57 protein-coding genes (1 of these 57 cut by a window edge) are annotated in these 55,834 nt (G+C 71.4%); 29 read left to right on the top strand and 28 right to left on the bottom strand.

The window, feature by feature from the left end; all coding sequences use genetic code 11:
• From ABZT47_RS25980 to ABZT47_RS25960, 5 genes are all read left to right on the top strand, one after another.
• Window positions 1–68: the end of a helix-turn-helix domain-containing protein gene (locus tag ABZT47_RS25980; RefSeq protein ID WP_354847160.1), read on the top strand. The gene continues 724 nt to the left of window position 1, outside the view; 68 of the gene's 792 nt are visible here — the last part of the coding sequence; the start codon falls outside the window, past its left edge; it ends in the stop codon at window positions 66–68.
• A gap of 186 nt (window positions 69–254) precedes the next feature.
• Window positions 255–479 carry a hypothetical protein gene (locus tag ABZT47_RS25975; RefSeq protein WP_354847157.1) on the top strand — a complete coding sequence of 75 codons (225 nt, stop codon included), beginning with the start codon at window positions 255–257 and terminating at the stop codon, window positions 477–479.
• A 200-nt stretch (window positions 480–679) separates the two neighbouring features.
• A complete protein-coding gene (locus tag ABZT47_RS25970; protein WP_354847154.1) occupies window positions 680–1,915 on the top strand; it encodes a helix-turn-helix transcriptional regulator in 1,236 nt (411 codons plus the stop codon).
• Between the two features lie 64 nt (window positions 1,916–1,979).
• Entirely contained in the window at window positions 1,980–2,402 is a 423-nt protein-coding gene (locus tag ABZT47_RS25965; RefSeq protein ID WP_354847151.1) for an ATP-binding protein, read from the top strand.
• A gap of 231 nt (window positions 2,403–2,633) precedes the next feature.
• A complete protein-coding gene (locus ABZT47_RS25960) occupies window positions 2,634–3,641 on the top strand; it encodes a zinc-binding alcohol dehydrogenase family protein (RefSeq protein WP_354847148.1) in 1,008 nt (335 codons plus the stop codon).
• Window positions 3,642–3,878: 237 nt separating this feature from the next.
• Here the strand turns inward: ABZT47_RS25960 and ABZT47_RS25955 are convergent, their stop codons facing one another.
• From ABZT47_RS25955 to ABZT47_RS25940, 4 genes are read right to left on the bottom strand one after another with little or no spacing between them, the layout of a single operon-like run.
• Complete coding sequence (locus ABZT47_RS25955; protein WP_354847146.1) at window positions 3,879–4,802, bottom strand: ABC transporter substrate-binding protein; 924 nt, start codon at window positions 4,800–4,802, stop codon at window positions 3,879–3,881.
• 40 nt (window positions 4,803–4,842) lie between these two features.
• On the bottom strand, window positions 4,843–5,514 hold the full coding sequence (locus ABZT47_RS25950) for an ABC transporter permease (RefSeq protein WP_354847143.1): 672 nt from the start codon (window positions 5,512–5,514) through the stop codon (window positions 4,843–4,845).
• Complete coding sequence (locus tag ABZT47_RS25945; protein WP_354847140.1) at window positions 5,511–6,176, bottom strand: ABC transporter permease subunit; 666 nt, start codon at window positions 6,174–6,176, stop codon at window positions 5,511–5,513. Before ABZT47_RS25945 ends, ABZT47_RS25950 begins: the two co-directional genes overlap by 4 nt.
• Window positions 6,169–7,311, bottom strand: coding sequence for an ABC transporter ATP-binding protein (locus ABZT47_RS25940; RefSeq protein WP_354847137.1), 1,143 nt, complete (start codon window positions 7,309–7,311; stop codon window positions 6,169–6,171). Before ABZT47_RS25940 ends, ABZT47_RS25945 begins: the two co-directional genes overlap by 8 nt.
• 393 nt (window positions 7,312–7,704) lie before the next feature.
• Between ABZT47_RS25940 and ABZT47_RS25935 the strand changes: the two genes are divergently transcribed.
• A complete protein-coding gene (locus tag ABZT47_RS25935) occupies window positions 7,705–10,485 on the top strand; it encodes a hypothetical protein (protein WP_354847134.1) in 2,781 nt (926 codons plus the stop codon).
• Window positions 10,486–10,703: 218 nt separating this feature from the next.
• On the opposite strand, the gene ABZT47_RS25930 is transcribed toward ABZT47_RS25935, so the two are convergent.
• From ABZT47_RS25930 to ABZT47_RS25895, 8 genes are all read right to left on the bottom strand, one after another.
• Window positions 10,704–11,705: a sigma-70 family RNA polymerase sigma factor gene (locus tag ABZT47_RS25930; protein ID WP_354847132.1), complete on the bottom strand. Its 1,002-nt coding sequence runs from the start codon at window positions 11,703–11,705 to the stop codon at window positions 10,704–10,706.
• A gap of 11 nt (window positions 11,706–11,716) precedes the next feature.
• Complete coding sequence (locus tag ABZT47_RS25925; RefSeq protein WP_354847129.1) at window positions 11,717–11,905, bottom strand: DUF5134 domain-containing protein; 189 nt, start codon at window positions 11,903–11,905, stop codon at window positions 11,717–11,719.
• A 75-nt stretch (window positions 11,906–11,980) separates the two neighbouring features.
• Window positions 11,981–12,721, bottom strand: coding sequence for a DUF899 domain-containing protein (locus ABZT47_RS25920; RefSeq protein WP_354847127.1), 741 nt, complete (start codon window positions 12,719–12,721; stop codon window positions 11,981–11,983).
• A gap of 293 nt (window positions 12,722–13,014) precedes the next feature.
• Complete coding sequence (locus ABZT47_RS25915) at window positions 13,015–14,187, bottom strand: lipid-transfer protein (protein ID WP_354847124.1); 1,173 nt, start codon at window positions 14,185–14,187, stop codon at window positions 13,015–13,017.
• Between the two features lie 71 nt (window positions 14,188–14,258).
• The gene (locus tag ABZT47_RS25910; protein ID WP_354847121.1) at window positions 14,259–14,666 is read right to left on the bottom strand and encodes a MaoC/PaaZ C-terminal domain-containing protein; all 408 of its coding nucleotides are present in this window, start codon (window positions 14,664–14,666) and stop codon (window positions 14,259–14,261) included.
• On the bottom strand, window positions 14,666–15,622 hold the full coding sequence (locus ABZT47_RS25905; protein ID WP_354847118.1) for a bifunctional MaoC family dehydratase N-terminal/OB-fold nucleic acid binding domain-containing protein: 957 nt from the start codon (window positions 15,620–15,622) through the stop codon (window positions 14,666–14,668). The genes ABZT47_RS25910 and ABZT47_RS25905 overlap by 1 nt, the downstream gene beginning before the upstream one ends.
• Window positions 15,623–15,712: 90 nt before the next feature.
• Entirely contained in the window at window positions 15,713–16,867 is a 1,155-nt protein-coding gene (locus tag ABZT47_RS25900) for an acyl-CoA dehydrogenase family protein (RefSeq protein WP_354847115.1), read from the bottom strand.
• The gene (locus ABZT47_RS25895; RefSeq protein WP_354847113.1) at window positions 16,867–17,958 is read right to left on the bottom strand and encodes an acyl-CoA dehydrogenase family protein; all 1,092 of its coding nucleotides are present in this window, start codon (window positions 17,956–17,958) and stop codon (window positions 16,867–16,869) included. The genes ABZT47_RS25900 and ABZT47_RS25895 overlap by 1 nt, the downstream gene beginning before the upstream one ends.
• 214 nt (window positions 17,959–18,172) lie before the next feature.
• Between ABZT47_RS25895 and ABZT47_RS25890 the strand changes: the two genes are divergently transcribed.
• From ABZT47_RS25890 to ABZT47_RS25850, 9 genes are all read left to right on the top strand, one after another.
• A complete protein-coding gene (locus tag ABZT47_RS25890) occupies window positions 18,173–18,871 on the top strand; it encodes a TetR family transcriptional regulator (protein WP_354847110.1) in 699 nt (232 codons plus the stop codon).
• A gap of 207 nt (window positions 18,872–19,078) precedes the next feature.
• A complete protein-coding gene (locus ABZT47_RS25885; RefSeq protein ID WP_354847107.1) occupies window positions 19,079–20,239 on the top strand; it encodes a steroid 3-ketoacyl-CoA thiolase in 1,161 nt (386 codons plus the stop codon).
• Entirely contained in the window at window positions 20,236–21,267 is a 1,032-nt protein-coding gene (locus tag ABZT47_RS25880) for an MBL fold metallo-hydrolase (RefSeq protein ID WP_354847104.1), read from the top strand. The genes ABZT47_RS25885 and ABZT47_RS25880 overlap by 4 nt, the downstream gene beginning before the upstream one ends.
• Before the next feature lie 64 nt (window positions 21,268–21,331).
• Window positions 21,332–22,003: a FadR/GntR family transcriptional regulator gene (locus ABZT47_RS25875; protein WP_354847101.1), complete on the top strand. Its 672-nt coding sequence runs from the start codon at window positions 21,332–21,334 to the stop codon at window positions 22,001–22,003.
• A 151-nt stretch (window positions 22,004–22,154) separates the two neighbouring features.
• On the top strand, window positions 22,155–22,502 hold the full coding sequence (locus ABZT47_RS25870) for a YciI family protein (RefSeq protein ID WP_354847098.1): 348 nt from the start codon (window positions 22,155–22,157) through the stop codon (window positions 22,500–22,502).
• 1 nt (window position 22,503) lies between these two features.
• Window positions 22,504–23,742, top strand: coding sequence for a sigma-70 family RNA polymerase sigma factor (locus tag ABZT47_RS25865; RefSeq protein WP_354847095.1), 1,239 nt, complete (start codon window positions 22,504–22,506; stop codon window positions 23,740–23,742).
• Between the two features lie 138 nt (window positions 23,743–23,880).
• Window positions 23,881–25,305: an MFS transporter gene (locus ABZT47_RS25860; protein ID WP_354847092.1), complete on the top strand. Its 1,425-nt coding sequence runs from the start codon at window positions 23,881–23,883 to the stop codon at window positions 25,303–25,305.
• 45 nt (window positions 25,306–25,350) lie between these two features.
• Window positions 25,351–26,283 (top strand): EamA family transporter, encoded by a 933-nt coding sequence (locus ABZT47_RS25855; RefSeq protein WP_354847089.1) that lies wholly within the window; start codon window positions 25,351–25,353, stop codon window positions 26,281–26,283.
• 43 nt (window positions 26,284–26,326) lie between these two features.
• Window positions 26,327–27,802: a serine/threonine-protein kinase gene (locus tag ABZT47_RS25850; protein WP_354847086.1), complete on the top strand. Its 1,476-nt coding sequence runs from the start codon at window positions 26,327–26,329 to the stop codon at window positions 27,800–27,802.
• Window positions 27,803–27,874: 72 nt separating this feature from the next.
• Here the strand turns inward: ABZT47_RS25850 and ABZT47_RS25845 are convergent, their stop codons facing one another.
• The 9 genes from ABZT47_RS25845 to ABZT47_RS25805 form a co-directional block, all read right to left on the bottom strand.
• On the bottom strand, window positions 27,875–28,465 hold the full coding sequence (locus ABZT47_RS25845; protein ID WP_354847084.1) for a superoxide dismutase family protein: 591 nt from the start codon (window positions 28,463–28,465) through the stop codon (window positions 27,875–27,877).
• A 293-nt stretch (window positions 28,466–28,758) separates the two neighbouring features.
• On the bottom strand, window positions 28,759–29,604 hold the full coding sequence (locus tag ABZT47_RS25840; protein WP_354847081.1) for an amidohydrolase family protein: 846 nt from the start codon (window positions 29,602–29,604) through the stop codon (window positions 28,759–28,761).
• An 18-nt stretch (window positions 29,605–29,622) separates the two neighbouring features.
• Complete coding sequence (locus ABZT47_RS25835) at window positions 29,623–30,612, bottom strand: aldo/keto reductase (RefSeq protein ID WP_354847079.1); 990 nt, start codon at window positions 30,610–30,612, stop codon at window positions 29,623–29,625.
• 131 nt (window positions 30,613–30,743) lie between these two features.
• Window positions 30,744–31,787, bottom strand: a complete 1,044-nt coding sequence (locus tag ABZT47_RS25830) for an ABC transporter permease (RefSeq protein ID WP_354847076.1) — start codon at window positions 31,785–31,787, stop codon at window positions 30,744–30,746.
• Window positions 31,784–33,286 carry a sugar ABC transporter ATP-binding protein gene (locus tag ABZT47_RS25825; protein WP_354847072.1) on the bottom strand — a complete coding sequence of 501 codons (1,503 nt, stop codon included), beginning with the start codon at window positions 33,284–33,286 and terminating at the stop codon, window positions 31,784–31,786. Before ABZT47_RS25825 ends, ABZT47_RS25830 begins: the two co-directional genes overlap by 4 nt.
• Complete coding sequence (locus ABZT47_RS25820) at window positions 33,283–34,350, bottom strand: sugar ABC transporter substrate-binding protein (protein WP_354847069.1); 1,068 nt, start codon at window positions 34,348–34,350, stop codon at window positions 33,283–33,285. The genes ABZT47_RS25825 and ABZT47_RS25820 overlap by 4 nt, the downstream gene beginning before the upstream one ends.
• Before the next feature lie 190 nt (window positions 34,351–34,540).
• Entirely contained in the window at window positions 34,541–35,287 is a 747-nt protein-coding gene (locus ABZT47_RS25815; RefSeq protein WP_354847066.1) for an SDR family oxidoreductase, read from the bottom strand.
• Complete coding sequence (locus ABZT47_RS25810) at window positions 35,284–36,597, bottom strand: L-fuconate dehydratase (RefSeq protein WP_354847063.1); 1,314 nt, start codon at window positions 36,595–36,597, stop codon at window positions 35,284–35,286. Before ABZT47_RS25810 ends, ABZT47_RS25815 begins: the two co-directional genes overlap by 4 nt.
• On the bottom strand, window positions 36,594–37,472 hold the full coding sequence (locus tag ABZT47_RS25805; protein WP_354847061.1) for a fumarylacetoacetate hydrolase family protein: 879 nt from the start codon (window positions 37,470–37,472) through the stop codon (window positions 36,594–36,596). Before ABZT47_RS25805 ends, ABZT47_RS25810 begins: the two co-directional genes overlap by 4 nt.
• Window positions 37,473–37,755: 283 nt before the next feature.
• Here ABZT47_RS25805 and ABZT47_RS25800 point away from each other — a divergent pair, with 283 nt between their 5' ends.
• Entirely contained in the window at window positions 37,756–38,958 is a 1,203-nt protein-coding gene (locus tag ABZT47_RS25800; RefSeq protein ID WP_354847058.1) for a cytochrome P450, read from the top strand.
• A 341-nt stretch (window positions 38,959–39,299) separates the two neighbouring features.
• Window positions 39,300–40,766: a mannosyltransferase family protein gene (locus ABZT47_RS25795; RefSeq protein WP_354847055.1), complete on the top strand. Its 1,467-nt coding sequence runs from the start codon at window positions 39,300–39,302 to the stop codon at window positions 40,764–40,766.
• 75 nt (window positions 40,767–40,841) lie between these two features.
• On the opposite strand, the gene ABZT47_RS25790 is transcribed toward ABZT47_RS25795, so the two are convergent.
• Window positions 40,842–41,867, bottom strand: coding sequence for a GDP-mannose 4,6-dehydratase (locus ABZT47_RS25790; protein WP_354847053.1), 1,026 nt, complete (start codon window positions 41,865–41,867; stop codon window positions 40,842–40,844).
• Between the two features lie 320 nt (window positions 41,868–42,187).
• On the opposite strand from ABZT47_RS25790, the gene ABZT47_RS25785 reads away from it, so the two are divergent.
• From ABZT47_RS25785 to ABZT47_RS25765, 5 genes are all read left to right on the top strand, one after another.
• Window positions 42,188–43,462 (top strand): glycosyltransferase family 4 protein, encoded by a 1,275-nt coding sequence (locus ABZT47_RS25785; RefSeq protein ID WP_354847050.1) that lies wholly within the window; start codon window positions 42,188–42,190, stop codon window positions 43,460–43,462.
• Window positions 43,463–44,176, top strand: a complete 714-nt coding sequence (locus tag ABZT47_RS25780) for a methyltransferase domain-containing protein (protein WP_354847047.1) — start codon at window positions 43,463–43,465, stop codon at window positions 44,174–44,176.
• Complete coding sequence (locus tag ABZT47_RS25775; protein ID WP_354847045.1) at window positions 44,173–45,264, top strand: prenyltransferase; 1,092 nt, start codon at window positions 44,173–44,175, stop codon at window positions 45,262–45,264. The genes ABZT47_RS25780 and ABZT47_RS25775 overlap by 4 nt, the downstream gene beginning before the upstream one ends.
• 360 nt (window positions 45,265–45,624) lie before the next feature.
• Window positions 45,625–45,996: a metalloregulator ArsR/SmtB family transcription factor gene (locus tag ABZT47_RS25770; RefSeq protein ID WP_354847042.1), complete on the top strand. Its 372-nt coding sequence runs from the start codon at window positions 45,625–45,627 to the stop codon at window positions 45,994–45,996.
• Window positions 45,993–46,643, top strand: coding sequence for an SRPBCC family protein (locus ABZT47_RS25765; RefSeq protein WP_354847039.1), 651 nt, complete (start codon window positions 45,993–45,995; stop codon window positions 46,641–46,643). The genes ABZT47_RS25770 and ABZT47_RS25765 overlap by 4 nt, the downstream gene beginning before the upstream one ends.
• Before the next feature lie 12 nt (window positions 46,644–46,655).
• Here ABZT47_RS25765 and ABZT47_RS25760 read toward each other — a convergent pair whose 3' ends face one another.
• From ABZT47_RS25760 to ABZT47_RS25750, 3 genes are all read right to left on the bottom strand, one after another.
• Complete coding sequence (locus ABZT47_RS25760; RefSeq protein WP_354847036.1) at window positions 46,656–47,300, bottom strand: class I SAM-dependent methyltransferase; 645 nt, start codon at window positions 47,298–47,300, stop codon at window positions 46,656–46,658.
• A 363-nt stretch (window positions 47,301–47,663) separates the two neighbouring features.
• Complete coding sequence (locus ABZT47_RS25755) at window positions 47,664–47,993, bottom strand: ATP-binding protein (RefSeq protein ID WP_354847033.1); 330 nt, start codon at window positions 47,991–47,993, stop codon at window positions 47,664–47,666.
• 14 nt (window positions 47,994–48,007) lie between these two features.
• Entirely contained in the window at window positions 48,008–48,271 is a 264-nt protein-coding gene (locus ABZT47_RS25750) for a hypothetical protein (protein WP_354847030.1), read from the bottom strand.
• 162 nt (window positions 48,272–48,433) lie between these two features.
• Between ABZT47_RS25750 and ABZT47_RS25745 the strand changes: the two genes are divergently transcribed.
• From ABZT47_RS25745 to ABZT47_RS25735, 3 genes are all read left to right on the top strand, one after another.
• Window positions 48,434–49,351, top strand: a complete 918-nt coding sequence (locus ABZT47_RS25745; RefSeq protein WP_354847027.1) for a helix-turn-helix transcriptional regulator — start codon at window positions 48,434–48,436, stop codon at window positions 49,349–49,351.
• Window positions 49,351–49,560: a DUF397 domain-containing protein gene (locus tag ABZT47_RS25740; protein ID WP_354847024.1), complete on the top strand. Its 210-nt coding sequence runs from the start codon at window positions 49,351–49,353 to the stop codon at window positions 49,558–49,560. The genes ABZT47_RS25745 and ABZT47_RS25740 overlap by 1 nt, the downstream gene beginning before the upstream one ends.
• Before the next feature lie 78 nt (window positions 49,561–49,638).
• The gene (locus ABZT47_RS25735; protein WP_354847022.1) at window positions 49,639–49,875 is read left to right on the top strand and encodes a DUF397 domain-containing protein; all 237 of its coding nucleotides are present in this window, start codon (window positions 49,639–49,641) and stop codon (window positions 49,873–49,875) included.
• 402 nt (window positions 49,876–50,277) lie between these two features.
• On the opposite strand, the gene ABZT47_RS25730 is transcribed toward ABZT47_RS25735, so the two are convergent.
• Window positions 50,278–50,706 (bottom strand): MEKHLA domain-containing protein, encoded by a 429-nt coding sequence (locus tag ABZT47_RS25730; protein WP_354847019.1) that lies wholly within the window; start codon window positions 50,704–50,706, stop codon window positions 50,278–50,280.
• A 204-nt stretch (window positions 50,707–50,910) separates the two neighbouring features.
• On the opposite strand from ABZT47_RS25730, the gene ABZT47_RS25725 reads away from it, so the two are divergent.
• The 4 genes from ABZT47_RS25725 (at window position 50,911) to ABZT47_RS25710 (ending at window position 54,253) form a co-directional block, all read left to right on the top strand.
• A complete protein-coding gene (locus tag ABZT47_RS25725; RefSeq protein ID WP_354847017.1) occupies window positions 50,911–52,347 on the top strand; it encodes an AAA family ATPase in 1,437 nt (478 codons plus the stop codon).
• Between the two features lie 86 nt (window positions 52,348–52,433).
• On the top strand, window positions 52,434–52,910 hold the full coding sequence (locus ABZT47_RS25720; RefSeq protein WP_354847014.1) for a pyridoxamine 5'-phosphate oxidase family protein: 477 nt from the start codon (window positions 52,434–52,436) through the stop codon (window positions 52,908–52,910).
• A gap of 39 nt (window positions 52,911–52,949) precedes the next feature.
• The gene (locus tag ABZT47_RS25715) at window positions 52,950–53,144 is read left to right on the top strand and encodes a ferredoxin (protein ID WP_354847011.1); all 195 of its coding nucleotides are present in this window, start codon (window positions 52,950–52,952) and stop codon (window positions 53,142–53,144) included.
• A gap of 23 nt (window positions 53,145–53,167) precedes the next feature.
• Entirely contained in the window at window positions 53,168–54,253 is a 1,086-nt protein-coding gene (locus ABZT47_RS25710) for a Zn-dependent alcohol dehydrogenase (RefSeq protein WP_354847009.1), read from the top strand.
• Window positions 54,254–54,356: 103 nt separating this feature from the next.
• On the opposite strand, the gene ABZT47_RS25705 is transcribed toward ABZT47_RS25710, so the two are convergent.
• Together ABZT47_RS25705 and ABZT47_RS25700 are read right to left on the bottom strand one after the other, a co-directional pair.
• Window positions 54,357–54,944, bottom strand: coding sequence for a Uma2 family endonuclease (locus ABZT47_RS25705; protein WP_354847006.1), 588 nt, complete (start codon window positions 54,942–54,944; stop codon window positions 54,357–54,359).
• Window positions 54,945–55,132: 188 nt separating this feature from the next.
• On the bottom strand, window positions 55,133–55,834 hold a 702-nt coding region (locus tag ABZT47_RS25700; RefSeq protein WP_354847003.1), incomplete at its 5' end, for a sugar phosphate isomerase/epimerase family protein.

The following is a 55,834-nucleotide window of genomic DNA, read 5'->3' as shown; positions in this document are numbered from 1 at the left end:
TGGAGGCATTCCTGCCGGCCGACGAGCCCACGGCCGCCCTCCTCCACGCCCGAGCCCCTCGCCCCTGACCGGCGGCCTCCGCCGGCCGCCACTCGGCGCCCGCCCGGCACGCTCGGCAAGGTGGTCCTCAAGAGCTCCTGACCACCCAGCCGCCGGCCGTCAGGGCCAACGGCTATAAATCCATCGGAGTGAAGGTCGGCGATATGGCACCGACCGGCATTTCGCGTCGTGTCGAACGGCGATAAGGTGCCGACATGGCCGAAGTCGAATGGATGACCACCGATGCCGAGAACTTCGATCGCCGTAGCATTTCCGCCCGCGAGGGTCGATGTACCTGGCATGGCGAGTCACGTCCAGGAGAGAAATGCTCGGAGTCTCCGGTCACCGGGGTTCGCGCCTCGGGCGGCCGATGGCTGGCCTGCGAACGGGCGGTCGACCAGATCGTTGAGCAGTACAGCGTGGCTCGGCCCGTTTTGTGAACATGTGGGCTAGTTCTATCGGGATATCGAGGTAATCGACAAGTCGCACATAGCCGACCTTCACTGATCTCCTATTCACACAGCCGACCGTTCAGCTGACATATGGATCAATGGGGTTCATCTTTGGTACGGCCGCCTACTCGCCATCCGGCGCCTACGCTGGGAGCGCGGCAGTGGTCAAATCGTGAAGGTGGCGACCCATGAAGTCGACAGGTCTCGGCATTCTCATCGTGGACGTGGACGGCATCGGCTCGCGTGTGGGCGAGACGCGCAAGCTGCGGGGGCTGACCCAAGACGGCCTGGCACTGCTCATCCCTTGCTCCAAGAGCCTCATCTCACAAGTAGAGCGCGGCGCCAAACCGGCCACACCCTGGTTCGTGGCGGCCGTCGCGCGTGCGCTGCGCATCGACGTGACGGGGTTGACCGGCCAGCCCTACCGGGGCACGACCGAGCGCACGGACCGCGCGCATGCCGGCATCCCGGAGATCCGCCTCGCCATGAACCACTGGGTGGTGCCTCCGGACCTGGAGGCCACGCCTCGCCCATTGGACGTCCTACGCACGGACATCCGGTTCATCGGGCGACTGCTGGACAGCGTCGATTACATCGCACTCGGCCGGCGGCTGCCGGGCCTCATCGAGGAGTTGGCCGCCGTTCTGCACGACAGCGACGGCCGCAGGCGGAGGGAGGCGGCAAGGCTTCTGACGCACGCCTTCGTGGCGGCCAAGTCGGTGGCGTACCGCCTGGGTTACATCGACCTGGTGTCGGTGGCCGTCGAACGGGCCGAGCAGGCGGCGCAGGTGACGCAGGACCCGGAGCTGCTCGCCTTCATAGCCGAAGAACGCTGCCAGGTGTTCTTCGCCTCAGCGGCCTACCATTCGGGGCTGAAGTTCCTGCGCGCGGCGCACCGTGTCCACGACGACACGCTCCACGAAAGCGAGCCCGGCCTGGCCGTGGCCGGATCGATGCATCTGCGGGCCGCGATCATGGCGGCGCGCCTGGGAGCGGCCGGCAGGAGCGAAGCTTGGGCGCACATAGGCCAAGCACAGGAGTACGCCACACGTATCGGCCGCGATACCGATCATTACGGCCTCATCTTCGGCCCGGCCAATGTCCACATCCACGAGGTGGCGACGGCCATCGAGTTGGAGGACGCCGACGAGGCGCTACGACGGGATGAAGGCTTCGATCCGCCACCCGGCCTCGCTCCTGAACGCTCGTCACACCACTACATCGACGTGGCGCGCGCCCGTCTTCTGACAGGCGACCGCGGCCGGGCGCTGAAGGCACTCATCAAGGCGGACCGCCTCTCCCCCCAGCACACGCGGCACCATCCCATGGCACGCGAGACGGTCGCCGGTCTGCTGCGGGCACACTCACGGGCGCCCGAATCCTTGCGCTCCTTGGCCCAGCGGCTTGGCGTCAAACCCCGCTAGTCAACCCCGAAACTGGCACGCTCTGTGCCACTTCAAACGCAACGCGTTACATAACCTTCCCGGCATGTCTGTCAGCGGAACACCTACCTGGCCACTGACCACTCTGCTGGAACTGGGAGCACTGCCCTCGGCGGTACGGTGCGCCCGCGTGCACGCCAAGCTCGTACTGCGGGAGTGGGGCTTGGACAGCGTGGGCGAGGATGCCGAGTTGATCGTCTCAGAGCTGGTCACCAACGCCATCACGGTGACGAGGAGGCTGAGCACACCGGCCCCGCCTCCGGTACGGCTCCGGCTCCTGTCCGACCACCAGCGGCTCATCATCGAGGTGTGGGACGCGAGCGTGGAGCCGCCGCTTCCAGCCGAACCCGACCCGATGTCCTCCCATGGGCGAGGTCTGGTGCTGGTGGAGTCGCTGAGCGCGAAGTGGGCCTGGACGCTCACCCCTCAATGGGGCGGCAAGGTCGTGTGGTGCGAAGTCGGAGTCTGACCTTCCAGGCGGGTCAGATCACTTCGAGAGCCTCCGGTGGGCCGAGAGCCGCCCTCCTGGTGGGGGGCGGCTCCCCCACCCCGGCGCCGGATCACCTTCGGCACATGGCGGGGGAAGAGAACCGCGCCCGGCACCTCGTGGCCGACCGACCCCCGTCCAGAGGTGTTGCGGTCGACCCGCGTTCGCCCGGGCGCGTTACGGGCGGGGGGCGGGGTTGCGTACGGTCGTTGTATGACCGAGACGATGCGTGCGGTGGCCTACCGCAGATCCCTTCCCGTGTCCGACCCCGCCAGCCTGGAGGACGTCGAGCTGCCCGTCCCCACGCCGGGCCCGCGTGACCTGCTCGTGCGCGTCGAGGCGGTGTCGGTGAACCCGGTGGACACCAAGGTCCGCAAGGGCGACGATCCGGGGGGCACGCCGAAGGTGCTCGGCTGGGACGCCGCCGGGGTCGTCACCGCCGTGGGCTCCGAGGTCACGCTGTTCGAGGTGGGCGACGAGGTGTACTACGCCGGCTCGATCACCCGTCCCGGCTCCAACGCGCGCTACCAGGTCGTCGACGAGCGCATCGTCGGCCACAAGCCGCGGACGCTGGGCTTCGCGGAGGCCGCCGCGCTGCCGCTGACCACGATCACCGCCTGGGAGACGCTGTTCGACCGCTTCCGGCTGGACGCGGGCAGCACCGGAACCCTGCTCGTGCTGGGCGCGGCCGGCGGCGTCGGCTCGATGGTCGTCCAGCTCGCCCGCGCGCTGACCGGCATGACCGTCATCGGCACCGCCTCGCGGCCCGAGTCGCGCGAGTGGGTGCTCAGCCTGGGCGCCCACGAGATCGCCGACCACCACGACCTGGTCCGCAGCGTCCGGGCCGTGGCACCGCGCGGAGTGGACTACGTGTTCTCCCCCAAGACCGACGGCCTGATCGAGGCGTACGCCGAGCTGCTGCGGCCCGGCGGGCACATCACCGCCATCGACGAGCCCGAGGGGCTGGAGCTGCTGCCGCTGAAGTCCAAGAGCATCGCCTTCCACTGGGAGCTGATGTTCACCCGGTCGCTGTACGAGGCCGACGACATGATCTCCCAGCACGACCTGCTGGAGAAGGTCGCCGAGCTGGTCGACGCGGGCACGCTGCGCACGACCCTCACCACCGAACTGGCCCCGATCGAGGCCGCCACCCTCCGCAAGGCCCACGAGATGCTGGAAAGCGGCCGCACAATCGGCAAGGTCGTCGTGACCGGCTTCTGACCATCCCGGCCGTCGGCCCTCACGGCCGACGGCGTCCATAACGCGAGCGTGACGCTCGCCCCTTGATGGGACGGCAAGGTCGTGGAGCGTGACGGCGAAGTCTGACATTCCGGGCAGGTCACATCACTTCGCGAGCCTTAGGCGCGCCGAGAGCCGCCCTCCTGGTGGGAGGGCGGCTCTCGGGGTGGTGCTGTGGTCGTTCAGGAGGCGGCCCGCCGTCAGGGGCGGGCCGGTGGGTCAGGCGAGGCCGTTCTTGGTCAGCCAGTCCTTGGCGACGGCCGGCGGGTCGTCCTTGTCGACGGCCACGCGCTTCATCATGTCGACGAGCCCCGCGGTGTCGAGCTTGGCGGAGATGGCGTTCAGCGTCGTGCGCACGGTGTCGTTCGCGCCGGCCTTGTTGACCAGCGGGGTGACGTTCTGGGCGCTGAAGACGCTCTTGGGGTCCTGCAGCGGCACCAGGCCGTTGATCAGGATCTTCGGGTCGGTGGTGAAGACGTTGCCGACCTGGACGGCGCCGCTCTTGATGGCGTCCGCGGTGGTGTCGCCGGTCGGCTTCCACTCCTTGAAGGTCAGGCCGTAGACGTCCTTGAACTGGGCCTCACGGCGCTTCTTGAACTCCGGCGGGCCGCCGACCGCGAAGTCCTTGGCGACCTTGGCCAGGTCCTCGATCGTCGTCAGGCTGTACTTGGTGGCGGTGTCCTTGGTGACCGACAGCGAGTCGTTGTCCTCGGCCGGGGAGGAGTCGAGGATCTCCAGCTCGGAGGCGAGCTTGGACTTCAGCTCGGTGTTGACGTCGTCCTTGCTGGCGGCGGTGCTCTTGGGGTCCAGGAAGCTGAGCAGACCGCCGTTGTACTCGGGCAGGACGGTCAGCGCGCCGTTCTTGACCTGGTCGTAGATGACCTCGCGGCTGCCGATGTTGAACTTCTCCTCCACCTGGACGCCCTTGGCCTGCAGGGCCTGGGAGTAGATGGAGGCGAGAAGGACGTTCTCCGGGAAGTTGGCCGAGCCGACGACGACCTTGGCGGCCGCGGCGGAGCCGGAGCCGGTCGAGTTGGGGGCCGCGCTGGCGCCGGTGTCGCTGAGCGGGTCGCCCCCGCCGCACGCGCCCAAGGAGAGCACCGCGGTCAGCGCGACCGCAGCGGTGGTAATAATTCGCCTCATAAGTGACTTAAATCCCTTCCAAATCGGGGGGTATTACAGGTTACCGGAGCCCGGAACGGCGGCTCACCCCAGGTGAGACCACCACACGCTGCAGTAACGCGAAACAGAGCTGCACGACCAGGGCGAGGGCGGCCACGAGGACCGCTCCCCCGATCGTGCTGGGGAAGTCCTTGGTCGCCAGCCCGTCGATGATGTAGCGGCCGAGACCGCCCAGGCCGACGTACGCGGCCACGGTGGCCGTGGCCACCACCTGGATCGCCGCGACGCGCAGGCCGAGCAGGATCAGCGGCATCGCCACCGGGACCAGCACCTTCATCAGCACCTGGCCGCCGCGCAGGCCCATGCCGTACGCGGCGTCGCGCAGGTCGTCCTCCACGCCCCGGATGCCCTCGTAGGTGTTCACCAGGATGGGCGGGATCGCGAGCGCCACCAGCGGCAACAGCACCGGCCAGGTGGTGCCGACCCCGACGAGCAGCACGATCAGCACCACCAGCCCCAGGGTGGGCAGTGCGCGGGCGGCGTTGGCGGCGATCACCACGAGCACGGCGCCCCGGCCGGTGTGGCCGATCAGCAGCCCGAGCGGGATGGCGATGAGCATCGACAGCAGCAACGCCACCACCGAGAACTCGACGTGCTCCAGCAGCCGGGCCGGGATGCCACCCGGCCCCGACCAGTTCGCCGGATCGCCGAAGAAGTCGATCAGCCAGTTCACGCGGCCCTCCTGGCACGGGCCCACGGGGTGAGCAGGCGCTGCGCGAGCACGAGCAGGCCGTCGGCGAGCACGGCCAGCACCACGACCAGCACGATGCCAACGATGATCGGCGTGGAGAACTGGCGCTGCCAGCCGTCGATGAACAGGTAACCGAGCCCGCCTCGGCCGATCAGCGCGCCCACGCTGACCAGGCTGATGCTGGACACCGTCGCGACCCGCAGTCCGGCCAGCACGACCGGCACCGCGATCGGCAGGTCCACCTGGAGCAGTCGCCGCATCGGCCCGAAGCCCATGGCCACGGCCGACTGCCGCACGTGGTCGGGCACCGCCGCCAGCCCGTCCACCACCGCCGGGATCAGCACCGCCAGCGAGTAGAAGGTCAGCGGGATGATCACCGTGGTGCGCTCGGCCAGGCCGGTCAGCGGGATCAGCACGATGAACACCGCCAGCGACGGCAGGGAGTAGACCACGTTCATCAGGCTCACCGTGGGCTGGTAGAGCACCCGCCAGCGCGCGCTCGCCAGGCCCAGCGGCAGCGCGATGAGCAGCCCGAGCAGCACCGGGACCAGCGCCATGACGACGTGGTCCACCAGCAACTGCTGGATGCTCGGCCAGTTGCGCCCGATCCACGCCCAGCGGATCAGCGGCTCACCCTCACCCATGGGACGCCGTCCCCTCACCGGGCGACCGGCGCGCGCCGGCGCCGGCGAGCGCCTCGTCCATGGCCTGCCGGGTGACGACGCCCTCGAAGCGCCCGTCGCCGTCCACCGCGATCGCGCACCCGGACGGCGCGAGCAGCGCGGCGTCCAGCGCGGCGCGCAGGGAGTCGGTGCGCGGGTCGAACGTGCCGAACGGCAGCAACCCGTCGGAGGCGGGCGACCGTCCCGGGTCGTCCGCGCCCGGAGATTCCTCGGCACCGCCCGTCCCGGAGCGAGAGGCGCCGGTGGCCGAGCCGTCCGCGCGCCAGCCCAGGGGGCGGCCGTCCGCGTCGAGCACCACCGCCCAGCCGGGGACGTCCGGCTCGCGCCGCACCGCCACCCCCTCGGCCGGGACGAACGACAGCCGCCGGATGCCGCGGTCCCTGCCGAGGAACCCCTCGACGAAGTCGTCCGCGGGCTCGGCCAGCAGGGTCGAGGGATCGGCGATCTGGGCGAGATGGCCGCCCACCCGAAGCACCGCGACGGTGTCGCCCAGCTTGATCGCCTCGTCGATGTCGTGCGTGACGAACACGATGGTCTTGTGCAGCTCGGCCTGGAGCCGCAACAGCTCGTCCTGCAGGCTGGTGCGCACGACCGGGTCGACCGCGCTGAACGGCTCGTCCATCAGCAGCACCGGCGGGTCGGCCGCGAGGGCCCTGGCCACGCCGACGCGCTGCTGCTGCCCGCCCGAGAGCTGGAACGGGTAGCGCCCGGCGAGCTTGGTGTCGAGCCCGACGCGCTCCAGCAGCTCCATCGCGCGGGCGCGCGCCTTCTTCTTGTCCCAGCCGAGCAGGTACGGCACGGTCGCGACGTTGTCCACGATCTTGCGATGCGGGAACAGGCCTGCCTGCTGGATGACGTAGCCGATGCCGCGGCGCAGCGTGGGAGGATCGATCTGGCGGACGTCCTGGTCGTCCAGCAGGATGCGCCCGGACGACGCGTCGATCATCCGGTTGATCATCCGCAGTGACGTCGTCTTGCCGCAGCCCGAAGGCCCGACGAAGACGGTGATCGCCCCGGTCGGCACCTGGAGACTGAGATTGTCGACGGCCACCGTCCCGTCGGCATAACGCTTGGTGACGCCTTCAAATGTGATCACGCACGACCTCGTGCTTCTCGGCCGGGCCCCGTGGCCCGGAAACGTCGAGTCGGCTGCGCACGGCTACCACCCGCTCGGCAGCCCCCACGGTAGGTGACGGCCCGACCGCGGGTCCACTTGATCTTTCCCGACACAGCCTATGGGGATCTTCGACAATCTGTCCCAAGACCTCGCTCATGCCTACTTGTCAGCATTTCCGAAAAGGGGCATCGCGCCGTGTGCGTGCCCTTCTTCCTGGTACTTTCGCGATATCTATCAAAGTGGCATCGATTAGTGCGGTCCTCGGCCGCCCCTTGACATGATTGGCCCCCACGCTTCCACTGACGCTCCCTCTGACCTCTGCCGTCACACCCAACCCCCCGACCCCGCTCGAGAATTCCAGAGGTACCGGCTGTGACTCCATCGCTCATCGATCGCCGCCCTCGTGGCGAGCTGGTCGCCGAGCTCTACGACCGTCACGCCGCCGGGCTGTTCGCGTACTGCCACGACCAGCTCGGTGACACCGCCTCCGCCGCCAACACCCTGGTGGCCGTTCTCACCGGCGTCCCGGCCATCGAGCCCCCGCGCGCCGCCCTGTACGCGCTCGCACGCCGTGAGATCTACCGGCGCGATGTCGCCTACTCCTTCCCCTCGGTGGACCCCGCCGCCGACCCGGTGACCGCGCTGGTCGAACGGGTGGTGCGCGAGGTGCGCCCGCACCAGCGTGAGGTGCTGCTGCTGTCGGCGGTCTGCGGGCTCGACACCGTGGAGCTCGCGTGGGTCCTGGACGTCGCGGCCGACACGGCCGAGCAGCTCATGATCAGCGCACGTCACCGCTACGCCCGTTCCCTGGCCTCGGCCGTCTCCTCCGCCCGGGCCACCACGCCCTCCGCGCGGCTCGCCGCCGAGTACGACGTGCTCGGGGTCGCGCCCGCCGAGGAGTCCCTCGGCCGGCTGCCCTGGCGCACTCCCGCGCCGTCCCTGCGCACCCGCGTCCTCGCCGCGGTGCCCGAGGAACCCGCACCCGACACGGCCAAGGCGTCCGCGCGAGCCCCGCAGCAGAAGCGGTGGCCCACCACGCCGCGCTGGCCTCTGCCGCTCGCCGAGCCCAACCCGGTCACCAACGCCGGCGTCTTCCCCGCGCCGGAGCTCACGCCTCCGGCCCCCGGCCGCAGATCCAAGCACGAGGCCACCACCGAGCCGATGCCCAGACTCCGCGGCGCCTCCCGCCCCGCCGGAAAACCGGCTCGCGCGTCTCGCTCCCGTTTCCGCGCCACCGACGCGCCCACGCCCTCCTCCACGCACGCCCCCTCCGGCACGGCCGACGCCCCCGGCGTCACGTCCCGCACGACCGATGCCCCGGGCGCCCCCTCTCACCCCACCGACGTTTTCGGCGCCGCTTCCCACTCCACCGACGTCTTCGGCGCCGTTCCCCACTCGCCCGACGTCTTCGGCGCCGCTCCCCACTCCACCGACGTCTTCGGCGCCGCTTCGCACTCCACCGACGCCCTGAGCCCCACGTCCCGTACGACCGCTCCCTCGGACACCACGTCCCGCTCCACCGGCGTTCCGGGCACCGCATCCCACGTGGCCGGCGAAGCCCGGCCCTCCTCTCAGTCGGCGGACGAGCCCCGCACGTCCTCGCGTCCGGCCCAGGAACGGCGCGGCGCGTCTCGCCCGGACAGGAAGCGGGGCGCCCCTGGCGGCGAGGGCTCGCTGTTCAAGAACGCCCTGGCGAACGGCCAGTGGCCCACCCTGCAGCGCACCTTCAGTGTGGGCCCCACCTCCCCCGCCGCCACCCAGGAGTCGGCCGAGCACGGCCTCATCTCGTCCGCGCCCGCCCGGCCGGACCTGTTCCCCTCCCGGCCCGCCCCGCAGGACGTCGTCCCCTTCAGGCCCGATCCGCACGACCTGACCTCGTATGGGCCTGATTCGCAGCATCTCGCCCCGTTCAGGCCGGATTCGCACGACCTCGCCCTGTTCAGGGCCGCCGGACCCGGTTCGGTCACACCTGAGCCGGCGTCCGCCCCGTACGGCGTGATCGCCCCCTCCCGCGCCTCTCACGGCGCGGACGACCTCTCCGGAGGTCAGTCGCCTACGCACACGGCCGGTACCGACCCGGAGTCGCGGGACAGGCCGAAGTCTCCCCTGGCGGCGTTCCTCGCCGGAGCGCGGAACCTACTCAGGCGCACGAAGACCCCGGCATCCCCCGCTCCTACAGCCTCCCCCACGACGCCCCCCGTGCCCGAGGCCTGGCCCATGGGATCGTCCACGGCCTGGCCCGCGGAGCCACCCGCGCCTCGGGGAGCAGCCTCGGCGCCTCCGCTGCCCGCTTCCGGCGCCACCTTCGTCGCCCCTACGGCGGCCCACGACGGGGTACCCGCGTCATCCCAGCGCCCGTTCCCCGCCGTGCCCACGACGTCCCACGTGGCAGCGGCCTCTAGCGCGGCGCCCCCGTTCCCTGAGGCTCCCCTGTTCCCCGAAAGCGGCCCGGCCTCCGGTGCACCCCCGCTCCTCGATCTGGGGTCGGCCTTCGGCGCACCGCCGTTCCCCCCGGGCGGCTCGGCTTCGGGCGCACCGCCGGTCTTCGCGGCGCCGCCGCCCGCGTTCGGCGCGGCCTTCTCCGCGTTGGAGGCGCCGCCCGCACAGGACGACTTCCCCGCCGACGCGAGCTTCGGGGACGGCCCTTCGACGGTCGAGATGCCCGCGATCTCCGCGTCCATCCCCGCCGCCCACGCCGAGGCCCCCGCGTCCGTCGAACCGGCGATCGCGTCCGCCTTCTCCCCCTCCGTGGAGATCCCGGCGCCGGACGCCGGACCGGCGGCCACCGGACACGCGCCGGCCTCCACGACCTCGGAGCCCGCGTCCACGAACCCCGAAACCCCCGCCACGAGGTCCGAGCCCCCTGCCGCGGACCCCGCATCCACGCCCTCGAAGACCGGGGCCGCGTCCACGGCGTCCGGGCCGTCCCTGGCCTCCGGGGACGGGGACGATCCCGCGTCCGAGGCCGCCCCGGCGGGCGTCACGGCCACGGCGTCAGGCGGAGTCACCCGGCCGCGCCGCCACGACCGGCTGAAGCCGATCAAGATCGGCGAGCACCACTACGACTGGCTCTGGGAACTGGCCGGTTTCCTGCTGTGCGTCGCCATCGCGATGCTCGTCTTCTTCGCAGTCCCCACGATCGTCACCCCATAGTGCTGCGACCGGCGCACGTGCGCCGGTCACCCACCGCACACGGCGCCGGATTCGCCGTCCCCCGTCCCGCCGACCCGGCGCCGGAGTAGGTCCAGCCATGGCGGGAAGAGCATCGCACCCCGGCGACGGCGAAGGCCCCGCCAGGGCCAGGCGAGGACCGTCGACCGGCCTCGCTTGTCGGGCGGTCGACTCAGGGGGTGGACTTCCGGCGCGACACGCTAAAGCTCCGGTGGCAGGCCGCATGCCGGGAACAGGTCGGCGTCGAGGAAGGCCACGACGTGCCCTACGCCCGCGGCGGTGACGGTCAGCACCTGCAGGGCGTGCGGCCGGTGGACGCCGTCGTCGCCTCGCGCGTAGGAGCCGAAGGCGGGTTGTTCGTTCACGCGCGCCGGGACCATCCGGTAGCCGCCTCCGGCCAGGATCCTGGCGCCGAGGAACCGTCCGACCGTCTCGCGTCCGCTGAACCAGGTGGGGATCGGCGGCATCTCCCAGACGACGTCGTCGGCCAGCACCGCCATCAGGGCGTCGACGTCGGCGTTCTCGAACGCGGTCGCGTACCGGTCGAGCAGCTCGCGCTGGGCCGGGTCGTCCGGCTCGGTGAGCCCTTCCGGGGTGGGCGCGATCTGGCTGAGCTGCGCCCGGGCGCGCTGCAACGCGCTGTTGACCCCGGCCGTCGTGGTGCCGAGCAGGTCGGCGACCTCGCCTGCCCGCCAGGCGAGCACGTCGCGCAGGATCAGCACCGCGCGCTGCCGGCCGGGAAGGTACTGCAACGCGGCGATGAACCCCAGCCGCATGGTCTGCCTGGCCTCGACGATGACGGCCGGATCGTCGGAGGCGGTGCCGAACAGTGCGCCGGGAGCCGGTTGCAGCCATGGCACCTCAGGCAGCCGGGAGCGCGGCGATGCGTCCGGGTCGTGGCTCGGGCCGCCCAGCCCGGAGGGCAGCGGCCGGCGGCCGTTGCCCTCCAGCGCCTTGAGGCAGGTCCGCGTCGCGATGCGGTACAGCCAGGTGCGCATCGAGGAGCGGCCTTCGAAGCCGGCGTACCCGCGCCACGCCTGCAGGTAGGTGTCCTGGAGCGCGTCCTCGGCGTCGTGGACCGAGCCGAGCATCCGGTAGCAGTACGCCAGCAGTTCCCGTCGGAAGGGTTCGCTCAGCCGGGCGAACCCGTCGTCGGACGCTCCGGGCGCCGGGTCCGCCGGCAGCCGCGCCGTAGGCGTCACGGCACCTCCGCTCATCCCATCGTCCAGAACATGAACGCCATCGCCGCGGCCATGAGGGCGTGAGCGAGGTGGGAGATCCTTTCGGCGGCGCCCCGTGCCCCGTCGCCGGAAGCGGGTCGCGCGCCGCGGAACAGGAACCACAGTCCTGTGGCCGCGAACGCCAGTATGAGCGTCCATCTGAGTGGTATCGACTCGATCATCGCAGGACTCCGTGTCCGGGACGGAGGGGTGACGCCCCGTCGGTGGGGGCCTCACCCGCCTTGCCGCCCGCGTGCTCAGTGGTGGTGGGGGTGGTGGTGGTCGTCGCCCGCGCCGTCGCCGTAGGTGTCGTGGTAGGGGAACTGGTTGACGTAGCGGTCCCGCCCGAGGGGCGTCAGGTCGAGGTAGTGGTAGGTGCTCAACAGCACCTCGGCGCCGCGCCCGTAGGTCGAGTAGGTGTGGAAGACGGCGTCCTGGTCGCGGACGAAAACGCTCAGGCCCTGCGCGTCGCCGTTGACCGCGTACTCCAGGCCCTCACGTTCCATGGCGGCCCTGTTCTTGTAGTTGTACTGGACCGGTGCGACGGACTCGTCGTTGGTGACGTGGAAGTCGTAGTTGAAGTCGCTCCTGGCCGAGGAGTACCACGGGATGGTCCATCCCATCCGCGCCCTCCACCTGTCGATCTTCGACAGCGGCGCGCGGGAGACGAGCGCGAACGTGGTGTCGCTGCCGTGCAGGTGCTCGAGGCGGCCCACGTTGTCGACCGCGAACGAGCAGCTCGGGCAGCCCTCTTCCCAGCCGTCGTTCCACATGAAGTGATAGACGATGAGCTGGCGGCGGCCCTCGAACAGCTCGCCGAGGCGCGCCTTGCCGGCCGCGCTCTCGAACTCGTACTCCTTGTCGATCTTCACCATGGGCAGTTCGCGGCGCTGTGCGGTGACCGCGTCCTGCGCCCGCATGACCTCCTTCTCCCTGTCGAGCAGTCTCAGCCGGGCCGCCAGCCACTCGTCACGGGACGCCGTCTGCGGAAGAGCCATCGTCTTCCCTCTCTACTGAAGTCGATCACGATGTGGGCGGACGGCGGAACCGGCGGCCGTGGCCTCGGCGAGCCCGACCGACCGGCATCGGACACCGGATCGCGCGGTCGGCGAGCCGTCCACATGTACAGAGGCGCCATGGCGCGAAAACTCATCGGAGAGGGTCCGGAGAGCAGGCGGCGTCCTGTGCGCGCCCTTCAGCGGGCCCGCGCACGCCGGTCGCGTGAGGCCGGTCGCGCGCGTCGCCTGGTCGGGCGCGTCGCGTGGTCGGGCGCGGGGATCGGTCGCGAGAGTCAGTCGCGGGAGAGGATGAGGCCGCTGGTGGGGACGCCGGTGCCGGCGGTGACCAGGACGTTCTGGACGCCGGGGACCTGGTTGACGGAGGTGCCGCGCACCTGCCGCACGGCTTCGGCGATGCCGTTCATGCCGTGGATGTACGCCTCGCCGAGCTGACCGCCGTGCGGGTTGACCGGCAGATGGCCGTCGATCTCGATGCCCCCGCCGGCGATGAAGTCGCGCGCCTCTCCCCTGGCGCAGAAGCCCAGCTCCTCGAGCTGGGTGAGCACGAACGGGGTGAAGTGGTCGTACAGGATGGCCGTCTGGATGTCCTGCGGCGACATGCCCGACATCTCCCAGAGGCCGCGCGCCACGACGCCCATCTCCGGAAGTCCCGCCATGTCGTCGCGGTAGAAGCTGGTCATCATCATCTGCCCGGCGCCCGACCCCTGCGCGGCCGCCGTGATGACCGCCGGAGAGCGCCGCAGGTCCCTGGCCCGCTCCGCCGAGGTGACGACCAGGGCCACGGCCCCGTCGCTCTCCTGGCAGCAGTCGAGCAGGTGCAGCGGCTCGACGATCCACCTGGACGCCTGGTGCTCCTCCAGCGTGATGGGCCGCTGGTAGAACCAGGCCGCCGGGTTGGCGGCCGCGTGACGGCGCATGGCCACGGCGACGCGGCCGTAGTCCTCGGAGGTGGCTCCGTAGGTGTGCATGTACCGCCGGGCGAACATCGCGACCCACGCGGCAGGCGTCAGCAGCCCGAACGGGGCGTGCCACCCCATCTCGACGCCGAGCGAGGACGGCTCGCCGCCGAGCCCGGCGTTCGGCTGGCCGAACCTGCGCCCGGACCGCTCGTTGAAGGCCCGGTAGCACACCACGGTGGAGGCGACGCCGGTGGCGACGGCCATGGCGGCCTGGAGCACCGTGCCGCACGCCGCGCCTCCCCCGTACTCGACGCGGGAGAAGAACGACAGGTCGCCGATGCCGGTCTCGCGGGCGACGGCGATCTCCTGGTTGGCGTCCTGGGTGAAGGTGACCAGGCCGTCCACGTCGGACGGCGAGAGGCCGGCGTCGTCCAGCGCGGCGAAGACGGCTTCGGCGGCGAGCTGGAGCTCCGTGCGGCCGGACTCCTTGGAGAACTCGGTGGCGCCGATGCCCGCGAGGGCCGCGCGGCCGGAGAGCGAGTGCACGTGGTGAGCCCTTTCTGGTGACGTCGGCCCTGGCGGGGAGCACACCCTCCGGGCGGAGGGCGGGGCGCCGGTCAGCGGGGGAGGGTGAGGCGCACGGTGCCGATGGCGTGGTCGCCCAGGCTGACGGCGCCGCGGACCTCGACGGTCACCTCGCCGTCCCGCCGCTCGGTGACGACGCCGCTGAAGGTCAGGGTGTCCCCGGCGTACGCGGGCACGCCGAGGCGGACGTTGATGCCGCGGATCAGGGCCTCGGGCCCGGCCCAGTCGGTGACGTACCGCTCGACCAGCCCCATGGTGGTGAGGATGTTGAGGAAGATGTCCGCCGACCCCTGGGCCCTGGCGCCCGCGACGTCGTGGTGGACCGGCGTGAAGTCCATGGTCGACAGGGCCGTCGCGATGACGGTGGTCGGTGTGAGCTCGATGCGCAACGGCGGCAGCGCGGTCCCGCGCTCGATCTCGTCTTCGGTCAGTGTGCGCATCAGGACTCCTGGGGTACCCACATCGGCAAGGTCAACTTGTCGTCCATTTCGCGGTATGCCACTCGTACCGGCATACCGATGCTCACGCTTTCCGGTGGGCATTCCACGACATTTCCGACAATTCGTATTCCCTCCGGCAGCGCGATCACCGCCACCACGAAAGGCGGGTCCAGCCCCGGCATCGGAGGAGCGTGGTGCACCACGAAGCTGTAGACCTCGCCGACCCCGCTCACCACGGCGTACACCCGGTTCGCCGACCGGCAGGACGGGCAGATCGGTCCGGGCGGGTGCCGCAGTTCGCCGCAGTCACCGCATTTCTGGATGCGCAACTCGCCTTCCCGGACACCCTCCCAGAAGAACGCCGTGTCCCGGTTGACGGCCGGCGTCAGAGGGTAGGCGGCGCGCTTCTCGGGCGCGGCTTTCTCCTCCCGCGGACGAAACTTCAATACCCGGAACATCATCTCCGCGACGGGTTCGTGTTCGGAGTACCAGGTGACCAGCCAGGTCACGAAATATCCGGTTCCGAGCGCCGTGGTCTTCGGCCCGCTCAGCCCGGTCAGCCGCGTGGCCGGCACCAGCCGCTCCCCCAGCCGCACGTACCGGTGGTAGGTCTGCTCGCAGTTGGTGGCCACCACGCCGGTGAAGCCGCCCTCGTCGAGCGTGCGCAGCACGTCGTCCACCGGGGTGCCCGCGCCGCCGGGCGGGCCGAGCCCGGCCATCGTCCACACCTGCGCCATCGCGGGCGGCGCGACGATCTCCCCGTGCACGCTCGCGGCGGCGAACGCCTCGTCGGTGTAGACGGGGTTGGCGTCCCCCATCGCGGTGGTCCAGTGGCGGATCATCGGCAGGTTGACCGGATCGGCCGCCGGGGCGCCGCGGACCTCGCCCACCGCGATGCGCGCCTCCGCCAGGGCGACGAGCCGCTCGTGCAGGTCCTGCCCGGCCGTCGTGGTCATCTCCGTCCTCCGCCCGTGCCCGTCGTGCCCGTCACCGTCTCGGCCCTCCCGCGTCCCTGTCGTCCTCCCGCGTCCCTGTCGTCCTCGCGCTCACCGGGGCGGGCGGGGCAGCCCGAGGCCGAGCATCGCGATGAGCTCGCGCTGGACCTCGTTCACCCCGCCGCCGAAGGTCAGCACGATCGCCCCCTTGACCGACCGGTCGAGCTGCTCGACGAACGCGGCGGTCTCCGGGTCGGACAGGTCGCCGAACCGCGCGAGCGTCTCCCCGACGATCCGCCCGACCTCCTGCATGCGCTCGGAGCCGTAGATCTTGGTGGCGGAGGCGTCCGGCGCGCCGAGCCAGCCGAGGCCCATGTTCGCGGCGACCTGCCAGTTGAGGAGTTCGTTGGTGCGGAAGCAGGCGTAGACGCGGGCGATGGCCCGGCGCACGGCGGGCTCGTCGATGGCGCCGGTGCGCCGGGCCCAGGCGGAGAACCGGTCGTACACGCGGGCGAGGTTGCCGGCCGGGCCGAGGGTGACCCGCTCGTGGTTGAGCTGGTTGACGATGAGGTCCCAGCCCTTGTTCTCCTCGCCGACCAGCATGTCCGCCGGCACCCTGACGTCGGAGTAGTACGTCGAGTTGGTGTGGTGGCGGCCGTCCATGGTCACGATCGGCGTCCAGGAGTACCCCGGGTCGCGGGTGTCGGCGATCAGCATCGAGATGCCGCGGTGCTTCTTGGCACCGGGGTCGGTGCGGGCGGCCAGCCAGATGTACCCGGCGTAGTGCGCGCCGGAGGTGAAGATCTTCTGGCCGTTGACGACGTAGTGGTCGCCGTCCCTGACCGCCGTCGTGCGCAGCGAGGCCAGATCGGTGCCGGCGCCCGGCTCGCTGTACCCGATCGCGAAGTGGCAGTCGCCGGCCAGGATGCGGGGCAGGAAGAACTCCTTCTGCTCCGTCGTGCCGTACTGCATAAGGGTCGGGCCCACCGTCTGCACGGTGATGATCGGGTACGGCACGTCGGCGCGGGCGATCTCGTTGGCGAAGATCTGCTGCTCCAGCGGCCCGTAGCCGCCACCGCCGTACTCCTCGGGCCAGCCGAGCCCGAGCTTGCCGTCGCGGCCCAGCCTGCGGCAGTGCTCCATGTACGCCTCGCCGAACGGGTCCTCGGAGATCTTGGCGCGGTCTTCGTCGGTCAGGCAGGCGGCGAAGTACTCCCGCAGCTCCTCGCGGAGCCGCTTCTGCTCGGGGGTCAGGTCGATCAGCATCAGACGAGGGCTCCCATCATGTCGAGCCGGGCCTCCGCGCCGCCGAGCAGGTGCGCCCGGTGCTTGCCCCAGGCGAAGTGGCGGTGCAGCGGGTAGGTGACGTCCAGGCCGAGGCCCCCATGCAGGTGCTGGCAGGTGTAGAGAGCGGCGAGGGCGGCGTCGGCGGCCGTGTGCGCGGCGACCTCGAGGTCCACGTCGGCCTCCTCGGCGAGCCCCTGGTCCACCCGCCACGCGCCCGCCCAGACGGCCACGTCCAGCGCCCGCCCGGCGATGTAGACGTCGGCGATCTGCATGGTCACCGCCTGGAACTCGGCCAGGGCGCGGTCGAACTGCCTGCGGGTCTTGATGTGCTCGGTGGTCAGGGCCAGCGCGCCCGCGAGGACGCCGGAGGCGCTCGCCGTCAGGGCGACCAGCGCCAGGCGCCGCAGGGCGGCGAACGCGGCGCCGTCCGGCTCGCCGAGCGGCTCGGCCGGGGTGTCGGAGAGGATCAGCGTCGCGGCCGGCTCGCCGGTAGAGGTGGGCGCCGGCGCCAGGGTCGCCGCCCCCGGCTCGACGAGGAAGAGCCCGACGCCCCGCGGCGTCACGGCCGGGACGACGATCGCGGCGGCCTCGGCGGCGTAGGAGACCATGGTCTTGCGCCCGGAGAGCGCCCACGCGCCGCCGGCTCCGCCGGGACGGGCCTCGGTGAGCGGGGGCGTGCCGAGGTCGCGGCCGGGTTCCATGAGCGCGGCGGTCAGCACGACCTCGCCCTCGGCCAGGCGCGCGGCGAGCGCGCGCTGCGCGGCCGAGCCGTACCGGCCGATCACCATGGCCGCGACCAGGCCGTCCTGCAGGGGGACGGGGACGACCCGCGCTCCGGCCTCGCGCGCGACCACGGCCATCGCCACGGCGCCGAGCCCGGCGCCGCCGGCCTCCTCCGGCAGGCAGGCCCCGATGAGCCCCGCCCGCGCCACCGCCCGCCACAGTTCGGCGTCGTAGGGCTGCCCGCTCTTCTCGTGGGCGGCGAGGCGGTCGTGCCCGGCCTCCCGGCCGAACAGGCCCGCGGCCAGCTCTTTCAGCTCCGCCTGCGTCTCGTCGAGGTCGAAATCCATCACGACGCCTTCCGTGCGCCCGGTCGAGCCCGGTGGGAGTCCAGTGGCAGTCCGGTCAGCCGCAAATTAGAACAGATTCTAATCTGTGTCCATAGCGATTGCGTGTGACCCCGATTCGACACATGCGCGCAACACAAAGGTCATGCAAGACCGGCCTTCCTTGTGACCGGTGAGTAACAAGCCCTACCTGCGGGTCATCCGGTAACGTGTTCTCATGCGCACCTCGCATGCCGGCACCGCCGCCGTCCCGGCCTCCGGTCCCGGCGGCGACGACCAGGCGGCGCCGCCGTCCCCGACGGCCCGGGTCTCCTCAGGCGTCCGCACCCGCAGCCAGCACCAACGGCGCAAGCGCATCGTCCAGGCCGCCGCGGCCCTCGCCTCGCGGGGCGGCGTCGAGGCAATGCAGATGCGGACCGTCGCCGAACGCGCCGGGGTCGCGCTCGGCACCCTCTACCGCTACTTCCCCTCGAAGATGGATCTCGTCGTCGCGGTCGTCGGCGAAGAGATCGACCTTCTCGAGAACAGCATCGAGCGGCGTCCGCCGAGCGCCGAGACGGCGGCGGGGCGGGGGGTGGACGTGCTCATGCGCGCCACCCGCGGCCTCATGCGCGAGCCCGAGCTCGCCGACGCGCTCATCCGCTCGCTGATCATCGCCCAGGTCGAGGTCCCGTTCGGCGACCGCATGGCCGGGCTGCTGCTGCGCGTCTCGGGCAACGGCCTCACCCTCGAGACCGCCTCCGAGGAGCAGTTCGCCCTCGCCGGCTCGCTGGCCGGGGTGTGGGTGAACGAGCTGCTGGAGATGCTGCGCGGCCGGCGCACCTACGAGCAGATCCAGCGTCGCATCGAGATCGCGGCCGAGCGCCTGCTCGCCGACTTCGACGACCGCGACGACCGCGACGACTCCGACGCCTGAGAGGGCCTCGGGCATCCACGAGGGCTTCCCGCTTCCACGAAGGCTTCCGGCTTTCGAGAGGGCTTCCCGCTTCCACGAGGGTTCCAGGAGGGCTTCCCGCTTCCAGGAGGGTTCCGGGAGGGCTTCCGGCGCCCGGCAAGGCTTTCGCGGCAAATTAGAACCGGTTACAGTCGCGGCGGAACCTTGTTCTGATGGGAAGGAGGCCGCATGGGCAGGCCCGTGATCGTCGAAGCCGTACGCACCCCGATCGGCAAGCGCAACGGCTGGCTGGCGGGGGTCAAACCGCAGGCCCTGCTCGGGGCGGCCATGAACGGCGTCGTCGAGAGGTCCGGCATCGACCCCTCCGCCGTCGGGCAGGTCTTCGCGGGCTGCGTCACCCAGGCCGGCGAGCAGGGCGGCCACGTCGGCAGGCACGCCTGGCTCTACGCCGGCCTGCCGTACCAGACCGGGGTGACGACGGTGGACGCCCAGTGCGGCTCCTCCCAGCAGGCCGTGCACCTGGTCGCCGCGCTCATCCAGGCCGGGGTGATCGACGTGGGCATCGCCTGCGGCGTCGAGTCCATGTCCCGCCAGCCGCTCGGCAGCAACGTGCTGCCGGCCAACCCGCGCCCCGGTGACTGGTCGATCGACCTGCCCGACCAGTTCACCGCCGCCGAGCGCATCGCCCAGCGGCGCGGGTTGACCCGGGAGCGGCTCGACCGGTTCGGCGCCCGCTCGCAGCGGCAGGCGGCCAAGGCGTGGGCCGACGGCCGGTTCGAGCGCGAGGTGATCCCCGTGACCGCGCCCGTTCTGGGCGAGAACGGGGTTCCCACGGGAGAGACCCTCGCCGTGTCCAGGGACCAGGGCCTGCGCGAGACCACGGCCGAGGGGCTGGCCAGGTTGAGGCCGGTGCTCGGGGAGGACGCCCTGCACACCGCGGGCACCTCCTCGCAGATCTCCGACGGCGCCGCCGCCGTGCTGCTGATGAGCGAGGAGGCCGCGGCCCGGCACGGCCTGCGCCCGCGCGCCCGCATCCTGGCTCAGGCCCTGGTCGGTTCCGAGCCCTACTACCATCTGGACGGGCCGGTGGACGCGACCGCCAAGGTGCTGGCCATGTCGGGGATGTCCGTGCGCGACATCGACAGGTTCGAGGTGAACGAGGCGTTCGCGGCCGTCGTGCTGTCCTGGGCGGAGGTGCACGCCCCGGACATGGAGCGGGTCAACGTGAACGGCGGGGCCATCGCGCTCGGGCATCCGGTGGGCGCGACGGGCGCCCGGCTGGTCACCACGGCGCTGCACGAGCTGGAGCGGGCCGACCGCGCGACCGCGCTGGTGTCGATGTGCGCCGGCGGCGCCCTGGCCACCGCGACCATCCTCGAGCGCGTGTGAGGACGCGCCGCAGGGCCTACAGCGCCCAGCGTCCCGCCGACCTGGGCGGCGGAGTGTGGAGCGTGCCGGTGCCGATCCCCGGCAGCCCGCTCGGGTACACGCTGGTGTACGCGGTGGAGTCCCCCACGGGACCGGTGCTGGTCGACGCGGGCTGGAACCACGAGGACGCCTGGACGGCGCTGCGCGACGGGCTCGCCGCGTGCGGCGTGGACGTCCGGGAGGTGCGCGGGGTGGTCGTCACCCACTACCACCCCGACCACGCCGGGCTGGCCGGGCGGGTACGCGAGGAGTCGGGCGGCTGGATCGCGATGCACGAGGCGGACGCCTCCATCGTGCGCCTGATGCGCGGCATGCCGGTGGACTCCCATCGCGAGTTCCAGGCCGAGATGATGCGCCGGGCGGGCGCGGGGGCGGAGGCGGAGGCCGTCCGGGCTTCCGAGCGGCCCGACCCGCCCGCGCAGCCCGACAGGGAGCTGCGCGACGGGGACCTGATCGACCTGCCGGGGCGAGTGCTGCGTGTGGTGTGGACGCCGGGCCACACTCCCGGGCATGTGTGCCTGCACCTGGAGGACGCCGACCGGCTGTTCACCGGAGACCACGTCCTGCCCGACATCACCCCTCACATCGGCATTTATCCGTACGACCGGCAGGACGTCGATCCGCTGGAAGACTTTCTCGAGTCCCTCACCCGGGTGGCCGGGCTGGGAGAGGCGCACGCGCTGCCTGCGCACGAGGAGCCCTTCGCGGACGTCGCCGCCCGCGCGGCCGAGATCCGGGCCCACCATGAGGACAAGCTCCTACGTCTGCGCGACATGATGACAGGGGCCGCGGCCGAGCCCCTGACGATCTGGCAGGTCGCCGAGCGAATGACCTGGAACAGGCCATGGAGCGACCTGGCGCCCGTGCAGCGCGGCCTCGCCGCGGGCGAAGCGGCGGCGCATCTGCGGACGCTGGAGTCCCGCGGCGTCGTCCGCCGCGCACCTGGGGCTCCCGGCGATCCCGTCCGGTTCACCGCCACGTCACAATGACCCCATACACTCATAGACATCCGATGTCTGCGGATGAAGCGCGAAAAGCAGAGGTGGTGTCTCCGTGGCGGTCACGGACGCGGCGATCGACAAGATCAAGGGAATGATCGTCTCGGGCGAGCTCGGCCCGGGCGCGCGGCTCCCCAAGGAGGCCGACCTGGCCGAACGCCTCGGCCTGTCCCGCAACTCCCTCCGCGAGGCCGTCCGCGCGCTCGCGCTGATCAACGTGCTGGACGTGCGGCAGGGCGACGGCACGTACGTCACCAGCCTGGAGCCCCACCTCCTGCTCGACGCCCTGTCCTTCGTGGTCGACTTCCACCGCGACGACACCGTGCTGGAGTTCTTCCAGGTGCGCCGCATCCTCGAACCGGCCGCCACCGGCATGGCGGCGCTCGCCATGACCGACGGCCAGGTCGAGGACCTCCGGTCGATCCTGGACGCCCTGCCCGACGACCCGAGCATCGAGCAGCTCGTCGCCAACGACCTGGAGTTCCACCAGCTCATCGCCAAGGGGTCGGGCAACACCGTGCTGTGCTCGCTCATCGAGAGCCTGTCCGGGCCGACCACCCGGGCCCGCGTCTGGCGCGGCCTCACCCAGGAGGGGGCCACCGTCAAGACCAGGGAGCAGCACGCCGCGATCTACGAGGCCATCGCGGGCCGTCAGCCCGACGTCGCCCGCGCCTGGGCCACCGTCCACGTCGCCGGCGTCGAGGAATGGCTGCGCCGCGCTCTCTGAGCCCCGCGCCGCAGAGGCCGGGAAAAATCTCCGGCGGAGTTCCGCCGTCCTGTCGATCCGAGGGAGACCCACGCGTCGGAATGGATGTCCGGCCCGCGAACCGGGGCGGACGAGCTCCGACGGACATGGACGAATACGGAAGGACCGCATCATGGCCAAGTACCTGGTTCTCATCTACGAGGACGAAGCCTCCTACGCCGCCGCCACGCAGGAGGACCACGACCGCGTCTACAAGGAGCACGTCGTGTTCGCCGAGAACAACGGGCCCAAGCTGCTGGGCGGCGACGCGCTGCACCCGACCGGCACCGCCACCTCCATCCGCAAGGACTCCTCCGGCGAGTTCCTGGTCACCGACGGGGCCTTCGTCGAGACCAAGGAGGCCATCTGCGGCTACTACCTGATCGACGCGGCCGATCTGGACGAGGCGATCGCCGTGGCCAAGCAGGTTCCGGCGCCCTACGGCGGCGTCGAGGTCCGCCCGGTGCAGATCTTCGACTGAGGTGAGCCCGGAGGCGACGGCCGCCGTCGCGGACGCGCACCGCCGCGAGTGGGCCTTCGTGCTCTCCGCGGCGGTGCGCGTCACCCGCGACATCGACCTGGCCGAGGAGTGCGTGCAGGACGCCTACGCCAGGGCGCTGACCGCCTGGAGCGCCCAGGGCGTCCCGGCCAGCCCGGGGGCCTGGCTGACGACGGTGGCCAGAAACCGTGCACTGGACCTGCTGCGCCGGGACGCGACCATGCGCCGGTCGCTGCCGTTGCTGCTGGAGGACCAGGTCGAGCCGGGACCGGACGAGACGCCCGCCGCGCGGGCGGGCGACGACCGGCTCCGGCTGATCTTCACCTGCTGCCATCCCGCCATGGCCCTGCAGGCGCAGGTCGCCCTGACCCTGCGCCTGCTGTGCGGGCTGACCACGGCGGAGGTCGCCCGCGCCTTCCTGGTGAGCGAGCCGACCATGGCGGCCCGCCTCACCAGGGCCAAGAAGAAGATCGCCGCCGCGCGCATCCCCTACCGCGTGCCGCCGCCGGAGGCGCTCCCCGGGCGCATCGACGCGGTGCTCACCGTCGTGCACCTGCTGTTCACCACCGGGCACACCGCCCCGGCCGGCGAGTCGGTCGTCCGCCGCGACCTGGTGGAACGCTCGCTGGACCTGGCCCGCATGCTCCGGGCGCTGCTGCCGGACGACGCCGACGTCGCCGGCCTGCTCGCGCTGATCCTGCTCACCGACGCCCGCGCCGCCACCCGGGTGGCCGGCGACGGGCGGCTGCTCACGCTGGACGAGCAGGACCGCACCCGCTGGGACCGTCCGGCCATCGCCGAGGGGGTGGCGCTGGTCCGCGAGGCGCTGCGGCGCCGCCCGCCGGGCCGCTTCGCCCTGATGGCCGCCATCGCCGCCGTCCACTCCGAGGCGCCCACCTGGGACGACACCGACTGGCGCGAGGTGCTCGCGCTCTACGACCTGCTCGTCTGCGTCTGGCCGTCGCCGGTCGTGGCGCTCAACCGCGCGGTGGCCCTGGGGTTCGTCCATGGTCCCGCCCGCGGGCTGAGGGAGCTGGACTCGCTCGCCGGCGAGCCGCAACTGGCCGGGTACGGCTACCTGGCCGCCTCGCGCGCCGACTTCCTGCGCCGCCTCGGCCGCATCGCGGAGGCCCGCACCGCGTACGAGGAGGCACTGCTGCTCACCGAGAACGCCGCCGAGCGCCGCTTCCTCGCCGAACGCCTCCGAGGGCTCCGGCCTTAGGCGCCGCCGTGTCCTCCGGCCGGCGTCGGCGGCCCAGGCCACCGACACGGGAACAGCTCGAGCGTCGCCCACGAGACGCCGGCGACCACCGCGTCCCGGTGTTCCGCGCGGAAAACCGCTGGCCGCGCCGCCGGAGGCGTGGTTAGACTTCCCCGGCTCATCGCCGACCGTCCCTCATCCGGGGGGACCTGGCGTCTGGAGGGGGACGGGGAGATGGCGGGCGGCCGGCTGCTGATGGACGTGCGTCCCCTGCGGAGCTCTCCCGCGTTCCGCCGCCTGTGGGCGGGGACGCTGCTGTCGGCCGTCGGCGGGCAGATGACGACCTTCGCCGTGGTCCTGCAGGTCTACACGATGACCGGCTCGGCGGTCGCCGTCGGCGCGGTCGGCCTGGCGAGCGCCGTTCCCTCGATCGTGCTCGGCCTCGCGGGGGGCGTGGTCATCGACGCGATCGACCGGCGCAAGCTGGTGCTGGTGACCAGCGGCTGCCTGGCCCTTGTGTCGGCGCTGTTCGCCGTCCAGGCGTTCGCCGGGTTCGACCAGGTATGGCCGCTGTACTGCCTGGTCGTGCTGCAGTCGGCGCTCGCCGCGGTCAACAGCCCCGCGCGCGGCACGTTCCTCGCCCGGCTGCTGCCGCCCGAGCAGGTACCGGCGGGCGCGGCGCTCACCATGTTCACCTTCCACTTCAGCGGGACGGTGGGCCCCGCCCTGGCCGGGGTGATCGCCGCCGGCTGGGGCCTGCGCACGTGTTACCTCATCGACGCGCTGAGCTTCGCCTTCGCGTTGTACGGCGTCGCGCGGCTGCCGGCGATGCCACCGGAGGGCGGGGGCACCAGGCCGGGCCCGCGGGCGGTCGCCGAGGGGCTGCGGTTCATCGGGAGGAACCGCGTGATCGGCGGCGCCTTCCTCGCCGACATGAGCGCCATGCTCCTCGGCATGCCCTACGCGCTGTTCCCGGTGATCAACGCCGAGCGCTTCGGCGGGTCGGCCGAGACGCTCGGCCTGCTCACCTCCGCCGTCGCGGCCGGCGGCCTGGCCGGCACGGCGCTGTCGGGCTGGGTCGGGCGGGTGTCCCGCCAGGGCCGGGCCATGCTGGTGGCCGGGGCGATCTGGGGAGCCGCCGTCGCCGGCTTCGGCCTGACTCCCACTCTGTGGCCGGCGCTGGCGCTGCTGACCGTCGCCGGCGCCGCCGACGTGGTGAGCGTGGTGTTCCGCACCTCGGTCGTGCAGGTGGCGACGCCCGACCGCTACCGGGGCCGGGTCGGCGCCGCCGAGTACCTGGTCGGCGCCGGCTGCCCGCAGCTCGGCAACTTCCGCGCCGGCGCGCTCGGCTCGGCGCTGTCGCCCACCGTGAGCGCGGTCGGCGGCGGCCTGGCCACCATCGTGGGCGCCGGGCTGATCGCCCTGGCCATGCCGGCGCTACGCCGATACGCCGCTCCCACGACGACGACCGCTCCCGCCGCGAGGACGACCACACCGGCCGGGACGACGGCCGCTCCGGGCGAGACGGCCACCACGCCGGACGGCCCGCAGAACGATGTAGCGTCACTACACGAAACACTTTAGAAGAAATAGCTGGACTGAACTGCGACACGCGTCGAAACTCCAGGGGTGCGCCCCCTTCACTCCTTCCTCGCCATTGCCGTCGCCGTCCTGTGGGGCGTCAACTTCGTCGTCATCGACATCGGGCTCGAGCACTTCCCGCCGCTGCTGTTCGCGGCGCTGCGCTTCACCCTGGTCGCCGTCCCGGCGGTGTTCCTCATCCCGCGCCCGGCGATCCCGGTCCGCTGGATCGTCGTCGTAGGGCTGTTCCAGTGGGCCGGGCAGTTCGGGCTGCTGTTCACCGCCATGTACCTGGGCCTGCCCGCCGGCCTCAGCTCCCTGGTGCTCCAGGCGCAGGTGATCTTCACGGTGGCCGTCGCCGCCGTGGTCCTCGGCGAGCGCCCGGGACGGCGCCGGCTCGCCGGCATCGTGGTCGCCTCCGCCGGCATCGCGGTGATCGCGGTGGGCAGGGGCGCCCAGGTGCCGCTGTGGCCCCTGCTGCTCGCGCTCGGGGCCGCGGCCTCGTGGGGCGTCGCCAACGTGTGCGTGCGGCGGGCCGAGGCGCCCGGGGGGCTCGGTCTGCTGGTGTGGTCCAGCCTGGTGCCGCCGCTGCCCCTGCTCGGGCTGTCGGCGCTGTTCGAGGGCCCGGACCGCATCCGCGGCGCGTTCTCCTCCTTCGCCCCGGGGTCGGTCGCGGCGCTGGCGTACGTGGTGGTCCTGTCGACCTTCGTCGGCTTCGGCATCTGGAACGCGTTGCTGCGCCGGTACCCCGCCTCGGCCGTGGCGCCGTTCACGCTGCTCGTCCCGATCATCGGCATGGCGACGGCCGGCGTCTGGCTCGGCGAGCGTCCCGGCGCCGGCGAGTTGCTGGGCGGCGCCATCGTGCTGATCGGCCTCGCCGTCCTGGCCGTGCGGCCGTCCGCGCGGAGGGCCGCCGCGTCCCTCAGCACCCCGGACGGCCCGCCGCCTGGCGGAGCCCTGCGCGGCGCCGGGGCCGGCTGACGCGCCGGCGGTGCCCCACGCGGGTTCGTGGTAATCATGGATCATGGCCCCACCCGACCCCCTGCGGCCCGCCGACCCCGAGCGAATCGGTGACTACCGCCTGACCGGCCGCCTCGGCCAGGGCGGGCAGGGTGTGGTGTACCGTGCGCTTCGGCCCGGCGGCGAGCCGGTCGCGGTGAAGCTGATGCACGCGCGACTGGACGATGACCGGGCACGCCGCCGGTTCGCCGACGAGGTGCGGGCGATCCGGCGGGTGGCGCCGTTCTGCACCGCCCAGGTGCTGGACGCCGACCTGGACGGCGACCGTCCGTACATCGTCAGCGAGTACGTCGACGGGGTCTCGCTGCACCGGCACGTCGCCACCGAGGGGCCGCTCGCCGGGGGCTCCCTGGACCGCATCGCCGTCGGCACCGCCACGGCGCTGGCCGCGATCCACGGGGCCGGGGTCGTGCATCGAGACCTCAAGCCCGGCAACGTTCTGCTGGGCCTCGAAGGGCCCAGGGTGATCGACTTCGGCATCTCGCGGATGATGGGCACGGTGACCACCACGGGCCAGCCGCCCGTCGGCACGCCCGCGTACATCTCGCCCGAGCAGCTCAAGGGCGAGCGCGCCGGGCCCGCGGCCGACATGTTCGGCTGGGCGCTCACGGTCGCCTTCACGGCGAGCGGACGTCACGCCTACGCCGCCCGGTCGTTCGAGGCGACCCTGGGCCGGATCCTGTTCGGGGAGCCCGACCTCGGCCCGCTCGCCGGGCCGCTGCGGGAGATCGTGGTGGCCTGCCTCGCCGCCGACCCGGCCGACCGCCCGGGCGCCGAGGAGGCGCTGCGCCTGCTCATCGGCACGGGACCGGCCCCCGCCCTCATGCCGCGTCACGGCGTACTCGAAACGGGCGCCACCCTGGCCACCGCACCGCCCTGGCGCGCCGCCGACGCCCCCGCAGGGCCCGCCCAGGGCCGGCACGCTCCCGGGACCACGGTCCCCGGGGAAGCCGAGGAGGCGACCGGCGACCGGCACGGCGGCCCGGACGCCGCCACCGAGGGCCACACCGGCTCCGGTGCGGGCGCCGCGCCCGGGAGTTCGGCGCGTCCCGGGCGGCGGCGGCGCGGGCGATGGGCTGCGCTCGCCGGGCTCGCCGTGGTGGCGGCCGTCGTGGCGTTCGGCGCGGTGTGGTCGACGGGCAGGCGGGGGCCGGGCGGGGTGTCCTACGCGGGCACCTGGACCGGCAGCGCGGAGCATCCGGCCGCCGGGCGGGTGTTCCCGGTGGAGATCCGCCTGCCCACCGGCGCCGACATCGGCACCATGCTCTGGGGCGCCGACCTGCACTGCTCCGGCCGCCTCACCCCGGCGGGCGCGCGGGACGCCACGGCGGTCTTCCGGCTCGACCGGGTGCGGGGCGACCAGTGTCACCAGGGCACCCTGCTGCTGTCGCCGCTCGGCGACGGACAGGTGAGCTTCGAGGTGAGCGAGACCGCCGGCGCCGCGCCTCGCTACGCCGGCACGGCGGCCCGCCTCCCCTGACCCCCGCCACGCTCCCCCGCGGGGCGGACGCGCTCAGCCCGCGGCCGACGTGCTCACGAGCGGCCGACGTCCTCAGAAGTCGACGTTGATGCAGGCGAGTCTGGCGCCCGCCTGGCCGGCGTGGCCGGGGTCGGTGTGGGTGTGGTCGGCGTGGACGATCACCGAGTGCGGGCGCCGGTCGGTGAACCTGCGCTCCAGCGCGGCGCGGGAGAACCCGTTGCCCTGGCCGTCGGTGGTGAAGTCGAGCCAGATCTCGTTGCGGGGGTTGGCGAACTTCGGATCGGTGGAGGGCGTCTTCGGGTCCTGGACGTGCTGGAAGTGCGGCCCGGCGTCCTCGCCCTTGGACCCGCAGGCGTTGGTGTGCACGTGCGCGCCGTACCTGCGGTTGGGCAGCAGCCCCTGCGCCCTCAGCTGCACGCTGGCGTGCCCGTCGGCGCTGGGGACATAGGCGACGGCCGCCGCCGCGCCGGAGGGGACGAGCTTGGGGTCGTAGGTGACGGCCGTCTGCCCCGGGCCGTAGCCCGCGAAGCGGCCGAGCGCGAGGACCGGTTCGGGGCCGCGGCTCAGCGGCTCCGGCTGGGGCCTGGCCGACGCCATGGCGCCTCCGCCCAGCAACGTCACCGGCATGACCATCGCCATGACTCCCGCGCGCACCGCCATCATGAGCCTCTCCCTTACCCTGTTCGGACCTTTCCGTCAGCATTTGCGGATATACCCGACGTCGCACCCAAAAGGGCCAATATGCGGCTAAGAATGAGCAATCAGCGTTAACCGCCGGGGTTATCGCGCACGGCGGGTAAATCGAAACCCTTTCCCCGCCGTGATTCACGAATGCTGCCATGAACGCCGGGCAAAGGCCCGCGTTTTCCGAGATCAGGACATGCTCGTACGCCCGCCCGACCTCAGGCGGACGTACGGGAAAGGGAAACGCGCCCCGGCCCCGGGACCGCGCCGGCTCAGGAGGGCAGGTCGTACGCCACCCGGGCGTTGCCCGCGAAAACCAGCTCGCGCTCCGCGGCGGAAAGGCCGGCGGTCAATTCCCCGGCCAGATCGACGACCTGTTCGTACGAGGCCGCGAGCTCGCACACCGGCCAGTCGGAGCCGAACATCACCCGGTCGGTCCCGAAACAGCCGAGGACGTGCTCGGCGTACGGAGCGAGGCGCGGCGCGTCCCAGTCGTGCCAGTCGGCCTCGGTGACCAGGCCGGACAGCTTGCACATCACATTGGGCGAGGCGGCCAGGGCCTTGATCTCGCTCGCCCACGGCTCGACGGCGCCGGAGGCGATCGGCGGCTTGGCCGCGTGGTCGAGCACGAACCGCACGCCCGGCAGGTCGCGCACGAGGTCGCGGGCCGCCGGGAGCTGGTGTGCCAGCACGAGCAGGTCGTAGGCCAGGCCCGCCTGGCCGACCGCGCGGACGCCGTGCCGCACGTCCTCGCGGTACAGCCACTTCGGGTCGGTCTCGTCCTGCACCGGGTGGCGTATCCCCACCAGGAGCTCGCCGCCCGGCAGGGAACGCAGGCGCATGAGCTCGCCGGCCACGTCCGGCGCGGTGAGGTCGACCCATCCCACGACGCCCGCCACCAGCGCGTCCGAGGCCGCCGCGGTGGCCAGGAACTCCTCGGTCTCCGTCGTCTCGCCCACGGTCTGCACCAGCACCGTGTGCTCGACGCCGCGGGCCGCGCACCCGCGCCGCAGGTCCGCCAGGCCGTACGGGCGGCGCAGCGGGGCCATCGCCGCGCCGCTCAACCACGGGTAGTCGCGCGCGGCCGTGTCCCACAGGTGGTGATGGGCGTCGATCATGAGCTGCTCTCCATCCGGCTAGCCGAGGGTGACCAGGGACTCCTCGGCGAGCGCGGTCCACAGCTCGCCGGGAACGGGGACGGCGGCCAGGGCCGCGTTGCGCTCGACCTCCGCCGCCGAGCGGGCGCCGGAGACCACGCAGGACACCGCCGGGTGCCGCAGCGGGAAGGCCAGCGCCGCCTGCGGCAGCGTGACGTCGTACCGCTCGCACACCGCCGCGATGCGCCGCGCCCGCTCGACCAGCGGGCCGGGGGCCGGCGCGTACTCGTAGGTGCCGGCCGGCTCGTGGGTGGCCAGCAGCCCGCTGTTGAAGACGCCGGCCGCGAACACCGCGACGCCGCGCTCCTGGCAGAGCGGCAGCAGCCGCGCGCCGCCCGACTGGTCGAGCAGCGTGTAACGCCCGGCGAGCATGACCACGTCGAGGTCGGTCTCCTTGACGAAACCCTCCAGCATCTCCCACTGGTTCATGCCGGCGCCGATCGCCTTGACCACGCCCTGGTCGCGCAGCTCGGCGAGTGCCGGGTAGGCCTCGCCCACGGCCTGCGCCCAGTGGTCGTCCGGGTCGTGGATCAGCGCGATGTCGACCGCGTCCAGCCCCAGACGCGAAAGGCTCTCCTCGATGGAGCGGCGCACGCCGTCGCGGGAGAAGTCCCAGACCCGGCGCCGCGTCGCGGGCACGTCGAAGCCCTGGTCGTCGCGTCCGCCCCCCGCGGGCGGCTCGTGGCCGGCCGCCGCGTCCTCGGCCGGGACGATGAGCCGCCCGACCTTGGTCGACAGGGCGTAGGAGTCGCGCGGCCGGTCGCGCAGGGCGGCGCCGAGGCGGCGCTCGGACAGGCCGAGGCCGTAGTGCGGGGCGGTGTCGAAGTACCGCACCCCGGCCGCCCACGCCGCGTCGACCGCCTCGCGCGCCTCGTCGTCGCCCACCGCCGCGAACAGGTTGCCGATCGGCGCGGCGCCGAATCCGTACCTGGTGACCTGGACGCCGCGTCCCACGGTCCGGCTCTGCATCGCTTCTCCTTCGTCGGTCGCCGCCGGCTCAAGGAGCCGGCGCCTCCATCTGCCAGACCATGCGCATACCCGTGGCCGAGGGGTCGAAGTCCCCGTCCAGCAGGCGGTTCATCCGGCGTTGCCGCGCTGGGTCAATCTTGTGCCTTTCCGCTGGTCACCCGGGCGAGCATCAGCGCGATGAGGATGATGCCTCCGTAGATCGCCTGGATCCACTGCGCGGAGACGCCCGCCAGCGTGAGGATGTTGTTGATCAGTCCGAGGACGAGCACGCCGCACAGCGCGCCGAACAGCGTGCCCTTGCCGCCGTCGAGGCTGACCCCGCCGATGACCGCGGCCGCGAACACCGTGAAGATCATGCCGTCGCCCTGGGCAGCCGCCACCGACCCGAGCCGGCCGGTCATGAGCAGGCCCGCGAGCGCGGCCAGCAGGCCGCCGATCATGAACACCGTCCACATGACCCGGTCGGTGCGCACGCCCGCGGCGCGGGCCGCGTCGACGTTGCCGCCGATCGCGTAGATCGAGCGCCCGTGCCGGAAGTACCCGAGCGCGACGATGCCGATGGCGTAGGCGACCACGCAGATCCAGATGGAGGCCGGCAGGCCGAGCCAGCGGGCGTTGCCCAGGTACAGGAACGACTCGGGCAGCGCGAAGAGGTTCTGGCCGCCGGTGAAGCCGATCTGCAGGCCGCGCAGCACGATCAGCATGCCGAGCGTCACGATGAACGCCGACAGCTTGAACCGCATGATGAGCATGCCGTTGAACGCCCCGACGAGCACGCCGATCAGCAGGCAGATCGGCACGCCCAGCCACGTCGGCCATTCGGTGCCGAGCCCGTTGGAGGCGGCCGGGATGACCAACGCGACGCCGAGCGCGGGCGCGAGGCCCACGGTGGACTCCAGCGACAGGTCGAACTTCCCGGCGATCAGGATGATCGCCTCGGCGAGCACGAGCAGCGACAGCTCGGTCTGCTGCTGGAGCACGTTGGTCAGGTTGTCGGCGCTGAGGAAGGCCGGCTCCAGCAGGGCGCCGACGACCATCAGCAGCAGGATGGCCGGCACCAGGGCGAGGTCGCGGAACCGCGCGAGCGGGACCCTCGCCGGGCCCCGCGTCGTGCTGACCTCCGTGCCCGGGGACTCGCCGGGGCTGCCGGGGGAGGCCACGGTCGTTTCCGTCATCGTGCGTCGACACCTTCCATGACCGCCACGAGCTCGGCGTCCGCCCAGCCCCGTGGCACTTCCTTGACGATGCGTCCATGGAACATCACGACGACCCGGTCGCAGATGCGCAGGTCGTCCAGCTCGTCGGAGACGAGCACGGCCGCCGCGCCGCGCTCGGCCGCGTCCTCCACGGCTCCGAGCAGCGCCTGCTTCGCCCGCACGTCCACCCCGGCGGTCGGGTCGATCACGACCAGCGCCCTGGGGTCGTCGGCGAGCGCCCGCGCCATGACGACCTTCTGGGCGTTGCCGCCCGACAGGTCGCCGACCGGCTGGGAGGGCCCGGTCGTCTTGATGGTGAGATCCTCGATCATCCTCTCGGCCTTGGCGCGGCGCCGGGCCGGGGACACCGCGCCGAGGCGGCCGAGCTTGTGCGCGATCGGCAGGGTGGCGTTCTCGGCGATCGACAGCAGCGGCACGAAGCCCTCCTTGTGCCGGTCCTTCGGGACGAAGCCGAGCCCGGCGCGCAGCGCCGAGGCGACGTCCCCCGGCCGGGGCCGGGCGCCGTTGACGGTCACCGTGCCGCTGTCGGCGGCGAGCAGGCCGACGAGCGTCTCGGCCAGGCTCACCTTGCCGCTGCTGCCCGACCCGGCCACCCCGACGATCTCCCCGGCGCGCACGGTGAGGTCGACGTCCTGGTAGCGGCCGGCCAGCGTGAGCTTCTCGGCGCTCAGCACGGCCGGCGCGCCGGCGTCCGCCGCTCGCGCCCTGGCCTGGTAGCCGGCCGCGGCCTCGCCGGTCATCGCGGCGACCAGCTCGTCGTGCGGCAGGTCGTCCACCGCGCTGGTGAGGACGTGCCGGGCGTCGCGGAAGACCGTGACCGACTGGCACACCCGGTACACCTCCTCCAGGTGGTGGGAGATGAACATCATCGTGACGCCCTGATCGCGCAGCGACCGCATGCGGTCGAACAGCCGCTCGATCGCCGGGCCGTCGAGCTGCGCGGTCGGCTCGTCCAGGATGATGAACCGGGCGCCGAACGACAGCGCCCGGGCGATCTCCAGCAGCTGGCGCTGCTCGACGTTGAGATCGCCGGCCAGGCGCCCGGCGTCGACCGCCACCCCGTACTGCTCCAGCACCTCGTGCGCCCGTGCCCGCAGCGTCCGCCAGTTGATCGGGCCGCGGGCCGACTGGCGGTTGAGGAACAGGTTCTCGGCGACGGTGAGCGTCGGGATGATCGTGGACTTCTGGTACACGCAGGCGACGTTGCGGCGCCAGCCGTCGCGGTCGGCGACCGGCGGGGCCTGCCGGCCGGCGAAGCGGACCTCGCCCGCGTCGGGGCGCTGGAGCCCGGTCAGGATGGACACCAGCGTCGACTTGCCGGCGCCGTTGCGGCCGACCAGGGCGTGCGTCTCTCCCTCGGCGATGACGATGCCCGCGTCGTCGAGCGCCGTCGTGGGCCCGTACCGTTTGGTGATGTTACGGGCCTCGACGGCCGGGGTGGCGGATGACGACATCATTTGACCTGGTTGCCCCAGAGATTGGGGTCGTCCACGTTGTCCTTGGTGACCAGCGGCGCGGCGAGCTGGTCCTCCAGACGACCGCCGCCGACGTCGACGATCGTGCTGTCGTGGTCGGTCGCGCCCGGCGCGAAGGTCTTGCCCTCCAATGCCGCCTTGGCGTAGAAGAGCGCCCACTTGGCGTACAGGTCGGCGGGCTGGGAGACGGTGGCGTCGATCTGCCCGTCCCGGATGGCCTGGAACTCCTGCGGGATGCCGTCGTTGGAGACGATGAAGATGTGCTTGGGGTCGGTCGGCGGCACCACCAGGTTCTTGGACTTCAGCAGCTGGAGGGTGGGCGCGAGGAAGGCGCCGCCCGCCTGCATGTAGATGCCGTTGATGTCGGGGTGCTGGGTGAGCCGGGTCTGCAGCGCGGCCGAGGCCTTGGGGCCCTCCCACTCGGTGGGCTCGGCGAAGACCGTGATGCCGGGGTAGTTGGACTTCATGCACGCGCCGAACGCCTCGGAGCGGTCGCGGCCGTTGACCGACGACAGCGAGCCCTGGAACTCCACGACCTTGCCCTTGCCCTTGAGCTGGTCGCCGAGGAACTTGCAGGCCTTCTCGCCATAGGCGCGGTTGTCGGCGCGGACCACCATGAAAGTCTTGCCCTTGTCGGGCCGGGTGTCCACGGTGACGACCGGAATGTTCTTCCCGGCGAGCTGGTCGAGGGTGGTGGCGATCGCGCCGGTGTCCTGCGGGGCCATCACGATGGCCTTCGCGCCCTGGCTCACCAGCGCCTGGGTGTTGGCCACCAGCTTGGCGATGTCGTTCTGCGAGTTGGTCGGCGGCATCAGGTCGATGCCGAGCTGGCTCGCCATCTGCGGGACGTACTTGTTGTAGGAGTTCCAGAAGTCGGTGTCGGCGCGCGGGAAGTCGATGCCGACCTTGCCGCCCCCGGCGGCGGCGGTCGAACCGCCCCCGGCCGAGGACGAAGGGCTGGACGGCGTCGACGACCCGCACGCGGCGAGGGTCATGGTCGCCGCGAGAAGTGCCACACCGTAGGTGGCCGAGGATCGTATTGTCACTTGTCGCCTCGATTCAACGGGAAATGCGGGGGGTTGCGGGGCGCCTCGGTATGAGGGCGCGGCGCCCCGGGAGGGCGGGTGCGGGACGTCGGGGCCGCCCCGGGGACGTAGGGGCGGCGGGGTGGGCCTCCGGGGAGGTGAGGAGCGGCGGGCCGGGGGAGGTGGGACCGGAAGGCCAGGTCTTGGACGGCTAGGTTTTGGGACGCAGCCGCAGGCCGTGCATGCCGCCGTCCACGTCGAGCACGGTGCCCGTCGTGCTCGACGCCAGCGGGCCGGCGAGGTAGGCGATGGCCGCGGCGACCTCCTGGGCGCTGACCAGCCGGCCCATCGGCTGACGGGCCTCCAGCGCGCGGCGTTCGGCCTGCGGGTCCGGCGCCACGGCGAGCAGCCGCTGCACCCAGGGGGTGTCGGCGGTGCCCGGGTTGACGCAGTTGACGCGGATGCCCTCGCCGATGTGGTCGGCGGCCATGGCCAGCGTCAGCGACAGGATCGCGCCCTTGGACGCGCTGTAGAGCGCACGGTCGGGCAGTCCGGCCGTGGCCGCGATCGAACAGGTGTTGACGATGGCCGCGTGGGCGGACGCGCGCAGGTGCGGCAGCGCCGCCCTGGTGACCCGGACGATGCCGAGGAGGTTGACGTCCAGGACGCGGAACCACTCCTCGTCGGGGTTGGACTCGACCGTCCCGGCCGCGCCGATGCCGGCGTTGTTGACCAGGATGTCGATGCCGCCGAGCCGTCCGGCCGCCGCCGCGACGGCGGAGCGGACCGCGGCGTCGTCGGTGACGTCGGCCTTGACGCCGACGAACGGCTCGCCCGGCGGGTCGAGGTCCAGGCAGGCCACCCGGGCGCCGCGCTCGGCGAGCAGCTCGGCGGTCGCCAGGCCGATGCCCGAGCCGCCGCCGGTGACCAGCGCGGACAGCCCTTCCAGCTCGCTCATGCGGCCCCCTCCTCGACGTCGCCGCCGGCCCAGACGCGCCCGCCGGGGAAGGTGTGGGCGGAGATCGACTCCGGGCGCATGGCGGCGCTGAACCCGGGCGCGTCCGGCGCCTGGTAGCGGCCGTTCTTGACCACCACGGGGTCGACGAAGTGCTCGTGCAGGTGGTCGACGTACTCGATCACCCGGTCCTGCCGGCTGCCGCTGACCGCCACGTAGTCGAACATGGCCAGGTGCTGCACCAGCTCGCACAGGCCGACGCCGCCGGCGTGCGGGCAGACGGGCACGCCGAACTTGGCGGCGAGCAGCAGGATCGCGATGTTCTCGTTCACCCCGCCGACGCGGGCGGAGTCGAGTTGCACGATCGACATCGAACCGGCCTGGAGCATCTGCTTGAAGACCACGCGGTTCTGCACGTGCTCGCCGGTGGCCACCTTGATCGGCGCCAGGGCCCGGGCGACGGTGGCGTGGCCGAGCACATCGTCGGGGCTGGTGGGCTCCTCGATCCAGTACGGGTCGTACTCCCTGAGCGCGTTCACCCAGGTGATGGCCGCGCCGACGTCCCAGCGCTGGTTGGCGTCGATCGCGATGCGGAAGCCGGGGCCGCAGACCTCGCGGGCGATGCGCATGCGGCGCAGGTCGTCGTCGAGGTCGGCGCCGACCTTGAGCTTGATCTGGGTGAAGCCCGCAGCGATCGCCTCCCGGCACAGGCGGCGCAGCTTGTCGTCGTCGTAGCCGAGCCACCCCGGGGAGGTGGTGTAGGCGGCGTAGCCGTTGGCCCGCAGGTCGGCGGCGCGCTCGGCGCGGCCCGGCTCGGCGCGGCGCAAAATCTCCAGTGCCTCGCCGGGGGTGAGCGCGTCGCTGAGGTAGCGGAAGTCGACCAGGTCGACGAGCTCCTCGGGGGACATCTCGCTCAGCAGTTGCCAGAGCGGCTTGCCCTCCAGCTTGGCCTTGAGGTCCCACAGCGCGTTGACGACCGCGGAGATCGCCATGTGCATGACGCCCTTCTCCGGGCCGAGCCAGCGAAGCTGGGAGTCGTGCACCATCTCCTTGTACAGGGCGCCGAGGTCGTCGGGGCGGCGGCCCACGACGAACGGCTCCAGGGCGGCGATGGCGGCGGTCTGCACGTCGTTGCCCCGGCCGATGGTGAAGGCGAAGCCGTGGCCGTCGACGCCGCCGTCGGTCCGCAGGACCACGTAGGCGGCGGAGTAGTCGGGGTCGGGGTTCATCGCGTCGGACCCGTCCAGCTCCTGGGAGGTGGGGAACCGGATGTCGTGGGTCTCCAGGGCGATGATCAGCGGTGCGCGGCTCATGCCTGACCCACCGTCTGGCGCTGGCGGCCCAGGCCGTCGATCTCCAGCTCGACCACGTCGCCCTTGACCAGGTACGGCTGGCCGGGCATGCCCAGGGCGACGCCGGCGGGCGTGCCGGTGTTGATCAGGTCGCCGGGCTCCAGGACCATGAACTGGCTGAGGTAGCGGACGATCTCGGCCACCCCGAAGATCATGTTCGCGGTGCTGCCGTCCTGCCGGGCCTCGCCGTTGACCCACAGCCGCAGGCCGAGGCTCTGCGGGTCGGGCACCTCGTCGGCGGTGACCAGCCAGGGGCCGAGCGGGTTGAACGTCTCGCACGACTTGCCCTTGTCCCACTGACCGCCGCGCTCGAGCTGGAACTCCCGCTCGGAGACGTCGTTGGAGACGGCGTAGCCGGCGACGCAGGCCAGCGCCTCCTCGTGGGTGCCGAGGTAGCGGGCGGTCCTGCCGATGACGACGCCCAACTCGACCTCCCAGTCGGTCTTCACGCTGCCGCGCGGGATGAGGACCTCGTCCTCGGGCCCGACGACGGTGTTGGGGGCCTTCATGAAGATGATCGGCTCGCCGGGGATGGACGCCCCGGTCTCCTCGGCGTGGTCGCGGTAGTTGAGGCCGACGCAGACGACCTTGCCCGGACGGGCGATCGGCGCCCCGACACGGCCCTCCGTGGTCCCCGGCGCGGCCTCCTCGTCGAGCGGCGGCAGTTCGCCGGCCCGCAGGGCGATCGCCACACGTTCGATCCGGCCCGAGGCGAAGAAGTCCCCGTCGAAGTCGACGCCCTGCCCGAGGACGCCGCGCAGGTCACGCGGGCGGCCGGCGTCGTCCAGGACGGCGGGCCGTTCCTCTCCGGGCGGTCCGACTCGCAGCAGCTTCACGCGTCTCCCCCATATTCATCGGATGTGTTGGAAAAGAAGACTACGCGGAGATGCGCGCACGTCAAGAGGGTTGGCGAGGCTGTCCGCCTATTCATCCGATGGCTGTGCCGTCATCGCGACAGTGCTTTCACCATCTCGTAACCTGACCCCTGGACGTGGTGGTACGGCGGCCCGGCAGGGTATTCCCATCCTGGCGTGCCTTGACGGGCTCCGGCGGCCGTAATAGAACACGTTTCAGAAAACCTGCCGACCAAGCGCTTGATCAACTCCCCCGGGCGGTCATATGGAAATCAACCTCGTCGACCAGGACCACTACGCGCGCTCCGGCGTCCCGCACGAGCAGCTCAGGTGGCTGCGCGCCAACGATCCGGTCTTCTGGCACGAGGGCGAGCAGGAGCCGGGCTGGCCGGGCTTCTGGGCCGTCACCAAGCACGAGGACGTCGTGCACATCTCCCGCCGTTCCGATGTGTTCTCCTCCAGCAGGAGCCTGGCCCTGTTCAACGAGATGGCCGAGGAGCAGCGCCAGCTCCAGCGGATGATGATGCTCAACCAGGACCCGCCGGAGCACACCCGCCGGCGCTCGCTGGTCAACCGCGGCTTCACCCCGCGCCAGATCGGCATCCTCGAGGACCACATCCGCGACATCTGCCACGGCCTGGTGGACGAGGCGACCGCCAAGGGCGAGGTGGACTTCGTCACCGACGTGGCGGCCCCGCTCCCCCTGTACGTGATCTGCGAGCTGCTCGGCGCGCCGGTCGAGGACCGCGACAAGCTGTTCCAGTGGTCCAACCGCATGATCGGCAGCCAGGACCCCGACTACGCCACCAGCCCCGAGGAGGGCCAGGCGGCGGCGATGGAGGTCTACGCCTACGCCAACCAGCTCGCCGCCCGGCGCCGCGAGGAGCCGCGCGACGACATCGTCACCAAGCTGCTCCAGCCGGGCGACGACGGCGAGTCGCTGAGCGAGGACGAGTTCGACCTGTTCGTCCTGCTGCTGGTCGTCGCGGGCAACGAGACCACCCGCAACGCGGCGTCGGGCGGCATGCTCGCGCTGTTCGAGCACCCCGAGCAGTGGGAGCGGCTGGTCCGCGACCCGTCCCTCGCCCGCACCGCGGCCGACGAGATCGTCCGCTGGGTCTCGCCGGTCAACCTGTTCCGCCGCACCGCCACCCGCGACACCACCCTGCACGGCAAGCAGGTCAAGGAGGGCGACAAGGTCGTGGTGTTCTACTCCTCGGCCAACCGCGACGAGGACGTCTTCGCCGCTCCGGGCGGCTTCGACATCGGCCGCGACCCGAACCCGCACATCGGCTTCGGCGGCGGCGGCGCCCACTTCTGCCTGGGCAACCACCTGGCCAAGCTGGAGCTGCGGGTGCTGTTCGAGGTGCTGGCGCAGCGCATGCCCGACCTGCGCCCGGCCGGCGAGGCCAAGCGCCTGCGGTCGTACTTCATCAACGGCATCAAGAGCCTTCCCGTCCAGATCTGACCGGCCAGGCCGGTTCTCCGCCTCCGAGTGGAACGCCCGCCTCCTCGGCACCCGCCGAGCGAGGCGGGCGTTCCGCTTTTCCATGCAGGCTGGACGTACGTGCACAGGTGACGTCCGCGGCCCCTCTCCCCTCCCCTCGGCACCGCTCTCACCGCCGCGGGGACGCCCGCGGACGCCCGGCACGGCCGTGAAAGTTTCGCGCCGCGCTCCCGGGGGGCGTGGTGGCCGCCGGAACGCCCGGGCGTCACCCCAGGTCGGATGGTTCGTTCTCTCTCCGCGCATGACGGATGACGCGTAATCGCTTGTCAGGAATTTGTCGGATATATCAGGGTGTCCTGGTGATGGAACGCACCCCACCACGCGAGCCGGTCCGGACCGCGTCCCTGCCCGCCGCCGCGTCCGGGCCCGAACCGGCCCCCGTGACCCCGCGGGACACCGGCACCGCGCCCGAGACGGTCGCCGAGCCCGTGCCCGAGAAGGCCCCCGCGCCTCCGCCCGAGGACGCCCGCGAGCGCGTGCCCGAGACGGCCGGCGCCGACGGGTCCGTGACGCTCGCCCGAGACGAGGTCGAGACCGTCGCCGAAGACGAGGCGGCGGCCGGCGGACGCGCGAACGGGACGGCGACCGGCGGACGCGCGGACGAGCACCAGCAGGAGGACGACACGGGAGACGGCGGGACGGCCGTCCAGAGGCGGTGGTGGCCGCCGCGATTCGTCACCGACGCGACCGACCGCAAGGCGCTGCTCATCTGGCTGTGCTCGCACGTCGGCTTCCTGATCTACGCCTACCTGGCCGCCCCGGGGCGCACCACCGACCCCTTCATCAACCGGCTCACCCGCTGGGACGCCGAGAACTTCATCGCCATCGCCGACTACGGCTACGACGGCCCGCCCGGCATGCAGGACAGCGCCAAGCTGCCCGCGTTCTTCCCCGGCATGGCGCTGCTGATCAGACTGCTGAAGCCCATCGTGCACGACGGCCGCCTGGCCACGGTGCTGATCTCGCTGGTGGCCAGCGCGGTCGCCGCCGTGGCGCTGTCGCGGCTGGCCGAGCACATGCTCAAGGGCAGCGGCCCGTTCGCCGTGGGCGCCCTGTTCCTTAGCCCCTTCGCCGCCTTCCTGTTCACCGGCTACTCCGAGTCCCTGTTCCTGGCGCTGGCCTTCCCGGCGTGGCTGCTGGCCCGCAAGGGCCGCTGGGAGGACGCGGCCCTGTGCGCGGCGGCGGCCGCGGCGGTCCGCATCTCCGGGCTGTTCCTGGCCGTCGGCCTGGTGGTCATGTACCTGGTGGCCGCCAACGGCCGCAAGGCGCCCGAGAACCGGCGCGCGTGGCCCTGGCTGGCCCTGCCCGCCGTCCCGGTGGCCCTCTACACCCTGTACCACTGGACGCGCACCGGCGACCCGCTGGCCTACAACAGCGTCCAGGCGCAGTACTGGGGCCGGCACACCGTGTGGCCGTGGGAGGCGTTCCTCAACACCTGGAACATGTCCGACGACGTCCCCTCGCTGACCACCTCCTACTACGAGGAGATCGCCGCCGCGGCGGTGCTGCTGGCCCTGGCGGTCTGGCTGGCGGTGCGCCGCCGCTGGCCGGATCTGGCGTACATGGTGCCGCAGGTGCTGTCGTTCCTGACCCTGTCGTCGTTCTACCTGTCCATTGGGCGGGCGTCGCTCACCTGGTTCCCGCTGTGGCTGGCGCTCGGCTGGGCGGGCGTGAAGCGACCATGGCTCTTCTGGACGGTCATGGCGGTCATGCTGCCCGTCATGGCGATCAACGTCGGCAACTTCACCACGGGCGCGTGGATCGGCTGAACGACCCGATCGGCTGATCGGCCGATCGGCGCGGCCGGTGCGCCGATCGGCCCGGGATCGGCCGCGCCCATCGGCTCATGGCCAGGAGGAGTCCTGCTCGGGGTCGGCGCCCTGCGACAGCAGCCGGACGTCGGACTCGACCATCATCGTGACCAGCTCCTCGAAGGTCACCGCGGGCTCCCAGCCGAGCTGGACGCGGGCCTTCTTGGGGTCGGCGCACAGCAGGTCCACCTCGGCGGGCCGGTGCAGCGTCCGGTCGGCGACCACGTAGCGCTCCCAGTCGAGCTGCGCCGCCTCGAACGCCGCAACGACCAGTTCGCGCACCGAGTGCGTGCGGCCGGTGCCGATGACGTAGTCCTCCGGGGTGCCGGCCCGCAGCATCAGCCGCATGGCCTGGACGTAGTCCCCGGCGAACCCCCAGTCGCGGCGGGCCTCGAGGTTGCCCAGCCGCAGCTCCGAGGCCAGGCCGAGCTTGATCCGCGCGACGCCCAGCGTCACCTTGCGCGTGACGAACTCGGCGCCGCGCCGCGGGGACTCGTGGTTGAACAGGATGCCGGAGACGGCGAACATGCCGTAGGACTCGCGGTAGTTCTGGGTGAGGAAGTGCCCGTACGCCTTGGCCACGCCGTAGGGGGAGCGCGGGTGGAACGGCGTGCGCTCGTTCTGCGGGGTCTCGCGCACCTGGCCGAACATCTCCGACGAGGACGCCTGGTAGAACCGGATCTGGCCTGAACCGGAGGCGCGCGAGGAGGTGATGCCCGAGCAGACCCTGATCGCCTCCAGCATGCGCAGCACGCCCATGCCGGTCACCTCGGCCGTCAGTTCGGCCTGCTCCCAGGACATCGGCACGAACGAGATGGCGCCCAGGTTGTAGACCTCGTCGGGCTGGACGCGCTCCACCGCGCTGATCAGCGAACCCTGGTCGAGCAGGTCCCCCCGGACGAGCTGGACGTCCTGCAGCAGCCGGCGCACGCGCGAGACCCGCGGGTTGGCCTGGCCGCGCACCAGGCCCCAGACGTCGTAGCCCTGGTCGAGCAGATGCTCGGCGAGGTAGGAGCCGTCCTGCCCGGTGATGCCAGTGATCAGCGCACGCCTGGCCAACGGGTCCTCCTTGTTCTCCGGGCTCGGCGGCTTGCGCGGCCTCACCCGAACTGTGAGCTGTAAGACGCGAATGTACCGCCAAGGGGTGCGTCGAGCGCCATGGGCTGCCGAGGCGCCGCCCCTCCGCCTCGGTAGAACAGGTTCTACCGAGTGGTGTTCGGTAACTCTAACGTCCCAGCTCGTGAGGTGTGAGAGCCGTTTGGGGCCTAATTCCACATTAGGTGCTGGTTCACACCCAGATGGTAGGCTTCGCGGCTAAGATCGGCTTTGTGGTGTGCCCGGGCGGCGACCGCCGAGCACCGCTCTCGAAAGGGGTGTCCGTGGAGGTTCCAGACGACCAGCGGGAGCGGGAACCGGGCAGGCTGCGGGTCGCCCTCCTGTCGTACCGGAGCAAGCCCACCTGCGGCGGCCAGGGCGTCTACCTGCGCCACCTCAGCCGCGAGCTGGTCGCGCTCGGCCACTACGTCGAGGTCTTCTCCGGCCCGCCCTACCCGGAGCTGGACGAGGGCGTCGTGCTCACCAAGGTGCCGAGCCTCGACCTGTACCGCGACGAGGACCCCTTCCGCACTCCCGCCCGCGACGAGTACCGCGACTGGATCGACGTGCTCGAGGTCGCCACGATGTGGACCGCCGGCTTCCCCGAGCCGCTGACCTTCAGCCTGCGCGCGCTGCGCGAGCTGAAGAAGCGCCGCGGCGACTTCGACGTCGTCCAGGACAACCAGACGCTCGGCTACGGCGTGCTCGGCATCCAGAAGCTCTTCCCGGTCGTCGGCACCATCCACCACCCGATCAGCGTCGACCGGCGCATCGAGCTGGAGGCCGCGCCGCTGCGCAAGCAGCTCTCGATGCGCCGCTGGTACGGCTTCGTCCGCATGCAGAGCATCGTCGCGCCCCGTCTGAAGCCGATCCTCACGGTCAGCGAGTCGAGCCTGGCCGACATCCACCGCGACTTCAACGTCCCGCAGAGCAGCATGCGGCTCATCCCGCTCGGCGTCGACACCCGGTACTTCCACCCGCGCCCGCACCTGCCCAGGCGCAAGGGATCGATCGTCGCCGTGGCCAGCGCCGACTCGCCCATGAAGGGCGTCGCCACCCTGCTGCGCGCGGTCGCCAAGCTCGCCACCGAACGCGACGTCAACCTGACGGTGGTCAGCAGGCCGACGCCCGGCGGGCCCACCGAGAAGCTCGTCCAGGAACTCGCGCTCGGCGACCGGGTGCGGTTCGTGCACGGCATCAGCGACGACGAGCTCGGCGAGCTGATCGCGACCTCCGAGATCTCGGTGGTGCCGTCCCTCTACGAGGGCTTCTCGCTGCCCGCCGTCGAGCACATGGCCTGCGCGACCCCGCTGGTCGCCAGCCGCACGGGCGCGCTGCCCGAGGTGGTCGGCGACGCCGCCGTCCAGGTCGCCCCCGGCGACCCCGAGGAGCTGGCCGCGGTGCTGCGCCGCCTGCACGACTCGCCGCAGGAGCGCGAGCGGGTCGGCCGGGCCGGATACGACCGGGTGATGGAGCGCTACACCTGGCACGTGGTCGCCAAGCGGACCGTCGAGGCCTATCACGAGGCCATCGAGGCCCGCAGGAAAGGGGAGCGGTAAGTGCTGACCGTCGACTTCGGCAAGCTTCCGGTCGGACCCGGGGTACGGGTGCTGGACCTCGGCTGCGGCGGCGGCCGCCACGCCTTCGAGGTGCTGCGCCGCGGCGCCGACGTGGTGGCCTTCGACCAGGACGCGGCCGAGCTGGAAGGCGTCGCGAACATGTTCGCCGCCATGGACAAGGCCGGCGAGGTGCCCGCCGAGGCCACCGCCGAGACGGTGACCGGCGACGCGCTGGCCATGCCCTTCCCGGACGCCTCCTTCGACCGGGTGATCGCGGCCGAGGTGCTGGAGCACATCCCCGACGACATGACGGCGATGCGCGAGATCCTGCGGGTGCTCAAGCCGGGCGGCCGGGCGGCGATCACCGTGCCGAGCTTCCTGCCCGAGCGCATCTGCTGGGCGCTGTCGGAGGACTACCACACCGCGCCCGGCGGCCACGTCCGCATCTACACGCTGGCCGAGCTCACCGCCAAGCTCAAGTCGACGGGCTTCGTGGTGGGCCCGCACCACCACGCCCACGGCCTGCACTCGCCGTACTGGTGGATCAAGTGCGCGGTCGGCGTGAACGACGACGACCACCCGCTGGCCAAGGCCTACCACGAGCTGCTCGTGTGGGACATCATGAAGCGCCCGCCGCTGACCCGGGTCGCCGAGTCCCTGCTCAACCCCCTGATCGGCAAGAGCGTGGTGGTCTACGTCCGGAAGCCGACATGACCGAACCGGTCTCGACGGGCGCCGTCCCGGCGGTACCGGGCATCATCACCGCGGAACAGGTCCTCGCGACCGCGCGCAGCATCGCCGCCGTCCAGCAGCCCGACGGCGGCGTGCCGTGGCCCGAAGGGCACGTCGACGCCTGGAACCACGTCGAGTGCCTGATGGCCATGAGCGCCGCCGGGCTCACCGCCGAGGCCAGGAAGGGCTACGACTGGCTGGCGCGGCGCCAGCGCGACGACGGCTCATGGCCGATGAAGATGGTGCGCGGCGCGGCCGCCGAGGCGAACGGCGAGAGCAACCACGCCGCGTACCTCGCCGTGGGCGTGCGCCACGAGCTGCTGGTCACCGGGGACGAGCACTTCGCCCGCGCGATGTGGCCGGTCGTCAGGAAGGCGCTGGACTTCGTCGTCGGCCTGCAGACGGCCCGCGGGGAGATCGTCTGGGAGCGCTCGGCCGCCGGCGTCCCCGCGCAGTACGCCCTGCTGACCGGGTGCTCGTCGATCTACCAGGGACTGCGCTGCGGCGTGCTGCTCGGCGAGCACCTGGGCGACCCCCAGCCCGACTGGGAGCTCGCCGCCGACCGGCTCGGGCACGTGCTGGCCGCCCACCCCGAGGCGTTCGCCGACAAGAGCCGCTTCTCGATGGACTGGTACTACCCCGTGCTGGGCGGCGCGGTGCGCGGGACCGACGCGCTGGTGCGGCTGGAGGAGGAGTGGGACACCTTCGTCGTCCCCGGCCTCGGCATCCGGTGCGTGTCCGACCAGCCGTGGGTGACCGGAGCCGAGTCGTGCGAGCTGGCCCTCGCGCTGGACGCGGCCGGCGAACGGGAGCGGGCCCTCGCCGTCTACCGGGACATGCAGCACCTGCGGCACGACAACGGCTCCTACTGGACCGGCTGGCAGTTCGTGAACGGGGCATGGTTCCCGCACGAGCAGTCCGCCTACACCGCCGCCGCGGTCGTCCTGGCCGCCGACGCCCTCTCGGGCGCCACACCGGCGTCCTCGCTGTTCCGCGACGCGGGCCGCTTCGCCGTCCCGGTGATCGACCCCGACGCCTGCGGCTGCTCCCCCGCCTCCAGCCGCACCTGACCCGCCGGGGTTCGCCCACCAAGTCGGTGGCCTCGATAGGCGAGGTCGGCTGGTGGTCCTTCCGCCTTCGACGCGGTGGAATCACATGAGAAGTGGCCGACGGATCCCCGGCACAGGACCCCGGCGCGGTGACCACCTACGCGCGCAGGGCGCGGCTCCCCACCCCGCCCGTGTGCCGGATGTGATCGGCGCCGGGTCGGCGGGTCGTGGTACGGCGATGCCGGCGCCGGTTACGGCGCCCCGTCCGGTGAGCGTTTCGTGGACAGCGTACCCAGATGGTTCTCTCCCTGGCTCGTCCGTCGCTGCGACGGAAGCATAGAAGACTTGCCTTATATAAGGCTTGGCTGATACATATTACTCGTGCATGCGTTCGATGTGCTCGGCGACCCGGTGCGCCGCAGGATCCTGGAACTGCTGCTCGCCGACGGAGAGAAGACCTCCGGCGCGGTGAGCGCGGTCATCCAGGAAGAGTTCGGCATCTCGCAGCCGGCCGTCTCACAGCACCTGCGGGTGCTGCGCGACGGCGGGTTCGCGACGGTGCGTCCCGAGGGCGCCCGCCGCCTCTACGCGGTCAACCTCGACCCGCTTCGCGACATCGACGCATGGCTCGAACGCTTCCGGCGCTACTGGACTCCGCATCTGGACGCGCTGGCGACAGAGCTGGCCCGCGGCAAACGCGAACGCCGGCTCCGCGACCCAGGCGAGGCACCAAGGCAAGGGGATACCCGATGATCGACGTCAACCAGCAGATCAACGCCGTCCGGCGGCAGGTCGGCACCCGCATGCTCGAAGCCGGCGAGGCCGTCACCGTCACCATCGGCCAGACCTACGACACCACCGTCGAAGACCTGTGGGAGGCCTGCACCGACCCCGAGCGCATCGCCCGGTGGTTCCTGCCCGTCTCCGGCGATCTGCGCCTGCACGGCCGCTACCAGTTCGAGGGCAACGCGGGCGGCGTCGTCGAGCGCTGCGACCCGCCGAAGGGCTTCTCGGCCACCTGGGAGTTCGGCGGCAACGTGAGCTGGATCGAGGTCCGCCTGACCCCCGAGGGCGACGGCCGCGCCCGGTTCGAGCTGGAGCACATCGCCCTGCCAGAAGACCACTGGGAGCAGTTCGGCCCCGGCGCGGTCGGCATCGGCTGGGACATGGGCCTGGTCGGCCTGGCCCTGCACCTGTCCACCGGGCAGCCCGTCGACCTCGCGGCCGGAGCGGCCTGGGCGGCCTCCGAGGAGGGCAAGACCTTCACGGCGCTCAGCAGCGACCGCTGGGCCGACGCCGACATCGCCGCCGGCACCGACGAGGCCAAGGCCCGCGCCGCGGCCGCGCGCACCACGGCCGCCTACACCGGCGCCCCCGCTCCCGACGCCCCCGAGTCCTGACCTCGGCGGGCGTCAGGCGGAGAAGCCGACGCGCTGGAGCACGCGCAGCGAACCCTCGGCCGCGACCTCCTTGAAGTCGCCGGAGGCCAGCGCGCGCTCGAAGACACGGAGCGGAGCCTGGCCGCCGTCGGCGGGGTCGGGGTAGATGTCGTGGAACACCAAGGCCCCGCCCACCATGACGTGCGGCGCCCAGCCCTCGTAATCGCTGGTCACCGGCCCCTCGGAGTGTCCCCCGTCGATGAACAGCATCGCCAGGCGGGTGTTCCAGTAACGGGCCACCGTCTCCGACCGTCCCACGACGGCGATGACCTCCTCCTCCAGCCCGGCCTTGGCGATGGCCGCCCGGAAGAAGGGCAGGGAGTCCATCTTCCCGAACCGCGGGTCCATCAGGGTGGGGTCGTGGTGGGCCCAGCCGGGCTGGATCTCCTCCGAGCCGCGGTGGTGGTCGACGGTGAAGACGACCGACCCGACCTGCCGGGCGGCGGCGCCGAGGTAGATGGCCGACTTGCCGCAGTAGGTGCCGATCTCGCAGATGGGACCGAGGGATCCGTACGTGTACGCGGTCTCGAAGAGGGCCTGGCCCTCGTTGGAGGGCATGAAGCCCTTCGCGCGCTCGGCCACGTGACGCAGGTCCGCCGGCATGGACACGTGAGTCATGATTTTTCCTCTTTGTGCGGCCAATGCGGATGCACCCTATCTATCAACACCGCAGTCGCTCGAAAGGTGCCCCCCTTCCCCACCCAAACCCCACCGAATAATGTTCCAGTGAACCTCCCTCGGGTGCGGGGTGGAGGTGAATCCTGTGCCGGTCATGGCTGGGTCCGGCACCGCGATGATCACCGCCGGAGGCGGGCGTGTCCAGGTCGGCTGCGCACCACACCACGCACGCACCACGCACCCGGAGGCCCATCACGACTCCGCGCCCGGGCCCACATCTCTGACCGACCGGAAGAGCCACGTCAACGGGGGGGCGCTCACCTCGAACCAGACGGTACGGCCGGTCTCGTCCTCCCGCACGCCCTAGGCGGAGGCGATGTGCTCGACCAGCCACAGCCCCCGGCCGTTGTCGCTCTCGGAGCCGGCCTCCCGGACGCATGGCGCCCCGTCCCGCGATCCCTCGTCCAGCACGTCGACGCGCAGGGAGCGGCCGTTGTCGGTGACCGTCAACGCGACGAGCCCGTTCGGGCGGCGACCGGAGTCCGAGTACCGAACGGCGTTGGTCACCAGTTCGCTGACCAGCAACAGGACGTCGTCGGCTTCGGCCCATCCCGCCGCCCCCAGCAGCTCGCGCACGAAAGCCCGCGCCACCGGAACCGAGATGGCCCTGCCGGGCAAGTGGACGCTGCCCATAAGCCCGCTCGTCCTCACTGCGCCACCTCCCAGACCCGGTCGGCCGCGTCGTCCGCCAGCGCCCGGATCCGGCGAGCGCGCCCGCGCCCCCAGGTGAAGAACCACCTGCCGTCGAGCGCCACGGCCATGACCCTCACCGGGCCCGGCGTCCGGGCGAGCAGCAGAACGGGCTGATCCCGGCTCGGCAGCTCGACGGCCACCCTAAGCCCCCGTTTCCGCAGGTCCCAAGCAAGCCGTACGAGATGGATGAACTGCTGCTCTGCATTGGCCGCGGTCACGCCGACCTCCTATCGCAAAGTTGCCTCGGTTCACTCGCGCCACCGCGCTCCCGTAACCCATGGCAGATACGTCTTGCCATCGCGACACAGAGGAGCGGATTGATGACGCTCGGTTAAGTCGGGGCCATCGTCTGATCGACCTGTGCAGCTTGTCAATGCACTGTGCAGATTCTGTATGAGCGCGACACGCGCCTGCCGGCGATCATTCGCTCGGGCACACTTGGCGACATGGCACCGACCTACAGTCCGACAGTGCGGCTCCGCCGACTGGCAGGGGAACTACGCCGACTGCGGGAAGCGAACGGCCTGAGTCCCGAGGCAGTCGCCGCCCGCCTCGGTTGGAGCCGTAGCAAGGTGAGCCGGATCGAGACGGGTCGCACTCGGGCGAGCACCGCAGACGTGGCCCAGATCTGCGACTTGTACGGCGTGAACTCCTCAGCACGCGCAGGTTTGATCCAGCTGGCGAAGGAAGTCCGCCAACGTGGATGGTGGACGGCCTACGCCGACGTCTTCACCGGCTCCTACATCGGTCTTGAGGACGAAGCCTCCGTCATCCGCCAATGGGAGGTGCAACTCGTTCCAGGATTGCTGCAGACCGAGGACTACGCGAGAGCGGTGATCAGTGCCGGCCGATCCGCCGTCTATGAGGCGGAAGACGTCCATAGGCGCGTGATGGCACGCATGGCACGACGAACGCTTCTCAGTCGGCCGAACGCCCCAGAACTACATATCGTGCTCGACGAAGGAGTCATTCGCCGGCCGATCGGAGGCGTTGAGGCGATGCGCTTTCAACTGGACGCCTTGCTCACGTCGGCTCGACGCCCCAACGTCATCCTTCGCCTTCTCCCATACAACGTGGGAGCCCACCCTGGCCTGGAGGGAGCCTTCACAATCCTGTCGTTCACCGAAGATACCGATCCGGACGTGGCTTATGTCGAAGGTACGGCAGGTGACGTCTATGTAGAGAGCTCTGAACACGTGGGCCGCTATAAGGTGGTATTCGGGCATATCTGTGATGCCGCCCTGTCTCCTGAGGAATCGATGGAGTTCATCACCAAGGCCAAGGAGCACCTGTCCTGATGACCAACCTGGCCGACGCCCAGTGGCGGAAGAGCAGCCGGAGCGGCAGTGGGAACAACTGTGTCGAAGTGGCGGTCAACCAGCCGGGAATCGTGGCCATCCGCGACTCCAAGGAGCTTCTCCAACCCGCTGTGAGCATCACCTCCGCTGGATGGCATACCTTCGTCCACAGCGTGAAACTCGGCGACCTCACCGATCGATTGAGATGATCGGTGTACTCACCTGCGAGCGAAGGCCTTTGACCCGGACCAGAGCCGGAGCCTGATCGCCCAAGTGGCAAAGGATGCGTGATCGACGTGAGCGCTGATCGCCCCAGGTTAGAGAACCGTCACTCCCCTGGCGGATGGCTCAAAAGTGGCTACAGCAACAACGGTGGAGACTGCGTCGAGGTGGCCAGATTCGGCACCGGGTCGACGGTCGGCATCCGGGACAGCAAGGTGCAAAGCCCCGCCGTCCTGTCCGTCCCCACCCCCGAGTTCGCCGCCTTCCTCCAAGGCGTACGCTCCGGCACCCTGGGCCCCTGACCCCTCACGCCGTAACCTCGCATGGTCGGGTCACATCCCGCTCGACCATGCGACCATTCGACCATGCACTATCAAGAACATCCGTGACGCCGGTCAGGGCGGTGGACCCACCCGTTGCCCATGCCGCCACTCTCGAATGCCGCGCCCACCCGACCTCACCGCCTCCGGCGGCGACGGTCGCGGCACGACGAGCGGGGCCCGCACGCTCCGCTCGACGGGAATGCGACGCCGCCCGGGCACGCCGTGGCAGTCGCCAGACGGGCGGTCCGTTCTCCAAGCCGCAAGTGCCGCCGCCTCAACGGGCATGCGGGAACGCGACGCCGCCGGGCCCGCCGTAGCGGTCGTCAGGCGAGCGGCCCACTCGACGGAACGCGACGCCGCGCAGGTTCACCGTGGCGGGTGTCAGGCGTCTCGGCAGTGCTGGAAGGATGCCGCCTGGCCCACGAGGACTCCGTCCTCTACGAGGTTCCACATCGTCACGTTCTCGATCCAGAACCGGCGTCCTGACTTGGCGATGCGCCGCCCCCGGTAACCGGTCGCGAAGCCGTCACGGTGGACGGCGTCCAGGAGCCACTGGCGGTCCTCCCGCTGGTCAGGTTCCGCCGAGAGGCGGGAGGGCATGCCGACGAACTCCTCCCAGTCGTATTCGAAGCATCGCTGGGCGGCGAGGTTCGCATAGGTGAAGCGAGGGTCGTCCCCCGCGTCGTGTGCCAGCACCCCGAAGGGCGCGTCCTCGTACAGCCAGCGCGCCGTGGTCTCGGGGGCTACCAGCGGGGTGCCGACCAAGCGCAGGTGACAGCCCGCCAGCAGGTCGAAGAAGTGGGAGTTCACCGGACAAACCGTTCTTTTAGTGCATTTCCGGTGCAAATGGTAGGGCATCGGGAAGCGTCCCCAGGCGGTGAGACCGCCGCCGGCGTGCCGGCGTGCTCTCGCTCGGACGTATGGCCGAGGAGGCAGCCCTCATCGCACTCCCACCAGCCAGGGCGTCCTCAAGGTAGGCTGCATCTACGTAGATGGCGTCTACATAGGAGAGGCATGCCGAGGACGGCGTTCGTCGGGCGCGGGGCGGAGCTGGGAGCTCTGGGGAAGCGACTGGAGCGCGTACGGGCCACGGGCACCGGTGCCGCGGTCGCGATCCGGGGGCGCCGCCAGGTCGGCAAATCACGACTGGTGCAGGAGTTCTGCGATCGCACGCAGGTGCCCTACTTCTTCTTCACCGCCACCAAGGGCATGTCTCCGGTCGAGTCCGTCGACGCCTTCTGCGCCGAACTGCGCGAATCCCCGTTGCCCGCACGACCCGAGGCCGTGCCCCAGGCGGGCGCCGGCAACTGGCCCGACGCGTTCCGCATCCTTTCCACGACGCTTCCCGATCACCCGTCGGTCGTGGTGATCGACGAGGTGCCGTGGCTGGCCGAGCAGGACGAGTTGTTCGACGGCGCCTTGCAGACGGCGTGGGACAGGCTGCTGAGCGACCGGCCGGTCCTGTTGCTGCTGCTCGGCAGCGATCTGCACATGATGGAGCGCTTCACCGCCTACGACCGTCCGTTCTTCGGCCGGGCGGACGCCATGGTCCTCGGGCCGCTGAACCCCGCCGAGACCGCCGACGCGCTCGGGCTGAGCGGCGGCGACGCCATCGACGCCTATCTCACCTCCGGTGGTCTGCCGGGCATCCTCCGCGCGTGGCCGCACGGCACCCCCGCCCTGGAGTTCATCCGGCAGGAGTGCGCCGACCCGGCCTCCCCGCTCTTCAACGTCCCCGAGGCATCCTTGCTCGCCGAGTTCCCGACGCCTGATCAGGCCCGTCGGATTCTGGAGGCGGTCGGCAGCGGGGAAAGGACACAGGCGAACATCGCGGCGACGGCCGGGGGACGCCAGGGCGCTCTGGCCTCCGGCTCCGTTTCCCCCCTCCTGCGCCGCCTGACCGAGGAGAAGCGGGTACTGGCCGTTGAGGAGCCCTTGTCGACGCAGCCGGGTAAGCCCCCCCTCTACCGGGTGGCCGATCACAATCTGCGCCTGTATCTCGGGGTTCTGCGCGCCGCCGCGGAGAGGTCGCGACGTGGCCAGTTGGACGCCGCGGTCAAGCTCGTCGAACGCCGCTGGTCCTCGCTGCGCGGTCGCGCGGTCGAGCCGGTGATCCGGGAGGCGCTGACGATGGCCGCCGCGGCCGAGCGCCTTCCGTGGGACGACGTGGAGGCGGTGGGGGGGTGGTGGAACCGGCGCTTCGACCCGGAGGTGGACCTTGTGGGCGCCGACCGGGCGCCGGTCGCACGTCATGTGCGCTTCGCCGGTTCGATCAAGTGGCTGGGCACGGCCTTCGACGCCCATGACCTGCACCGGCTTCGTGAGTCCGCCGCCCAGATCCCCGGCCACGACTCGGGCGGGCTCGTCGCGGTGTCCCTGTCGGGGGTCGTTTCCGGGCTGGGCCTGGACCTGGTGTGGGGGCCGGACGACGTCGTCGCGGCCTGGAGGTAGGCAGCGCTGAGGATGGCCGGCGGGCGATCCGAACAATGTTCCGTCGGACTCTTGTGGGGTGTGGTGGAACGTGTTCTACTTCCTGGGTGAACCAGCGTGCTCGCATAGTGATGTCCGATGACGAGGTGGAGGCGTTCCTGCGGGAGTCGCGGAAGTTCCAGCTCGGGACGATCAACGCGGACGGGACGCCGCACATGGTGACGATGTTCTACGGGCTCACCGAGGGCCGGCTGACGTTCTGGACCTACGGCAAGGCCCAGAAGACGCGCAACCTCGCCCGCGACCCTCGCGCGTCCTGCCTGGTCGAGGCCGGCGACGACTACGCCCAGCTGCGGGGCGTCCTGCTGTACGGCACGACGCGCCTGGTCACCGAGCCGGAGGCCGTCCTGGACATCGGCATGGACATCACCAAGCGCATGACAGGACTGACCGACGCCGACGTGACTCCGGAGCTTCGCGGGTACGTCGAGCACACCGGCCGCAAGCGCGTCGCCTACATCGTCGAGCCGACCCGGGTGGTTTCCTGGGACCATCGCAAGCTTTCGGCGCCCGCCACGGCCTAATCTCGGCTGTGAAGGGTCCGTATTGCGAGGAAGGCTCCGATGAAAATCAAGGTCGACTACGACGTCTGCGAGGCCAACGCGGTCTGCATGGGACTGGCGCCCGAGGTCTTCGAAGTGGACGACGACGACAATCTGCACGTTCTGCTCCCCGAGCCCCCGCCGGAGATGCTCGACCGCGTGCGCCACGCGGTCCGATCCTGTCCCAAGGCCGCGCTCTCCCTCGAGGACGAGTAGGCCGAACCTCAAGGAGGTCCCCCATGCGAGCCGCCCTGCTGCACGCCGTCGGTGACGACAAGCTCGACATCCGCGACGACTTCACCCTCACCCCGGTGGGGCCGACGGACGTCCGGGTGAGGATCAAGGCCACCGGCGTCTGCCACTCGGACCTGTCGGTGCTGACCGGCGTGCTGCCGATGCCCCTGCCGGTGATCCCGGGACACGAGGGCGCGGGCGAGGTCGTGGAGGTCGGGGACCACGTCACCACCGTCCAGCCCGGCGACCACGTCATCATCAACTGGACGCCGGCCTGCGGCACCTGCCCCAACTGCCTGGTCGGCCAGCCGTACCTGTGCATGACCTACGTCATGGAGAGCTTCACCCTGGCGCGGTTCCGCTACGGCGGCGAGAGCTCCGCGTTCGGCATGGCCGGCTGTGGCACGTGGGCCGAGGAGATCGTCGTCCCCTGGCAGGGCGCGATCAAGGTCGACCCGGAGGTGCCGTACGAGGTGGCGGCGCTGATCGGCTGCGGCATCACCACGGGCGTCGGCGCGGCGATCAACACCGCGAAGGTCCGTCCCGGCTCCAGCGTGGCCGTGATCGGGTGCGGCGGCGTGGGCCTGTCGGTCATCCAGGGGGCCCGGGTGTCGGGCGCGACGACGATCCTGGCGGTGGACCCGCTCGAGTCCAAGCACGCCCTGGCCAAGAAGGTCGGCGCGACGCACGCCTGCACCCCCGACCAGCTCATGGGCGCCATCGGTGAGCTGACAGGGGGACGCGGGTTCGACTACGGCTTCGAGGTGGTCGGCAAGTCGGCGTCGATCATGTCGGCCTGGCAGGCCACCCGCCGGGGCGGGGACGTCATCGTGGTCGGGGCCGGCGCCATGGACGACACGGTGCCGCTGTCGGCGTTCAGCCTGCTGTTCGAGGGCAAGAACCTGCTCAGCTCGCTGTACGGGGGCAGCGACGTGCGCCACGACTTCCCGTTCTTCGCCGAGTTGTGGAAGGCCGGGAAGCTCGACCTGGAGAGCATGATCAGTTCGCGGATCAAGCTCGCCGACCTCAACGACGCCGTCGCCGCCCTGCGCTCCGGCGAGGTGCTCCGCCAGATCGTCGTCTTCGACTGATCCCCTCCCCCTCGGCGGCGCCACCCCGGGTGGCGCCGCCGTCGGCGTCGAGCACAGTGGCGCCTGACAGCACCGAGGAAGAGCCCGTGCGAGCCCTCACGGCTCACCGCCGACGCGTACCGACGGCGGTGAGGTCGATGTCGATCGGGTAAGGATCGGCCACCTTGAGACGGTCGTGGTGGATGCCGGTCAACGCATAGACGCCGCAGGCGGGGTCACGTTCGTACACGTAGGCCACCGTCCTGCCTTCCGAGCTCTCCAACCGCCAGAAGTGCCTGATCCCGGCGGCGGCGTACTTCCTGGGCTTGGTGTCCCGGTCGCGATCCTCCGAGTCGGGCGAGACCGCCTCGATGGCGAGGACGACATCCTCCGGCCGGTAGAAGGTGGACGGTTCGTCGCGCTCGTAGGCGTCGGCGGTCACGACGACGACGTCCGGCTCGGGGACCTGCCGCTTCGCCAGCCGGACCGCCATCTCGCGGTCGGCCCTCAGATGAGGGGGCGCCTGCGCGTCGAGCTCTCCCACCAGGAGGTTGATGACGCGGCTGTGCCACTTCGCCTGGGGGCTCACGAAAACGAGACTCCCGTCGATCAATTCGGTGTGCGGGGGAAGACCGGGCATCCGGAAGAAGTCATCGGCGGTGAACCCTCCCTGCGGGGGGATCACCCAGTCCGGCAACGGATCCACGCTCATTCCTCCAGCGTACGGTGACGCGAGGCCGGCCACCACGACGAACGGTCATGGGGCCGGCCGGTGTTTCCGCCACGTCTCAAGCGCACTGCGGACCTGATCCGGTGTCAGCGATGCCGCGCACAACCGCTGCTCGCGGGCTACGCGGACGGCCGCCGCCATGGGCTCGGGCCGAAGCGCCGCAGGGACGGTCAGTCTGAGGAGAAGGCGGCGTCGAAGGCTGCGGTGGGCGGGGTGATGGCGTTGAGGGCCTTGACGTAGGCCAGCGCCTCGGGAGCGCCGGCCAGGCGGTCCATACCCGCGTCCTCCCATTCCACCGAGATCGGCCCGTCATAGCCGATGGAGTTCAGCGCCCGGAAACAGTCCTCCCAGGGCACATCCCCCCGGCCGGTCGACACGAAGTCCCAGCCCCGGCGCAGATCCGCCCACGCCAGATGCGACGACAACCGGCCCCGGCGACCATCACCGATCCGGACCTTGGCGTCCTTGCAGTCCACGTGATAGATCCGATCGGCGAAGTCCAGGATGAAGTTCACCGGGTCGATCTGCTGCCACACCATGTGCGAAGGGTCCCAGTTCAGCCCGAACGCCGGCCGGTGCCCGATCGCCTCCAGCGCGGCCACCGTGGTGTGGTAGTCGTAGGCGATCTCACTGGGGTGCACCTCGTGAGCGAACCGCACCCCCACCTCGTCGAACACGTCCAAGATCGGGTTCCACCGGTCGGCGAAGTCCTGGTACCCCGCCTCCAGCATCGACGGCGGCACCGGCGGGAACATCGCCACCGTGTGCCAGATCGACGACCCGGTGAACCCGACCACGGTGTTCACCCCGAGCTTGGCCGCGGCCCGGGCGGTGTCCTTGATCTCCTCGGCCGCCCGCCGCCGCACCCCCTC

The sequence above is a fragment of the Sphaerisporangium sp. NPDC005289 genome (assembly GCF_040607455.1).
In the GTDB taxonomy this organism is placed as follows: domain Bacteria; phylum Actinomycetota; class Actinomycetes; order Streptosporangiales; family Streptosporangiaceae; genus Sphaerisporangium; species Sphaerisporangium rhizosphaerae.
The sequence above is the reverse complement of the archived record's forward strand: the minus strand, read 5'-3'. Positions and strand labels throughout refer to the sequence as shown.

What these genes read in the sequence shown, in the direction of transcription:
- ABZT47_RS25975 (WP_354847157.1), top strand. Translation starts at nt 255, where the DNA reads ATGGCCGAAGTCGAATGGATGACCACCGATGCCGAGAACTTCGATCGC.
- ABZT47_RS25970 (WP_354847154.1), top strand. Translation starts at nt 680, where the DNA reads ATGAAGTCGACAGGTCTCGGCATTCTCATCGTGGACGTGGACGGCATC.
- ABZT47_RS25965 (WP_354847151.1), top strand. Translation starts at nt 1,980, where the DNA reads ATGTCTGTCAGCGGAACACCTACCTGGCCACTGACCACTCTGCTGGAA.
- ABZT47_RS25960 (WP_354847148.1), top strand. Translation starts at nt 2,634, where the DNA reads ATGACCGAGACGATGCGTGCGGTGGCCTACCGCAGATCCCTTCCCGTG.
- ABZT47_RS25955 (WP_354847146.1), bottom strand. Translation starts at nt 4,802, where the DNA reads ATGAGGCGAATTATTACCACCGCTGCGGTCGCGCTGACCGCGGTGCTC.
- ABZT47_RS25945 (WP_354847140.1), bottom strand. Translation starts at nt 6,176, where the DNA reads ATGGGTGAGGGTGAGCCGCTGATCCGCTGGGCGTGGATCGGGCGCAAC.
- ABZT47_RS25925 (WP_354847129.1), bottom strand. Translation starts at nt 11,905, where the DNA reads ATGATCGAGTCGATACCACTCAGATGGACGCTCATACTGGCGTTCGCG.
- ABZT47_RS25920 (WP_354847127.1), bottom strand. Translation starts at nt 12,721, where the DNA reads ATGGCTCTTCCGCAGACGGCGTCCCGTGACGAGTGGCTGGCGGCCCGG.
- ABZT47_RS25910 (WP_354847121.1), bottom strand. Translation starts at nt 14,666, where the DNA reads ATGCGCACACTGACCGAAGACGAGATCGAGCGCGGGACCGCGCTGCCG.
- ABZT47_RS25905 (WP_354847118.1), bottom strand. Translation starts at nt 15,622, where the DNA reads ATGACCACGACGGCCGGGCAGGACCTGCACGAGCGGCTCGTCGCCCTG.
- ABZT47_RS25900 (WP_354847115.1), bottom strand. Translation starts at nt 16,867, where the DNA reads ATGCTGATCGACCTGACCCCCGAGCAGAAGCGGCTCCGCGAGGAGCTG.
- ABZT47_RS25895 (WP_354847113.1), bottom strand. Translation starts at nt 17,958, where the DNA reads ATGGATTTCGACCTCGACGAGACGCAGGCGGAGCTGAAAGAGCTGGCC.
- ABZT47_RS25890 (WP_354847110.1), top strand. Translation starts at nt 18,173, where the DNA reads ATGCGCACCTCGCATGCCGGCACCGCCGCCGTCCCGGCCTCCGGTCCC.
- ABZT47_RS25885 (WP_354847107.1), top strand. Translation starts at nt 19,079, where the DNA reads ATGGGCAGGCCCGTGATCGTCGAAGCCGTACGCACCCCGATCGGCAAG.
- ABZT47_RS25870 (WP_354847098.1), top strand. Translation starts at nt 22,155, where the DNA reads ATGGCCAAGTACCTGGTTCTCATCTACGAGGACGAAGCCTCCTACGCC.
- ABZT47_RS25850 (WP_354847086.1), top strand. Translation starts at nt 26,327, where the DNA reads ATGGCCCCACCCGACCCCCTGCGGCCCGCCGACCCCGAGCGAATCGGT.
- ABZT47_RS25845 (WP_354847084.1), bottom strand. Translation starts at nt 28,465, where the DNA reads ATGATGGCGGTGCGCGCGGGAGTCATGGCGATGGTCATGCCGGTGACG.
- ABZT47_RS25840 (WP_354847081.1), bottom strand. Translation starts at nt 29,604, where the DNA reads ATGATCGACGCCCATCACCACCTGTGGGACACGGCCGCGCGCGACTAC.
- ABZT47_RS25835 (WP_354847079.1), bottom strand. Translation starts at nt 30,612, where the DNA reads ATGCAGAGCCGGACCGTGGGACGCGGCGTCCAGGTCACCAGGTACGGA.
- ABZT47_RS25830 (WP_354847076.1), bottom strand. Translation starts at nt 31,787, where the DNA reads ATGACGGAAACGACCGTGGCCTCCCCCGGCAGCCCCGGCGAGTCCCCG.
- ABZT47_RS25825 (WP_354847072.1), bottom strand. Translation starts at nt 33,286, where the DNA reads ATGATGTCGTCATCCGCCACCCCGGCCGTCGAGGCCCGTAACATCACC.
- ABZT47_RS25815 (WP_354847066.1), bottom strand. Translation starts at nt 35,287, where the DNA reads ATGAGCGAGCTGGAAGGGCTGTCCGCGCTGGTCACCGGCGGCGGCTCG.
- ABZT47_RS25810 (WP_354847063.1), bottom strand. Translation starts at nt 36,597, where the DNA reads ATGAGCCGCGCACCGCTGATCATCGCCCTGGAGACCCACGACATCCGG.
- ABZT47_RS25800 (WP_354847058.1), top strand. Translation starts at nt 37,756, where the DNA reads ATGGAAATCAACCTCGTCGACCAGGACCACTACGCGCGCTCCGGCGTC.
- ABZT47_RS25795 (WP_354847055.1), top strand. Translation starts at nt 39,300, where the DNA reads ATGGAACGCACCCCACCACGCGAGCCGGTCCGGACCGCGTCCCTGCCC.
- ABZT47_RS25775 (WP_354847045.1), top strand. Translation starts at nt 44,173, where the DNA reads ATGACCGAACCGGTCTCGACGGGCGCCGTCCCGGCGGTACCGGGCATC.
- ABZT47_RS25765 (WP_354847039.1), top strand. Translation starts at nt 45,993, where the DNA reads ATGATCGACGTCAACCAGCAGATCAACGCCGTCCGGCGGCAGGTCGGC.
- ABZT47_RS25760 (WP_354847036.1), bottom strand. Translation starts at nt 47,300, where the DNA reads ATGACTCACGTGTCCATGCCGGCGGACCTGCGTCACGTGGCCGAGCGC.
- ABZT47_RS25755 (WP_354847033.1), bottom strand. Translation starts at nt 47,993, where the DNA reads ATGGGCAGCGTCCACTTGCCCGGCAGGGCCATCTCGGTTCCGGTGGCG.
- ABZT47_RS25740 (WP_354847024.1), top strand. Translation starts at nt 49,351, where the DNA reads ATGACCAACCTGGCCGACGCCCAGTGGCGGAAGAGCAGCCGGAGCGGC.
- ABZT47_RS25725 (WP_354847017.1), top strand. Translation starts at nt 50,911, where the DNA reads ATGCCGAGGACGGCGTTCGTCGGGCGCGGGGCGGAGCTGGGAGCTCTG.
- ABZT47_RS25715 (WP_354847011.1), top strand. Translation starts at nt 52,950, where the DNA reads ATGAAAATCAAGGTCGACTACGACGTCTGCGAGGCCAACGCGGTCTGC.
- ABZT47_RS25710 (WP_354847009.1), top strand. Translation starts at nt 53,168, where the DNA reads ATGCGAGCCGCCCTGCTGCACGCCGTCGGTGACGACAAGCTCGACATC.
- ABZT47_RS25705 (WP_354847006.1), bottom strand. Translation starts at nt 54,944, where the DNA reads ATGAGCGTGGATCCGTTGCCGGACTGGGTGATCCCCCCGCAGGGAGGG.